This window comes from Bradyrhizobium sp. USDA 3256, from assembly GCF_054058275.1.
Genome location: NZ_JBSSAE010000002.1, coordinates 3,781,903 through 3,837,532 on the forward strand (window position 1 = coordinate 3,781,903; position 55,630 = coordinate 3,837,532).

General features: G+C 65.1%; 55 protein-coding genes (2 of these 55 running past the window's edge). 15 read left to right on the plus strand and 40 right to left on the minus strand.

Annotation, left to right across the window (positions count from 1 at the left end; translation table 11 throughout):
• A protein-coding gene (locus ACVWY5_RS19550) for a GNAT family N-acetyltransferase (RefSeq protein WP_028336396.1) crosses the window boundary here: on the plus strand, positions 1-446 show its end. The gene continues 805 nt to the left of window position 1, outside the view; the window shows 446 of its 1,251 coding nt (coding positions 806-1,251); its start codon lies off the left edge, out of view; its stop codon occupies positions 444-446.
• A 52-nt stretch (positions 447-498) separates the two neighbouring features.
• A complete protein-coding gene (locus ACVWY5_RS19555) occupies positions 499-924 on the plus strand; it encodes an HIT family protein (RefSeq protein ID WP_028336397.1) in 426 nt (141 codons plus the stop codon).
• Positions 925-1,043: 119 nt separating this feature from the next.
• Here ACVWY5_RS19555 and tsaA read toward each other — a convergent pair whose 3' ends face one another.
• The 5 genes from tsaA to ACVWY5_RS19580 all read right to left on the minus strand — a co-directional run bounded on the left by tsaA (position 1,044) and on the right by ACVWY5_RS19580 (position 4,955).
• Positions 1,044-1,535: a tRNA (N6-threonylcarbamoyladenosine(37)-N6)-methyltransferase TrmO gene (gene tsaA, locus ACVWY5_RS19560; protein ID WP_028336398.1), complete on the minus strand. Its 492-nt coding sequence runs from the start codon at positions 1,533-1,535 to the stop codon at positions 1,044-1,046.
• Positions 1,536-1,538: 3 nt separating this feature from the next.
• Positions 1,539-2,519: a tripartite tricarboxylate transporter substrate binding protein gene (locus ACVWY5_RS19565; protein WP_028336399.1), complete on the minus strand. Its 981-nt coding sequence runs from the start codon at positions 2,517-2,519 to the stop codon at positions 1,539-1,541.
• A gap of 61 nt (positions 2,520-2,580) precedes the next feature.
• On the minus strand, positions 2,581-2,925 hold the full coding sequence (locus ACVWY5_RS19570; protein ID WP_028336400.1) for an AzlD domain-containing protein: 345 nt from the start codon (positions 2,923-2,925) through the stop codon (positions 2,581-2,583).
• On the minus strand, positions 2,922-3,674 hold the full coding sequence (locus ACVWY5_RS19575) for an AzlC family ABC transporter permease (RefSeq protein WP_028336401.1): 753 nt from the start codon (positions 3,672-3,674) through the stop codon (positions 2,922-2,924). The genes ACVWY5_RS19570 and ACVWY5_RS19575 overlap by 4 nt, the downstream gene beginning before the upstream one ends.
• 192 nt (positions 3,675-3,866) lie before the next feature.
• Positions 3,867-4,955 carry a lytic transglycosylase domain-containing protein gene (locus ACVWY5_RS19580; protein WP_321177002.1) on the minus strand — a complete coding sequence of 363 codons (1,089 nt, stop codon included), beginning with the start codon at positions 4,953-4,955 and terminating at the stop codon, positions 3,867-3,869.
• 92 nt (positions 4,956-5,047) lie between these two features.
• Between ACVWY5_RS19580 and ACVWY5_RS19585 the strand changes: the two genes are divergently transcribed.
• Positions 5,048-5,983 carry a glycine/sarcosine/betaine reductase selenoprotein B family protein gene (locus ACVWY5_RS19585; RefSeq protein ID WP_028336403.1) on the plus strand — a complete coding sequence of 312 codons (936 nt, stop codon included), beginning with the start codon at positions 5,048-5,050 and terminating at the stop codon, positions 5,981-5,983.
• Between the two features lie 32 nt (positions 5,984-6,015).
• Here the strand turns inward: ACVWY5_RS19585 and ACVWY5_RS19590 are convergent, their stop codons facing one another.
• On the minus strand, positions 6,016-7,068 hold the full coding sequence (locus ACVWY5_RS19590) for a phenylacetaldoxime dehydratase family protein (RefSeq protein WP_028336404.1): 1,053 nt from the start codon (positions 7,066-7,068) through the stop codon (positions 6,016-6,018).
• A 30-nt stretch (positions 7,069-7,098) separates the two neighbouring features.
• A complete protein-coding gene (locus tag ACVWY5_RS19595) occupies positions 7,099-8,109 on the minus strand; it encodes a carbon-nitrogen hydrolase family protein (RefSeq protein WP_028336405.1) in 1,011 nt (336 codons plus the stop codon).
• A gap of 207 nt (positions 8,110-8,316) precedes the next feature.
• On the opposite strand from ACVWY5_RS19595, the gene ACVWY5_RS19600 reads away from it, so the two are divergent.
• From ACVWY5_RS19600 to ACVWY5_RS19610, 3 genes are all read left to right on the plus strand, one after another.
• Complete coding sequence (locus ACVWY5_RS19600) at positions 8,317-9,273, plus strand: AraC-like ligand-binding domain-containing protein (protein ID WP_028336406.1); 957 nt, start codon at positions 8,317-8,319, stop codon at positions 9,271-9,273.
• 163 nt (positions 9,274-9,436) lie between these two features.
• Entirely contained in the window at positions 9,437-9,790 is a 354-nt protein-coding gene (locus ACVWY5_RS19605) for a PilZ domain-containing protein (protein WP_028336407.1), read from the plus strand.
• A 124-nt stretch (positions 9,791-9,914) separates the two neighbouring features.
• Positions 9,915-11,336 carry an MFS transporter gene (locus ACVWY5_RS19610; protein WP_051376261.1) on the plus strand — a complete coding sequence of 474 codons (1,422 nt, stop codon included), beginning with the start codon at positions 9,915-9,917 and terminating at the stop codon, positions 11,334-11,336.
• 84 nt (positions 11,337-11,420) lie between these two features.
• Here the strand turns inward: ACVWY5_RS19610 and clpA are convergent, their stop codons facing one another.
• Both clpA and clpS read right to left on the minus strand, forming a co-directional pair.
• The gene (clpA, locus tag ACVWY5_RS19615) at positions 11,421-13,826 is read right to left on the minus strand and encodes an ATP-dependent Clp protease ATP-binding subunit ClpA (protein ID WP_028336408.1); all 2,406 of its coding nucleotides are present in this window, start codon (positions 13,824-13,826) and stop codon (positions 11,421-11,423) included.
• A gap of 258 nt (positions 13,827-14,084) precedes the next feature.
• Positions 14,085-14,417, minus strand: coding sequence for an ATP-dependent Clp protease adapter ClpS (gene clpS / locus ACVWY5_RS19620; protein ID WP_028336409.1), 333 nt, complete (start codon positions 14,415-14,417; stop codon positions 14,085-14,087).
• Here clpS and ACVWY5_RS19625 point away from each other — a divergent pair.
• A complete protein-coding gene (locus tag ACVWY5_RS19625; protein WP_157340917.1) occupies positions 14,410-14,586 on the plus strand; it encodes a hypothetical protein in 177 nt (58 codons plus the stop codon). The genes clpS and ACVWY5_RS19625 overlap by 8 nt on opposite strands.
• Positions 14,587-14,931: 345 nt before the next feature.
• The gene (locus ACVWY5_RS19630; RefSeq protein ID WP_028336410.1) at positions 14,932-16,626 is read left to right on the plus strand and encodes a TadE/TadG family type IV pilus assembly protein; all 1,695 of its coding nucleotides are present in this window, start codon (positions 14,932-14,934) and stop codon (positions 16,624-16,626) included.
• Positions 16,627-16,698: 72 nt separating this feature from the next.
• On the opposite strand, the gene ACVWY5_RS19635 is transcribed toward ACVWY5_RS19630, so the two are convergent.
• Complete coding sequence (locus tag ACVWY5_RS19635; RefSeq protein WP_028336411.1) at positions 16,699-17,037, minus strand: phasin family protein; 339 nt, start codon at positions 17,035-17,037, stop codon at positions 16,699-16,701.
• A gap of 423 nt (positions 17,038-17,460) precedes the next feature.
• On the opposite strand from ACVWY5_RS19635, the gene ACVWY5_RS19640 reads away from it, so the two are divergent.
• Positions 17,461-19,254 (plus strand): D-alanyl-D-alanine carboxypeptidase, encoded by a 1,794-nt coding sequence (locus ACVWY5_RS19640; protein WP_028336412.1) that lies wholly within the window; start codon positions 17,461-17,463, stop codon positions 19,252-19,254.
• Between the two features lie 239 nt (positions 19,255-19,493).
• Here the strand turns inward: ACVWY5_RS19640 and ACVWY5_RS19645 are convergent, their stop codons facing one another.
• The 4 genes from ACVWY5_RS19645 to ACVWY5_RS19660 form a co-directional block, all read right to left on the minus strand.
• Positions 19,494-20,213: a DnaJ domain-containing protein gene (locus ACVWY5_RS19645; protein WP_028336413.1), complete on the minus strand. Its 720-nt coding sequence runs from the start codon at positions 20,211-20,213 to the stop codon at positions 19,494-19,496.
• A gap of 84 nt (positions 20,214-20,297) precedes the next feature.
• The gene (locus ACVWY5_RS19650; RefSeq protein WP_028336414.1) at positions 20,298-21,038 is read right to left on the minus strand and encodes a vWA domain-containing protein; all 741 of its coding nucleotides are present in this window, start codon (positions 21,036-21,038) and stop codon (positions 20,298-20,300) included.
• 89 nt (positions 21,039-21,127) lie between these two features.
• Complete coding sequence (locus ACVWY5_RS19655) at positions 21,128-22,069, minus strand: alpha/beta fold hydrolase (protein WP_051376262.1); 942 nt, start codon at positions 22,067-22,069, stop codon at positions 21,128-21,130.
• 390 nt (positions 22,070-22,459) lie between these two features.
• Positions 22,460-23,383 (minus strand): division plane positioning ATPase MipZ, encoded by a 924-nt coding sequence (locus tag ACVWY5_RS19660; RefSeq protein ID WP_028336415.1) that lies wholly within the window; start codon positions 23,381-23,383, stop codon positions 22,460-22,462.
• 280 nt (positions 23,384-23,663) lie between these two features.
• Between ACVWY5_RS19660 and panC the strand changes: the two genes are divergently transcribed.
• Positions 23,664-24,515 carry a pantoate--beta-alanine ligase gene (gene panC / locus ACVWY5_RS19665; protein ID WP_028336416.1) on the plus strand — a complete coding sequence of 284 codons (852 nt, stop codon included), beginning with the start codon at positions 23,664-23,666 and terminating at the stop codon, positions 24,513-24,515.
• A 120-nt stretch (positions 24,516-24,635) separates the two neighbouring features.
• Positions 24,636-25,382, plus strand: a complete 747-nt coding sequence (locus ACVWY5_RS19670) for a hypothetical protein (RefSeq protein WP_028336417.1) — start codon at positions 24,636-24,638, stop codon at positions 25,380-25,382.
• 19 nt (positions 25,383-25,401) lie between these two features.
• Here ACVWY5_RS19670 and ACVWY5_RS19675 read toward each other — a convergent pair whose 3' ends face one another.
• From ACVWY5_RS19675 to ACVWY5_RS19695, 5 genes are all read right to left on the minus strand, one after another.
• On the minus strand, positions 25,402-25,842 hold the full coding sequence (locus ACVWY5_RS19675; protein ID WP_028336418.1) for a DUF1489 family protein: 441 nt from the start codon (positions 25,840-25,842) through the stop codon (positions 25,402-25,404).
• Between the two features lie 138 nt (positions 25,843-25,980).
• On the minus strand, positions 25,981-26,928 hold the full coding sequence (locus ACVWY5_RS19680; protein WP_028336419.1) for a hypothetical protein: 948 nt from the start codon (positions 26,926-26,928) through the stop codon (positions 25,981-25,983).
• 153 nt (positions 26,929-27,081) lie between these two features.
• Entirely contained in the window at positions 27,082-27,285 is a 204-nt protein-coding gene (locus ACVWY5_RS19685; protein WP_018272021.1) for a hypothetical protein, read from the minus strand.
• A gap of 218 nt (positions 27,286-27,503) precedes the next feature.
• Entirely contained in the window at positions 27,504-27,872 is a 369-nt protein-coding gene (locus tag ACVWY5_RS19690) for a YidB family protein (protein ID WP_028336420.1), read from the minus strand.
• Positions 27,873-27,989: 117 nt separating this feature from the next.
• Positions 27,990-28,643, minus strand: coding sequence for a glutathione S-transferase family protein (locus ACVWY5_RS19695; RefSeq protein ID WP_028336421.1), 654 nt, complete (start codon positions 28,641-28,643; stop codon positions 27,990-27,992).
• A gap of 119 nt (positions 28,644-28,762) precedes the next feature.
• Here ACVWY5_RS19695 and ACVWY5_RS19700 point away from each other — a divergent pair, with 119 nt between their 5' ends.
• Complete coding sequence (locus ACVWY5_RS19700; RefSeq protein WP_028336422.1) at positions 28,763-29,440, plus strand: DUF599 domain-containing protein; 678 nt, start codon at positions 28,763-28,765, stop codon at positions 29,438-29,440.
• 12 nt (positions 29,441-29,452) lie between these two features.
• On the opposite strand, the gene ACVWY5_RS19705 is transcribed toward ACVWY5_RS19700, so the two are convergent.
• The 15 genes from ACVWY5_RS19705 to psrA all read right to left on the minus strand — a co-directional run bounded on the left by ACVWY5_RS19705 (position 29,453) and on the right by psrA (position 48,644).
• Complete coding sequence (locus ACVWY5_RS19705) at positions 29,453-30,343, minus strand: hypothetical protein (RefSeq protein ID WP_028336423.1); 891 nt, start codon at positions 30,341-30,343, stop codon at positions 29,453-29,455.
• Positions 30,344-30,550: 207 nt separating this feature from the next.
• The gene (locus ACVWY5_RS19710; RefSeq protein ID WP_028336424.1) at positions 30,551-31,336 is read right to left on the minus strand and encodes an aldo/keto reductase; all 786 of its coding nucleotides are present in this window, start codon (positions 31,334-31,336) and stop codon (positions 30,551-30,553) included.
• 72 nt (positions 31,337-31,408) lie between these two features.
• Positions 31,409-32,740 (minus strand): cytochrome c peroxidase, encoded by a 1,332-nt coding sequence (locus tag ACVWY5_RS19715; protein WP_028336425.1) that lies wholly within the window; start codon positions 32,738-32,740, stop codon positions 31,409-31,411.
• A gap of 116 nt (positions 32,741-32,856) precedes the next feature.
• A complete protein-coding gene (locus ACVWY5_RS19720) occupies positions 32,857-34,503 on the minus strand; it encodes a phospholipase C (protein WP_456671776.1) in 1,647 nt (548 codons plus the stop codon).
• Between the two features lie 513 nt (positions 34,504-35,016).
• Positions 35,017-36,477 carry a DUF1254 domain-containing protein gene (locus ACVWY5_RS19725; protein WP_028336427.1) on the minus strand — a complete coding sequence of 487 codons (1,461 nt, stop codon included), beginning with the start codon at positions 36,475-36,477 and terminating at the stop codon, positions 35,017-35,019.
• 436 nt (positions 36,478-36,913) lie between these two features.
• Complete coding sequence (locus ACVWY5_RS19730; RefSeq protein WP_456671688.1) at positions 36,914-37,642, minus strand: alpha/beta fold hydrolase; 729 nt, start codon at positions 37,640-37,642, stop codon at positions 36,914-36,916.
• A 202-nt stretch (positions 37,643-37,844) separates the two neighbouring features.
• A complete protein-coding gene (hydA, locus tag ACVWY5_RS19735; RefSeq protein WP_321177001.1) occupies positions 37,845-39,257 on the minus strand; it encodes a dihydropyrimidinase in 1,413 nt (470 codons plus the stop codon).
• A complete protein-coding gene (locus ACVWY5_RS19740; protein WP_028336430.1) occupies positions 39,257-40,021 on the minus strand; it encodes an aspartate/glutamate racemase family protein in 765 nt (254 codons plus the stop codon). Before ACVWY5_RS19740 ends, hydA begins: the two co-directional genes overlap by 1 nt.
• Positions 40,018-40,839, minus strand: coding sequence for an FCD domain-containing protein (locus tag ACVWY5_RS19745; RefSeq protein ID WP_028336431.1), 822 nt, complete (start codon positions 40,837-40,839; stop codon positions 40,018-40,020). Before ACVWY5_RS19745 ends, ACVWY5_RS19740 begins: the two co-directional genes overlap by 4 nt.
• Before the next feature lie 15 nt (positions 40,840-40,854).
• Positions 40,855-41,631 carry an aspartate racemase/maleate isomerase family protein gene (locus tag ACVWY5_RS19750; protein WP_028336432.1) on the minus strand — a complete coding sequence of 259 codons (777 nt, stop codon included), beginning with the start codon at positions 41,629-41,631 and terminating at the stop codon, positions 40,855-40,857.
• A gap of 52 nt (positions 41,632-41,683) precedes the next feature.
• Positions 41,684-42,988, minus strand: coding sequence for an MFS transporter (locus ACVWY5_RS19755; RefSeq protein ID WP_028336433.1), 1,305 nt, complete (start codon positions 42,986-42,988; stop codon positions 41,684-41,686).
• A gap of 375 nt (positions 42,989-43,363) precedes the next feature.
• On the minus strand, positions 43,364-44,680 hold the full coding sequence (locus tag ACVWY5_RS19760; protein ID WP_028336434.1) for an MFS transporter: 1,317 nt from the start codon (positions 44,678-44,680) through the stop codon (positions 43,364-43,366).
• Positions 44,681-44,765: 85 nt separating this feature from the next.
• Positions 44,766-46,214: a phosphonoacetaldehyde dehydrogenase gene (gene phnY / locus ACVWY5_RS19765; RefSeq protein ID WP_028336435.1), complete on the minus strand. Its 1,449-nt coding sequence runs from the start codon at positions 46,212-46,214 to the stop codon at positions 44,766-44,768.
• A 26-nt stretch (positions 46,215-46,240) separates the two neighbouring features.
• A complete protein-coding gene (gene phnA, locus ACVWY5_RS19770; protein ID WP_431017528.1) occupies positions 46,241-47,488 on the minus strand; it encodes a phosphonoacetate hydrolase in 1,248 nt (415 codons plus the stop codon).
• A gap of 25 nt (positions 47,489-47,513) precedes the next feature.
• Positions 47,514-48,644: an iron-containing alcohol dehydrogenase PsrA gene (psrA, locus tag ACVWY5_RS19775; protein ID WP_028336436.1), complete on the minus strand. Its 1,131-nt coding sequence runs from the start codon at positions 48,642-48,644 to the stop codon at positions 47,514-47,516.
• An 80-nt stretch (positions 48,645-48,724) separates the two neighbouring features.
• Here psrA and ACVWY5_RS19780 point away from each other — a divergent pair, with 80 nt between their 5' ends.
• Together ACVWY5_RS19780 and ACVWY5_RS19785 are read left to right on the plus strand one after the other, a co-directional pair.
• Positions 48,725-49,609, plus strand: a complete 885-nt coding sequence (locus ACVWY5_RS19780; protein ID WP_028352301.1) for a LysR substrate-binding domain-containing protein — start codon at positions 48,725-48,727, stop codon at positions 49,607-49,609.
• 98 nt (positions 49,610-49,707) lie between these two features.
• Positions 49,708-50,598 carry an SDR family oxidoreductase gene (locus tag ACVWY5_RS19785; protein ID WP_028336437.1) on the plus strand — a complete coding sequence of 297 codons (891 nt, stop codon included), beginning with the start codon at positions 49,708-49,710 and terminating at the stop codon, positions 50,596-50,598.
• An 85-nt stretch (positions 50,599-50,683) separates the two neighbouring features.
• Here ACVWY5_RS19785 and ACVWY5_RS19790 read toward each other — a convergent pair whose 3' ends face one another.
• The 4 genes from ACVWY5_RS19790 to ACVWY5_RS19805 are packed head-to-tail and all read right to left on the minus strand — an operon-like array spanning position 50,684 to position 53,299.
• On the minus strand, positions 50,684-51,841 hold the full coding sequence (locus tag ACVWY5_RS19790; RefSeq protein WP_028336438.1) for an MFS transporter: 1,158 nt from the start codon (positions 51,839-51,841) through the stop codon (positions 50,684-50,686).
• Positions 51,838-52,260 carry an arsenate reductase (glutaredoxin) gene (gene arsC, locus ACVWY5_RS19795; protein WP_028336439.1) on the minus strand — a complete coding sequence of 141 codons (423 nt, stop codon included), beginning with the start codon at positions 52,258-52,260 and terminating at the stop codon, positions 51,838-51,840. Before arsC ends, ACVWY5_RS19790 begins: the two co-directional genes overlap by 4 nt.
• Positions 52,257-52,943 carry an aquaporin gene (locus ACVWY5_RS19800; protein WP_028336440.1) on the minus strand — a complete coding sequence of 229 codons (687 nt, stop codon included), beginning with the start codon at positions 52,941-52,943 and terminating at the stop codon, positions 52,257-52,259. Before ACVWY5_RS19800 ends, arsC begins: the two co-directional genes overlap by 4 nt.
• Positions 52,943-53,299 (minus strand): ArsR/SmtB family transcription factor, encoded by a 357-nt coding sequence (locus ACVWY5_RS19805; protein ID WP_028336441.1) that lies wholly within the window; start codon positions 53,297-53,299, stop codon positions 52,943-52,945. Before ACVWY5_RS19805 ends, ACVWY5_RS19800 begins: the two co-directional genes overlap by 1 nt.
• A 111-nt stretch (positions 53,300-53,410) precedes the next feature.
• Here ACVWY5_RS19805 and ACVWY5_RS19810 point away from each other — a divergent pair, with 111 nt between their 5' ends.
• A complete protein-coding gene (locus ACVWY5_RS19810; RefSeq protein WP_051376263.1) occupies positions 53,411-53,890 on the plus strand; it encodes a DUF6428 family protein in 480 nt (159 codons plus the stop codon).
• Positions 53,891-54,559: 669 nt separating this feature from the next.
• Here ACVWY5_RS19810 and ACVWY5_RS19815 read toward each other — a convergent pair.
• Complete coding sequence (locus ACVWY5_RS19815; protein WP_028336443.1) at positions 54,560-54,877, minus strand: helix-turn-helix domain-containing protein; 318 nt, start codon at positions 54,875-54,877, stop codon at positions 54,560-54,562.
• Between the two features lie 126 nt (positions 54,878-55,003).
• Positions 55,004-55,630, minus strand: partial view of a magnesium transporter gene (gene mgtE / locus ACVWY5_RS19820; RefSeq protein ID WP_028336444.1) — the 3' portion only. Its footprint extends 795 nt past the window's final position; 627 of the gene's 1,422 nt are visible here — the last part of the coding sequence; its start codon lies off the right edge, out of view — the gene reads right to left on this strand; the stop codon is at positions 55,004-55,006.

Consider the following 55,630-nt stretch of genomic DNA (forward strand, 5'->3'; position numbering starts at 1 on the left):
AATGGGGCCGGCCGTATCTGACCCGAGAATTCTTCTCGCTGATCGGCGAGACGATGAGCCGGGACGTGCTGCTGGTGATGGCCAAGCGCAACGGCCGCTGGATCGCGGGCGCGATCAACTTCATCGGCTCGGACACGCTGTTCGGCCGCAACTGGGGCGCGATCGAGCACCACCCGTTCCTGCATTTCGAGGTCTGCTACTACCAGGCGATCGATTTCGCGGTTCAACGCGGGCTCAAGGTGGTCGAGGCCGGCGCGCAGGGCGAGCACAAGCTGGCGCGCGGCTACCTGCCGCAGACAACCTATTCGGCGCATTTCATCGCCGACCCCGGACTGCGCCGGGCGATCGCCGATTACCTCAAGCGCGAGCGCGACTATGTCGCCGAGGTCGGCCGCGAGCTCACCGAGGCCGGCCCGTTCCGCAAGACGGTCGACGACGACGCTTGACGTCTCCGCCGCCACCTAGGCAATAAAGCAGCATCATCGAGGAGCCGCCGCCATGCCCGCCGCCTACGACAACAACAACATTTTCGCGAAGATCCTGCGCGGCGAGCTGCCCTGCTACAAGGTCTATGAGGACGAGCACGTGTTCGCGTTCCTCGACATCATGCCGCGCTCGCCGGGGCATACGCTCGTCATTCCGAAGGCCTCTGCCCGCAACATCCTCGACATCAAGCCCGACGACTACGCCCATGTCGCGCGCGCCTCGCACAAGATCGCGGCCGCTGCGATGAAGGCGTTCGAAGCCGACGGCATCACGGTGCAGCAATTCAACGAGCCAGCCGGTGGCCAGGTCGTCTTCCATCTGCACATGCACGTCATGCCGCGCAAGGACGGCGTCACGCTGCTGCCGCCTGCCAGCCACAAGGAAGATGGCAAGGTGCTGGAGGCCAGCGCGGCGAAGCTGATCGCAGCGTTGAAGTGACGCCGAAGGCGTCGCTGCGTAGCCCGGATGGAGCCTAGCGCAATCCGGGAATGTTGCAGCCGATGTAAGACCGCCCCGGATTTCGCTTCGCTGCATCCGGGCTACGGCATCGACGAATCTCACTCCGTCTCGAAGTCTCCAGCCTGCGGCGGGGTCAGCGGCGTGAACTCGCAGCGGTCGGGCTTGACGTCGATCAGCGGCGTCTCGTCCAGGCAGTCGAGGCCGCGCACCAGGATGACGTTGCCCTCGACGCCGACCAGCTTGACGATCGAGGTGCCGATCGGGTTGGGGCGCACCGGCGAGCGCAGCGAGAAGGTGCCGCGGGTGTTGCCGTTGTTCTTCGGGCTCTGCAGCACGATGTCGCGGCGCGACTGGTGCAGCCAGTACAGCACCTCGAGATTTGAATAGAAATCGACGCCCTTGATCGCGGCGACCCAGGGCTCGAAAATTTCGAGCCGGCACACCGGGCCGTCATGCCGCCCCTGCCGCGGCGTCGCCAGTCGCGAGGTCCAGGGCGTGCGGATGCGGCCGATGAAGACGAGCCCGGCATCGCGCGCCGTCGGCATGTCGATGGCGACCTCGCCCTGGCGCAGTTCCATTTCACGTACCATGTGTCAATCCAGCGATATGTTCAGCGCCTTGATCACGCCCGCCCATCGCGCGCGATCGGTATTCACGAACTTGTCGATCTCGGCCTGGCTCTTCGCGCGCAGCGGCGGGAAACCGATCTTGAGCAGCGAAGCGCGGAACGCCTCATCGTTCAAGGCCCGGTCGAGGCTTGCCTTGATCTTGTCGGCGATGTCGTCAGGCACTTTCGACGGCGCTGCGATACCATACCAGACGCTGACCGCATAATCGGGATAACCGCTCTCGGCGATCGTCGGCAGATCGGGCAAATCGGGGATGCGCTCGGTCGAGCTGACGCCGAGCGCGCGCAGCATGCCTGACTTGACCGGCGGCAGCGCGGTGCCGAGCGTGTCGAACATCAACTGGATGTTGCCGGACAAGAGGTCGGTCAGTGCCGGCCCGGCGCCCTTGTAGGGCACGTGGGTCATCTCGACGCCGGCCATCTGCTTGAACATCTCGCCGGCGAGATGAACCGTGCCGCCGGTGCCGGCCGATCCGAAATTGAGTTTTCCGGGATTCTTCTTGGCGTAGGCGATGAACTCCGCGATCGTCCTCGCCGGCACGGACGGATGCACCTCCATGATCATCGGCGCGTCCGTGATCACGGACAGCAGGCGAAAATCCCTCGCCGGATCGTATGGCAGCTTCTTGTAGAGCAGCGGATTGAGTACGAAGATGGATGCGGCCGTCACGAACAGCGTGTAGCCGTCGGGATCGGAGCGCGCCACGGCCTCGGCACCGATCGCGCCCTGCGCGCCGGCCTTGTTCTCGACCACGACCACCTGCTTGAGATCGCGCCCGAGATATTCGCCGACGATGCGGCCGAGCACGTCGGTCGGCCCGCCCGCGGCATAGGGCACCACGAGCTTGATCGGCCGCGTTGGATAATCCGCGGTACGCGCCGGCAGCGTCGCCGCCAGCAACGCCGTCAGAGCAACAATGAATAGCGATGATGCGCGCCGCTGCATGCCGTTTCCCCGTTGTCTTGTTCTTGGGGAGCAAGAGTAGCGAATAATGCAGACGCCGCAATCAGCCGAGCCAGTATTTGCCTGCGATCATGACGATCTCGCCCGCGATCACGCCGGCGAAGATCGATTTCCTCGCCAGCATGAACACGACAAAGCCCGCGGCGACGGCGCCGTAACGCAGCCAGTCCGGCACGCTGGCGAGCGCGCCCGGCGGCTGCACCACGATCTGCGCGATGATTCCGGCGAGGATCGCGGTGGCGACCGCCCTCACCCAGACCAAGAGTTCGGAGTTCTCGTCGATGCCGCCGCCGAACCACAGGCCGAGCATGCGCCAGATCTGGTTGGGGATGACGCCCGCGACGAACAGGATCGCCAGCGCGTGCCAGTCGCCGATGAAACCGCTCATGCGCGCGCCCCGACGATGCCCGCCCTCGCCCGGTGCACGGCATAGGCGATGGTGCCCGCGACGACCCCGCTGACCAGGATGTCGACGCCGCTGTTCAGCATCGCCGCCAGCGGAAACAGCAATAGGCCGAGCACCAGCGCGATGACGTCGGCGAGCTCGCGGCAGTTGCGCGCCGTGGAGAACAGGAAGGCGAGCGGCGTCAGCATCAGCATGCCGGCGGCGAACAGCGGCGTGAGGTTGGCGGCGAGCATGTAGCCGATCGTGTTGGCGATCAGGCAGACGGTGACCAGCCCGCAGCCGAGTCCGTGGATGAAGGCGATCCGCCGGTTGCGCGGCACCTGCGGCAGGAAGCGGAAGCACTCGACCCACAGCGTGACGGCGGTGAGATGCGCCACGAGGATCAGATGCCGCCGCTTGGTCTGTTCGGTGCGCATCATCGGCAACACCGACACCACCATCGGAAAGAGGCGGATCGCGCTGACGGTGACCGCGATCGCCGATTGCAGCACGGTGGCGCCGGAGCCGAGTGTCGTGATCACGATGATCTGCGCAGGGCCAGCCCATACGAACGCCGTGCTCGCCAGCGTCCAACCCAGCGAGAAGCCGCTATCATGCGCCAGCGCACCGATGCCGAGATAGGTCGCAAACAGCACCAGGGTCAGCACGGTCGCGCCGATCGACCGCGCGCCCCACAGGAAGGCGCGGAACGAGGTGTGCCATTGCGGAGAATCGAGCGGAGGAAGCGCCACGGGGAACCGGATGGTTTGCAATCGCGGCGGATTAGGGCGCGGACAACGCAGGGTCAAGCAAGAGACGGCACAGGTCCGGTATGCGCCTTGGTAGCCCGGATGAAGCGCCAGCGAAATCCGGGGCCGCTCTTGCGACCGGCGAGAGCTGTCCCGGATTGCGCTTCGCTTCATCCGGGCTACGGATCCACGCAATCACGCCCTGTTCTTTAGAACAAAACACGCCCCGCCCGCCTTGCGGATGCGGTTGCACAGGCCGTCTGCCTCGGGGCGTGTGTCGGCGCCGATGCGCACCTGGTAGAAGGTCGCGCTGCCGCGGGTGCGTAGCCGCGAAGAAAGCAGGCTCGGATCCTGATCGCCGATCACGTTGGCAAGGCGCTTGATGGCGCGGGCATACATCGCCAGCGCCTTGTCGCGGCTGAAGCCGGCGGCGAGCTGGACGCCCCAGACCTTGGCCGCCGACAGCGTGACGTGCTGCTCGAGCCCTGCGACGAACGGGTTGGGCGCGCGCTTGAGCAACGCCATCAGTTCGCGGCAGCTCTTCGTCGGCGCGCGCTGTGGCATCTTGCCGTTGCGCCCGGCGGCTGCCCAGTCGTCGACGCTGGAGCCGGTGATCGCGGAGACGTAATTGCGCGTCTCCTGCGGCATGTATCCGGAGCCGGCGAGCCAGTCCTGGATCCGGCGCGGGCCGGCATTGTAGGCGGCCGCCGCGAGGCCGAGATTGCCGAACTGGTTGCGCAGCTCGCTGAGGAATTCGGCCGACTTCGGCAGCGCCTGCACCGGATTGAACGGATCGAGCAGCCCGCGCTCGTTCGCGGTGCCCGGCATGAACTGCGCGATGCCCTGCGCGCGCTGCCCGTTGCGGGTCATCGGACCAACTGCATCGGCCTGGAAGCGGCTCTCCTGCCAGATCACGCGCGCGAAGAATTCGAGCGGCAGATCGTTGGCCCGCGCCGCCGACTCGATCATCAGGCACATCGCCTCGCGGGTGTCGCTCTCGCGCGCATCATCCGCGGGCTTGTCGGTCGCCGCCGCGGGCGTATCCGCCGGGGGCGCGGCAGGTTTCTCGGCCGATGGTGCGGCCTGCTCTCCCGGCGGTGGCGCAGGCGGCTCCGCCGGGACGGCCGCGGGCTTCTCAGCGGGCTTGTCCGGGGGCGGCGCTGCCGGCTGCTCGGCGGCAGGCGGCGGCGCCGGGGCCGCGGCCGGTGCGTCCTCCGCGCCGACCCGGGCCGGCGGCACCAGCAGCACAAGCATGACCAATGCGGCGCAACGACCGGTTCGCATGGCAATTCTGTTCCCGTGCGGGCGCGGCTTGACACCGCAAGCTCGTGATCTAGCTATGGACTGAAATGATGGCGCGCAAAAGGGAGCGCAAAATGGCCGCAGCATCCGACGATCAACTCGGCTTTGCCCCCGATGACGACGCCCCGATCGGCTATATGAAGCGGACCCGCGATTATTACGCGGCGATCGGCTACACAACCCCCTACCGCTGGGCGCATTACACCTCCGCCCCGTTCCAGCCCCTGAAGAAGCCGCTGAACCAGTCCCGGGTCGCCATTATCACGACCGCGGCGCCGTTCGATCCCGCCAGGGGCGACCAGGGTCCCGGAGCGAAATACAATGGCGGCGCAAAATTCTATTCGGTCTATGACGGCGACACGTCAAAGCTGCACGATCTGCGGATTTCGCACATCGCCTATGACCGCACCCACACCACGGCGACCGACAACGGCACCTGGTTCCCGCTGGCGCAGCTCAAGCGCCTCGCCGCAGCCGGCATGATCGGCGACGTCGCGCCGCGCTTCTTCGGAGCCCCGACCAACCGCAGCCACCGCGTCACCATCGAGACCGACGCGCCCGAAATCCTCAAACGCTGCCGTGACGACAAGGTCGACGTTGCGGTGCTGGTGCCGAACTGCCCGGTCTGCCACCAGACCGTCAGCCTGGTGGCGCGGCATCTCGAGGCCAACGGCATCTCCACCGTGGTGATGGGCTGCGCCAAGGATATCGTCGAGCACGCCGCGGTGCCGCGCTTCCTGTTCTCCGACTTCCCGCTCGGCAATTCCGCGGGCAAGCCGCAGGACGTCGCCTCGCAGGCGTTCACGCTGGAGCTGGCGCTGCGCGTGCTTGAGCAGGCGCCCGGTCCGCAGACCACCGTGCAGTCACCGCTGCGCTGGGGCGCGGACCATGCCTGGAAGCGCGACTACAGCAACGCCGATGCGCTCAGCGCCGAGGAGCTGGCCCGCCTGCGCCGCGAGTTCGACGCGCAGAAGGAAGTCGCCAAAGGGCTGCGCGAGCGCGTCGCGTAAGGCTCGGCGTTAGACACGAGCACTTTGCCAACTCAAGGTGTCGTCGCTCGGGCGACCTGTACGGCGGTGAGCATGCCGGTCCGTTCATGGCAGCCGAGATATTCGAAGAACTGCTCGTCGGCGCCTGCCACCGTGACCTCGTGATACAGCCTGAGCTTGGCGTTCGGCCCCAAAGTCGAGAGATACTTCATCGCCGCGCCAAAAATCCTGACATGGGTCGGGTGCGATTCCGCCCAGCGCTCGAGTGCCGCAAGGCTCTTCCACCAGCTCTGGCCGTAGGATTTTTCGGTCGGCCTGCCCTCCGCATCGACGACGCGCATATAGCGGTTGGCATAGCAGCCGATCGGCACACCGTCGTCGCGCAGGAAATCCATGCCCTCGCGCAGCACCGGCTCGACATCGTCGAGATACATCTTGCGTTCCGATGCCTCGGTGTCGCTCCAGTCCTGTCCGGAGCGGATCAGGCAGAGATTGTCATGCGCGACCACACGGATGCGTGCGCCGTCGCGGATCGCGCGCGGCTCGCCGCCCGGCGTCATCGCGTCGGTCTGCGACAGCGGGATACGGTCGCGCATACCGCCCCAATAGGCGTGCTCCTGCACCTCTCCGCTCATGCCGTCGGCAAGCACCGCGACGCCCTCCGGACGGCCGAGCGACGAGAACAGCGTCTCGTAGCGCGCAACATGCGGCCGCAGCGCCTCGATGAAGCGGCCGACGCCCTCAGTGGCGCCGCCACCGGTCCAGGCCTCGCGCGCACCGTCGAACCAGGCGTCGAAACGCCCGGCATCGTCCCAATAGGCGACCGAGACGACGTTGGTGTAGCCGGCCTGGTCGACATATTGCGCACGGTCCCAATGCGTCGGACCGTTTTCTCTGGCGAAGCGCGTTGCGATCTGCGCCAGCGCGTCGGTCGCCGCCGCGCTCCGCTCACCGCGATATTGCACGCCGAAATAGGCCATGATCACGCACGTGACCGCGGGCTTGTGGCGCGCGACGAAGGACGGATAAGGCGGCGCGTAGTCGTCGGGCACACGCCGATGACGCGATCGGGCTGTCTGCAGATGAGATGGAATGGCGGATTCCATGGCAGTCGCCTCCAGTTGGATGTCGTGCTTTCAGCTCGCGGCCGCGTCGATCTCCTCAAGGCTGTCGAGCGGCAGCGCGAAATGCTCGACGCGCTTCGAGGGCTTCCTGTTCAGCAGCAGACGCGTGACATCGGGGCGCGAATAGTGCCCGGCCGGATCGGCGGCGTTCTTGGCGATCCCGATCGCGCCGAGATCGATATCGGCGAGCAGCAGGCCCTCCTGATCGGGCGGCAGCTTCTCGGCGATCGAGCTGCCGTCCGGCCCGTAGATCGCAGCGTGTCCGCCGCCGACATGCAGCAGCGCGTGCTTGTCGTCGCGGTCGCACATCTCGTCGACCATCGCCTGCGAGACCGTGGCGCAGGGCGCCAGCACGAAGCACGAGCCCTCGACCGCATAGACCCGCGAGGCCGCGTTGTTGACCTCCCAGCCGAGCGCCGGCGCGAACGGATCATACAGTGAGAAGCTCGGCCAGGCCGCGACATGGACCTGCTCGTTCTGGGCGTACATCGCGTATTTCGACAGCGGCTGCAGATGCTCCCAGCAGCACAGCGCGCCGAGCCGGCCGATGCCGGGACGATCATGCACCGCAAGGTCGCTGCCGTCGCCCTCGCCATAGACGGTGCGCTCGGCATGGGTCGGCCGCAGCTTGCGCCGCTTCGCGATGGTCTCGCCGTCGGGGCCGATCAACCATTGCGCGAGATAGAGGCTGCCGCCGTCGCGCTCGGACAGGCCGAGCACCGCGGTCATGCCGGCCTTCTTGACCGCGAGCCGCAGCTTCTCGGCCTGCGGGCTGTCGTAGCTCAGCGAGTTGTCGAAATAGCGCTGCACGAAGCCGCGTCCGATCGCCCAGGCCGGCGAGTCCAGCCAGATGTACCAGGGATAGCCGGGGATGAACGCCTCGGGGAATGCGATCAGCTTCGCCCCTTTGGCGGCGGCCTCCTCGATCAGCGCGACCGACTTGGCGATGGACGCGTCGAGGTCGAGCCAGGCAGGTGCGGCCTGCACCACCGCAACGCGGTATTTCGGATGTTCGATGCCCATGATGTCCTCCTCGCGGCCGACGCCTCCGGCCGGTTCGTGCTTGATCGGCCATGGCGGCCTCTGACATCATGCTGCCCCGGGACCGGGCACCCCGTTCGACCAGGACGGAAGGAAAATTCGACTGCGGAGGAGATTCCCCGGCCGTCCCCGGTATGAAGCTTGCTTTGTTTGCGTGGCCAGCGTTTGCACTCGTGAAGGGAGGAAATCATGCCGGCCCTGTTCACCACGGAAGACGCGCCCACCCATCGGCGCCTTGCGCTCTGGCAGGACATCGTCTGCGACGTGTTCGTGCAGCTCGACTGCAAGTCCGATCTCGGCACCGCCTTCCACGGCGCCATCACCAGCACGCAGCTGGGCGCGGTGAAATGCTCCGTTGTCTCGTCGAGCCAGCAACGGGTGCTGCGCACGCCGTCGCGGATCGCACGCGCCAGCGAGGATTTTGTTCTGTTCGCGCTCGGCCGGAGCGGCACTGGCAGCGTGCTGCAGGACGGCCGCGAGACCGTGATCCGGCCCGGCGAGTTCGCATTCTACGACACCACCCGGCCTTATGAGCTGCGCTTCAACGCCGACTTCACGCAGACCATCTTCCAGGTGCCGCGCGCCATGCTGCACCGGCGCTTCGCCGGCACCCAGGGCTTAACTGCGACCACGTTCACATCGGATCGTCCCGTGCAGCGGCTCGCCTGGCAGTTCATCGCGGGGCTCTCCGAGATCGCCGACAAGCTCGATCCTGACAACGCGATCCGCCTCGCCGACCAGGCCGCCGACCTGCTCGCGATGGCGATGAGCGAGCGGCTCGGCGGCGCCGCGCTGCCGGCCTCGACCCACCGCTCCGCGCTGCTCTACCGGCTGAAGGCGCATGTGCTCGCGCATCTGCCGAACCCCGAGCTCAACCTCACCGAGACGGCCGCCGCGCTCGGCATCTCGCCGCGCTACGTCAACAGCCTGCTGGCCGACGAGGACACCTCGTTCCAGCGCTTCGTGCTGGCGCAGCGGCTGGAGCGCTGCAAGCGCGACCTCGCCTCGCCGGCGCACGCGCATCGTCACATCGGCGAGATCGCATTCGCCTGGGGCTTTAACGATCTCTCGCATTTCGGCCGCGTGTTCCGCGACCATTATGGCCTGTCGCCGCGCGACTGGCGGCAAAGCCGGCTGCCAAACTAAAGCTTTTCGAGGGAAGCCAAGGGTCTCTTGCGGCGCAAAATAGCCGGGAATCCACGCCCTCACGGGGGCAAATATTTACACTAACTGCAACGGGTTCCCCGGCGCCCTTCTTTTCGCTGGGGCGGACCGGTACAGTCGTGCCGTTCATTTGGAGGATTTCCCCATGCAGGACCGGCGCCAGAGCGTACGCGAGAAGGTGTTCTATGGTGCGGTTGCGGAGATCAATGAACGCGGCTCGACGATGGATTGCGTCGTCCGCAACATCAGTGAAGGTGGTGCCTGCGTTGAATTTAGCGATGCCGCGCACTTGCCCGAAGAGATGAATCTCAGCGTCGCACGCAAGGGCCGCTCGTTCCTGGCCCGCCTGATCTGGCGCCAGGCCAACAAGGTCGGCCTCGCCTTCCGGATCATGACTTCCGACACGCCGGTCAGCGATCTCGACGAGCGGGTCCGCCGCAGCGAGATCAAGAAGCGGCAGCTGCAGCGGCGCATCAATGAATTGCTCGGCCAGGGCTGAGCCATCTCGGCTCGGAGCCCTCGTTCCCGTCGCGGCCGGCATCCGGCATTCGGGGTTGCAAAGGCCGGGCTAATCCAGCATGCGGTAATCCCCGCAACGCCGGAACCGAGAGCCACTCCACCACATGTCGTCCGCGATCATCGAGCATCCCGACGGGCTGCCGCAACCGCAGCGCAATTGGGCCATTCTCACGATCGCGCTCGGCCTCGTGATGGCCGTCGTCGACGGCTCGATCGCCAACGTTGCGCTGCCGACCATTGCCCGCGATCTGAACGCCAGCCCGGCGTTCTCGATCTGGATCGTCAACGGCTATCAATTGGCGATCACGATCTCGCTGCTGCCGCTGGCCTCGCTCGGCGAAATCATCGGCTACCGCCGCGTCTATCTGGCTGGGCTGTTGCTTTTCACGCTGGCATCACTGTTCTGCGCGCTGTCGCACACGCTGCCGCTGCTGACGGTCGCCCGCATCCTGCAGGGGTTTGGCGCTGCCGGAATCCTCAGCGTCAACACCGCGCTGGTCCGCTTCATCTACCCGCATTCGCTGCTCGGCCGCGGCATCGGCGTCAACGCGCTGGTGGTCGCGATCTCGGCTGCGGTCGGCCCGACCATCGCCTCGTTCATCCTGGCGGTCGGGACCTGGCCGTATCTGTTCGCCATCAATGTCCCGCTCGGCATTGTCACGCTGGCGCTGGGTTGGCGCTTCCTGCCGCACACGAGGCCTGCGGTTCACGCCTTCGACTGGCAGAGCGCCGCGCTGAGCGCCATCGCGTTCGGGTTCGGCATCAGCGCGATCGACAGCGCCGGCCATGGCGGGTCGCTGTATCTCTGCGCATTGGAGTTCGCTGTTGCCGCGGTCGCCTCGCATTTGCTGTACCGGCGGCAGCAGCATCTGCCCTCGCCGCTGCTGCCCGTCGACCTGCTGCGGATTCCGATCTTCGCGCTCTCGATCGGCACCTCGATTGCCTCGTTCTGCGGCCAGATGCTGGCCTTCGTCGCGATGCCGTTCTATCTGGAAAACCATTTCGGATATTCGGCGGTGCAGATCGGCCTGTTGATCACGCCGTGGCCGATCGCGGTCGCGTTCGCCGCCCCGCTCGCGGGCTGGCTGGTGGAACGCTATCCGGCCGGCCTGCTCGGCGGCATCGGCCTGCTGCTGTTCGCGACGGGATTGGGCACGCTGGCCCTGATGCCGGCCAACGCGACACCGATCGACGTGATCTGGCGCATGGCGCTCGCCGGCGCCGGCTTCGGCCTGTTCCAGACCCCAAACAACCGCACCATGATCGCCGCCGCCCCGCGCGAGCGCTCGGGTGGCGCCAGCGGCATGCTAGGGACCGCGCGCCTGCTCGGACAGACCATCGGCGCCGCTCTGGTGGCGCTGCTGCTGGCGCGCTATCCGGCTGACGGCACCCGGATCTCGCTGATGGTCGGCGTCGGCTTTGCCGTCGTGGGGGCTGTACTCAGCACGCTCCGGCTGTCCACCGCCGGCAGCCGCGGCGCCGACCGGGTGCGGGTCCAGGAGGGCCAGCGGCTGAAGGGCGAGTGACGGCGCGGAGACGCGCCTCCCACCGCCAGAAACAAAAAGGCCGGCTGTTCAGCCGGCCTTTCCGTGTGGTTGTTCGCTCGCGCCTCAGACCTTGACCATCGGCCCCTTTGAGGCCGGCCCCTTGGTGCCGCCTCCGCCACCGTTGGGACCACCCTTCGGCGGCTTGCGCTTGCGCGGCGGCAGGTTCTCGGGCTTCGGCGTAACCGGGCCCTCGACATATTCGAAGCCGATCTTGTCCTTGGCGGTCGCCTCGTCCTTGACCAGGATGACGCGGACATGTCCGCCGCCCTTGAGCTGGCCGAACAGCACCTCATCCGCGAGCGGCTTCTTGATGTGTTCCTGGATGATGCGCGCCATCGGACGTGCGCCCATCTGCTCGTCATAGCCATGCTCGATCAGCCAGGCCTTTGCAGGCTCGGACAGCTCGATCGTGACGTCGCGGTCGGCGAGTTGCGCCTCGAGCTGCAGCACGAACTTCTCGACCACCATGCCGATCACCTCGGCATTGAGGTGCGCGAAGGAGACGATCGCATCCAGCCGGTTGCGGAACTCCGGCGCGAACTGGCGATTGATCGCCTCGTGATCGTCGCCTTCCCGCTTCGAGCGAGTGAAGCCGAAGGCCTGCCGCGCAAGATCGGCCGCGCCGGCATTCGTGGTCATGATCAGGATCACGTTGCGGAAGTTGACCTGCTTGCCGTTGTGGTCGGTGAGCCGGCCATGATCCATGATCTGCAGCAGCACGTTGTAGAGATCCGGGTGCGCCTTCTCGATTTCGTCGAGCAGCACGACGCAATGCGGATGCTGGTCCACGCCATCGGTGAGCAAACCGCCCTGGTCGAAGCCGACATAGCCGGGAGGTGCGCCGATCAGGCGCGACACGGTGTGCCGCTCCATGTATTCGGACATGTCGAAGCGCAGCAGCTCGACACCGAGCGACGCCGCGAGTTGCTTGGCCACCTCGGTCTTGCCGACGCCGGTCGGACCCGAGAACAAATAGCTGCCGATCGGCTTCTCCGGCTCGCGCAGGCCGGCTCGCGCCAGCTTGATCGACGCCGCCAGCGACTCGATCGCCTTGTCCTGGCCGAACACCGTGCGCTTCAGGGTCTGCTCGAGATGCTTCAGCACCTCGGCATCGTCCTTCGACACGCTCTTCGGTGGAATCCGCGCCATGGTCGCGATCGTGGTCTCGATCTCCTTGATGCCGATCGTCTTCTTGCGCTTGCTCTCGGCGACCAGCATCTGCGCCGCGCCGGACTCGTCGATCACGTCGATTGCCTTGTCGGGCAGCTTGCGGTCGTGGATGTAGCGCGACGACAGCTGCACCGCCGCCTCGATCGCCTCATTGGTGTATTTCAGCCGATGGTAATCCTCGAAATAGGGCTTCAGGCCCTTGAGGATCGCGATCGCGTCTTCCACCGTCGGCTCGTTGACGTCGATCTTCTGGAAGCGCCGCACCAGCGCGCGGTCCTTCTCGAAGTGCTGACGGTATTCCTTGTAGGTGGTCGAGCCCATGCAGCGGATCGTGCCCGAAGCCAGCGCCGGCTTCAGCAGATTGGACGCATCCATCGCGCCGCCGGAGGTGGCGCCGGCGCCGATCACGGTGTGGATCTCATCGATGAACAGGATGGCGTTCGGATGCGCCTCCAGTTCCTTCAGGACCTGCTTGAGCCGCTCCTCGAAATCACCGCGATAGCGGGTGCCCGCAAGCAGCGTGCCCATGTCGAGCGAGAACACGGTCGCGGCCGCCAGCACTTCCGGCACATCGCTGTCGACGATGCGCTTGGCGAGGCCTTCGGCAATCGCGGTCTTGCCGACGCCGGCTTCGCCGACGAACAGCGGGTTGTTCTTCTGGCGGCGGCACAGCACCTGGATCGCACGGTTGATCTCGGCATTGCGGCCGATCACCGGATCGATCTTGCCGTCGCGCGCCTTCTTGTTGAGGTTGACGCAATAGGTCTCGAGCGCCTCGCCCTTCTTCTTGGCGTCCTCGTTGCCCTTGGTCTCGGTTTCCTCGTCGACCCCGCGCACCGGCCGCGCCTCGGACACGCCGGGCCGCTTTGCGATGCCGTGGCTGATGTAGTTGACGGCGTCGTAGCGCGTCATGTCCTGCTCCTGCAGGAAGTACGCGGCATGACTCTCGCGCTCGGCGAAGATCGCGATCAGGACGTTGGCGCCGGTCACTTCCTCGCGACCGGACGACTGGACGTGAATCACCGCGCGCTGGATCACGCGCTGGAACCCGGCGGTCGGCTTCGCGTCATCGGCGCCGTCAGTCACCAGGTTTTCGAATTCGGTCTCGAGATAATTAACGAGGCTGGTCCTCAGCTTGTCGAGATCGACGCTGCAGGCCCGCATCACAGCCGCCGCATCCGAGTCATCGATCAGCGACAGCAGCAGATGTTCGAGCGTCGCGTATTGATGGTGGCGCTCGTTTGCGATCGCCAATGCACGGTGCAGCGACTGTTCAAGGCTTTGGGAAAAAGTTGGCATTCGCGTCCTCTATGGCCCCCTGCCATCATGATCGCCATTACCGGGTCAGGCAATAACAACCTTCGTGATCGCCTTTGATATAGTTACGACGGATCGTGGCGAAAGACCGGTCCCGCGATGATGGTTTTCTTCTAAATTCGGGGCATCGGGGCGTCGCACGGCGACGCCCGTGATCGTACGGAACGCGGTTCACCACCATCAAAAATCGCGATGCAAGACCCGTTCCGCGTCCCGCGGCGGGTCAGTCGTTCCAGCGACCTATTTCTTTTCCATCACGCACTGCAGTGGATGCTGGTGCTTGCGCGCGAAGTCCATGACTTGCGTCACCTTGGTCTCGGCGATCTCGTAGGTAAAAACGCCGCACTCGCCGATCCCGTGGTGGTGAACGTGCAGCATGATCTTGGTTGCCGCCTCGGCGTCCTTGTTGAAGAATCGTTCCAGCACGTGAACGACGAACTCCATCGGCGTGTAGTCGTCGTTCAGGATCAGGACGCGGTACAGGTTCGGGCGCTTGGTCTTCGGCTTGACCTTGGTGATGACCGAGGTCGACGGGCCGCTGCCCGCCCCATTGCGGTTGTCGTCATTGTTCATTTTCGGCGCCGGCGCGGCGCCCACCGCCGGCATCGACGAAACCGGCTCGGAAATCGGGACTGTCAACGTGGATCGCAACATGGCTCAGGCGTTCGAATTCCCCAAGGGAAGCCGGATGGCGGGAAACCGGATGGCAGTTGGACGGTGGTCGCGATTGCCGCAAGACTGATCGCGGAACCCCCAGCAATGCTTTCCAGATTGCCGCTCCCGGTCCGATCCGGCGGCCGGATCGACCTCCCGAATATGGGCCTCGCGAGGCCCTGCCGCAAGCGCAGACCCGGCGCGGCCCACCGGTCCGATTCCCGGCGCGGCAACCCTCGGAAGGTTAATCATTTCTGCCTGATTTGACAAAGGAGCCGGGCCGCCAATTTAGACGTCATTGAGGATAGCGAGCGGTTGTGCCCTGCTTTTGAGCCTCCCCCGCGCCGCCCTGCCGGGTTTCCGGCGCCCGATTCACCATCTGTTTAGCGGCGCCGGTCGAGATGCCACCGCAATCCATTTCGACGAGAGTACCATGCTTGGTTCAGCCATTTCCGATCGCGTCTGCGCGGTTGCTCGCCGGTTTTCCAGGGCAAATAACGGCAATGTCGCGGTGATCTTCACCTTCGCAATGCTGCCGCTCCTCGCTTTCGTGGGAGCCGCGATCGACTATACCCGCGCCAACAACGCCCGCTCCGCGATGCAGGCGGCGCTCGATTCGACCGCGCTGATGCTGTCCAAGGATCTGACCATGGGCAACATCACGGCCGCGGAGATCCCGAGCAAGGCGCAGACCTATTTCACGGCGCTTTACACCAACAAGGACGGCCAGGGCATTTCCGTCACGGCCAACTATACGACCCCGACCTCTGGCGCGGCGGCCAACATTCTGCTGGGCGGATCCGGCCACATCAAATCCGACTTCATGCAGCTGGCCGGTTTTCCGACGCTGGGTTTCAAGAGCTCGACGACCACCACATGGGGCAACACCCGTATGCGCGTCGCGATGGTGCTCGATAACACCGGATCAATGGCCCAGAACGGCAAGATGGCGGCACTCCAATCCGCTGCCAAAAGCATGATCGATACGCTGTCGACGTACAACAAGCAGACCGGCGATGTTTATATTTCGATCATTCCGTTCTCGAAGGATGTGAATGTCGATCCGTCGAATCTGAACCAGTCTTGGTTGAATTGGACGGAGTGGGAGGGTGAGCCGCCGATTCTCAAGAACAACTATCCGAGCGGCTGGAACACGATCCAAGCAGGATCGGATTGCCCGTTCACGAACAAGACGCACGGCTTTACGTGCACGGACCGGCCAGCGACCGTGAGCGGTGCCAGAAGCACGAGTACAATCCCCTCGAGCGGCACGTATGCAGGTTACATCTGCCCCAGCATGGACAGCGGCAGAAAGCTACCCGGCAAGACCAGCATCTACTACAACGGGTGCTACACGACTGTTACCGTGCCGGGCACGACCGTGGCTTCCGGCTCCGGCGCAAGCTGCGGCTCGACCAGCAATTGCACCTGCTCCGGGAGCGGCAGCAGCAGAGTATGCAGCACGCCGACGACGTATTCTCACCTCTGGCGCGGCGACGGTACCACCGCGACCGCGGCAGCCGCACCCAGCCACAGCACGTGGACCGGCTGCGTGAACGATCGCGATCAGGACTACGATACGAAGAATACGGGCCCCTCCTCCGGCAGCGGGACGCCGTCCACGCAGTTCTATGCCGAGCAGTTCGCGGATTGTCTTCCCGGCACGGTGACGCCAATGAGCAACCAGTGGAGCACGCTCAAAACCCAGATCGACAATATGTATCCAAGCGGCAACACCAATCAGGCGGTGGGGCTGGCGTGGGGATGGCTGTCGCTGAACACCGCAAACCCGCCGATCACGGCACCGCCGAAAGAGAGCAACTACGCATACAAGGACTATATCGTCCTGCTGTCCGACGGACTGAACACCCAAAACCGGTGGAGCACGACCCAGTCGGACATTGACACTCGGCAAGAGCTGCTGTGTTCGAACGTCAAGGCCGATCCGACCAGCAGCATCACAATCTTCACGATTCAGGTGAACATCAACAACGCGGACCCGAAATCGCAGGTGCTGCAGGATTGCGCGACCGACGGCAACTTCCAGATGATCACGTCAGCCGGTCAGACGGCTGACGCCTTTCAGAATATTCTCACGCAGATCTCGAAGCTGCGGCTGGCGAAATAGTCGCCCGCTTCAGGCACAACAAAAAAGCCCGGCCAAACGGCCGGGCTTTTCGCTTGTCTTGGTCCGCTGCGCTTACTGAGCGGCGGGCGCAAACTTGGAGACCAGGCCCTCATAGGGCTTGAAGGTCTGCTTGGCGCAGTCGCTGTACAGGCCGGCGATCTTCTGCGATTCCGCAACGAAGGTCTCGTAGGACGAGCGCAGGTACTCGGTCTGCGCCTCGAGCGCCTTGTCCAGCGACTTCACGCCCGACAGCTTCTCGACGAACGACTTGGTGTCCTCAAAGGACTTCTTGGCATAGTCGCCATAGGCGGTGGCGATGGCCTGAACGCCGCTCTGCAGGTTGTTCGCCGATGCGGTGACCGACTCGAAATGCTCTTTGCCGTAGTGCTGAATGTCTTCGATCTTGACCATGGATGGAATTCCTTTTCCCAGACTTGAAGGCGCAAATTCCCATTGCCGGGAAGCTCCCGGCCCCCTGACGCCGATAGCCATATCGCATCGCACAATAGAGTCAATGAATATTGTGCATCGCACAATCACACAGCCCCGAATCTCCGGCATTCGCGATAAACCCCGGGGGACTACGCAACGGTTGCTTAATCTTTTGGAAACTCGGTCCGCCTAACCTGATTCCCAGACTTTGTTCGCCTTCCGACAGACAGCCTCGAAAGCTGTTTGTGAACAACACCTTAGCTAGAAGAGCGACCTGAGCCGCCATTTGGGCCGACGGTGCTGCCCGAAGTGGTTTGTTGCGCAGGCAAGGATCGATGGCCGCCGGGCACAATTTCGCCTCACGAGCCAGTGATCTAGATAGAAATTGGGACGGGGAAGTAGATGCTTCGAACAACCTTGGCCTCCTCGCGGGCGCTGCGAGTTGGCGTTCTTGGGCTCGTGACCGTCACGACGGCGATCCTGATCACGAGTGATAGCGCCGAGGCGCGCCGTCACCGGCGCCACTACGCCCGTCACCACTACAGCCAGGAAGCGCGCGAGAGCTACAGCCCGCAATTCGCGTCGATCATCGTCGACGGCAACACCGGTTCGGTGCTCACCGCCACGAGTCCCGACGGCCTGCGCCACCCCGCCTCGCTGACCAAGATCATGACGCTCTATCTGCTGTTCGAGCGCCTCGATTCCGGAAAGATGAAGCTCGACACCGAAATGCCGGTGTCCGAGCACGCCTCCGAACAGGACCCGACCAAGCTCGGCCTGCGGCCCGGCTCGACCATCAAGGTCGAAGACGCCATCAAGGGCCTGGTCACCCGCTCGGCCAATGACGCCGCGGTCGTGATCGCCGAGGCGATCGGCGGCAGCGAAGACGATTTCGCCCGGATGATGACCCGCAAGGCTCGCGCGCTCGGCATGAGCCGAACCGTCTATCGCAACGCCTCTGGCCTGCCCAACGATGAGCAGGTGACGACGGCGCGCGATCAATCGACCCTCGGCCGCGCGATCCAGGACCGCTTCCCGCGCTATTACCGCTACTTCTCGACCTCGGTGTTTAACTTCCGCGGCCAATCGATCCGCAACCACAACCATCTGCTCGGCAGCGTCGAGGGCGTTGACGGTATCAAGACCGGCTACACCCGCGCCTCCGGCTTCAACCTCGTGACCTCGATGCGTCGCGGCAATCGCTTCCTGGTCGGCGTGGTGCTCGGCGGCCGCAGCGGCGGCTCGCGTGACGCCATCATGCGCAACCTGCTCGCCGAGAACGTCGGGAAGGCCGCGACCACCCGCACCGCCGCCGCGATCACCGAACGCAATCCGGCCGACGCCAATGTCGAGATCGCCGACGCGGATAATGCGCGCGCGCCGGACACTTCGCCGGTCGCGGCATCGGAGCCCGCCGCCGCAGCTGCCGCGATCCAGGCGCCGCGCCCGGCCAGCAAGCCCTCGCTGATGGCCGCGGCCGCCGCTGCGCTGCCGCCGCTCCCGGCCAAGCCGGAGCCGCAGGCCAAGCCCGAGCCGGCGCCGCTGACCTCAGGCGTGATCCAGACCCAGCCGATCGCCGCGATCCCCGGCTCGGCCGAACCGATGAAGCCGGTCAAGGTGAAGACGGTGCAGGTCAAGGCCGGCCAGATCAAGCTCGCCGCGGCCGGCCCGGCGCAGTCCGCGCCTCCGATCACCAACACGATCCCCTCGCGCGGAGAGGTCCCCGAGACCTCCAATGCGATGATGGCGCGAGCCGCCGAAACCTCGAGGCCGGAAATGCCGCCGCAGCCGGCCAATTTCGGCACCGGCAACGGCATCCTCGGCGTGCTGCCGGCCTCGGCCGTCCATGCACCCGCTGCCCCGGCACCGCAGGCCGTGGCTTCGATCGAACCCGCAACCCGCAGCGTGCAGGCCACTCCGCCGACCAGCGCCGCCAGGCCGAGCGCCGCGCATACCGGCTGGATCATCCAGGTTGGCGCGCTGGAGTCCGAGGGCGAGGCCAACAAGCGCATCGACCTGGCACGCAGCTCGGCCCGCGGACTGCTCAGCAAGGCGGATCCGTTCACCGAGGTGGTCGCCAAGGATAATCGCAAGCTCTATCGCGCCCGCTTTGCCGGCCTCGAGCGCGATCAGGCCGAGGCGGCTTGCAAGACGCTGAAGCGCGCCGAGATCTCCTGCATCACCGTTCGCAACTGATCGCCAGCATCTGCTGATTTCAAACGGCCGGCGCCGCAAGCGCCGGCCGTTTTGTTTTTGCCGCCGCGAAAACGGCCGGCCGGCCGCGCGCGGCGCAACCATGAAACTTCTCGTCAAGATTTTACGGTTAAGTTTTCCCGAAAGAGCGATCGGCCACGCCGGACAGCGGCGGGCCAGACGGGGCATCAATCAGAAACGGAAGGCAGCTCTCGGCTGTGGCGTTGGTAGCGTAGCCGGAGTTAGAGATGCGTGCGAAGCAGAGTGTCCTTGGCCTCGTTCACACGGGCCGCGAGGTACGTCGAGCCCCCCTGGTCGGGATGGAGTTTCTTCATCAGGGTACGGTGAGCCCGGCTGATGTCGTCGCGCGACGCTCCCGGCTGCAGGCCAAGGATCTGATAGGCCTCCTCGTTCGTCATTTTGCCACCCGACGCCGCACGGCCCTGCCCCCGTGCCCGGTCGCCCTGTGCGTCCTGACGCCAGGCGGGAAAGCGGCGGTCCAGATAGCTTTCAAGTAGCGCGACGCTCTCGGCGTCGAAGCTCGGGACCATCGCCAATAGCTGCGACAGGTCGAATTCATCGAGCATGCGGCCGGCCTGCGGTCCGGCCACGATCTGGCCCCTGAGCACGCCGCTGCCGTGATCGAGGGCCATATCGAGATATTGCGAGCGCACCCGCGAGCTTTGTCCCTGGCTGCGCGAACCGCCGAACATGCCGCCGAGATTGGGAAATCCGGTGCTTCCGAACGGCGACCAGCCGAGCAGTCCGGCACCGAAGATGCCGAGCGGAATTGCCACCGCCAGTTCGCCCCGCACGCCGGTAAAGGCTGCGACCGCGAGGGCGAGCACCCCGCCGCCGATCTTGATCGCGCGCGCAAGCACGGCGGGATTGGCCGCACGAAACATCTGCAGCGCGGAATAAAGGACGACAACGGCGATGACGCCGGCGATCAGCGTTGGCATGTCGGGAATATAGGCGGCCCGGCGACAAAAAGCATGCGAAGCTTCGTCTCACCGGCGTCAGGCGGAGCCTGACGCGACGCGGCGCTATTTCATCTGACCGATCAGCTTCGCCGCGCCGCTCGCGGTCTTGGCCAGCTGCAGCAGCGCCTCGCGGCCGCCGGCGGCATAGGCTGCGGCGGCACGCAGCAATTCGCGGAGTTGCGCGGCCGCGCCGGGATCGAACCTGCACCATGCACCGCCGGTCAGTCGCGCGATCTCGCGAAACGTTTGCTCGGCGGTCGCATCCCTGCCCTCCTGGAACATGAAGACCGGCACCTTGAGCAGGCCGAGCTCGCCGGCCTTCGCGCACAGATCGTCGGCGCTCTCCTCCATCGCGTCGCCGACGAACACCAAGGCGCGCACCCCTGCCTCGACCGCTTCGCGACGCGTCTCGGACAGCACCTTGCCGATCTGGGTGTTGCCGCCCTGGCAATCGATCTTGCTCATCAGCCGCGCGAGCTGCGCGCTGTCGGAGATCCAGCCCGACGCACGGCACTCATTGAAGCCGCGATAATAGACGAGGCGGATATCGAGACTGCCGAGCGCGCCGGCTTCGCGGAACATGTCCGCCTGCAGCGTGCACGCCATGTCCCATGTCGGCTGCCGGCTCATCGTGGCGTCGAGCGCGAACACCAGCCTGCCGTGGGCGCCGGCGCGATGCGGCGACATCGCTCGCGCCCTGGCGACGAATGCCGCGATGTCGTTCGCGCTGGATGTCGGCACGCCAGGCTCATGGGCCGGGCGTACATCGCTTCCGGATGTCGGTTTGATCGTCTTGCCGGCCATCAGCGCTTGCCTCGTACAGCAAACACTATGTGGGCCGCGGCAGTGGATTGGTCAACGTGAGAGGCCAGCCTGGACCGCGGGCCGCCCCGTCAGTTCGTGACCGACGGATCCTTCTTCGTCTCGGTCTTGTTCAGCGAGAGCGACTTCTTGAGCTTATCGGTCAAGGTCTGAGGTTTCTCGACCGGCACGTAGAGCGAGACGGGACCGGGCTCCAGAATCTTCGGCGGCGCATTCCTGGTGTCGACCGGCGCGACAGCGCTGTCGGTGTCGGCGAGGAATTTATCGAGCATGGCCTGGATCGAGTCCTTGGCCTTCTCGGGCCCTGTGTCACGCATGTCGTTGTGCTGGAAGTTGGTGTTCACCACGGTGATGCCGGCCTTCTCGCATTCGTCGGCATCGGGAACGACGCCCGGATCCGGCTTGAACTGCGAGTCATGCGAACGGAACGACAGGATCTTGAACTTGCCGTCGGTCATGAACGGCACACGCAGATTGTCCAGCGTCACCACCTTCTTGATCTCGTCCGGATACTGCTTGGCGAAATACATCGCGATATCGCCGCCATTGGAATGGCCGACCATCGTCAGCTTGCTGTAGTCCGCGTTCGGCTGGCGCTTCTTCATCTCCTCGATCGCGAACTTGATGTTGGTGATGCCGCGCTGGTACTGCGGCAGGCGGCCGACATAGAGCTCGCCGACCTTGGTCACCATCGGTCCGTCCGACGGCAGGTCGTTCTGAATGCTGATGGTCAGATAGCCGCGCGCCGCGAACACGTTCGCGAGGAAGGAATATTCGGTGAATTTGACGGTATTGCCATGATTGAGGATCGCAACCGGCAGCGTGATCATGCCAGCGTCGGCCTGCATCTCCTTGTCGAAGCGCACGGCAACGTCGACCGCGACCGGCCGCTCATCGCGCGTCGGGTCCTTGAACATGAGAGTTTCGTGACGGATCGCCCACTTGCTCGCGGTGAAATAGGCCGCCGTGATCACCACGGAGAGAGAAAGCAGAACGAGAATTCCACGCTTCATGACGTCCTCGAGGTGCCCGCCTTTTCAGGGCTATTCTTGGCCGGAGACTCTTCGGCCTCCTTTTGAGAATATATGTCACAGCGCTGTGACAGGAAGTCTAAAAGTTGGGACTTCGCAGCACGTTCATTGTGCGGTGCACACAACCTTTGTGCATTCGCTTCTGGCGCCATGGCTCTGCGGCACGATAATACCTCAAGACCAACCGACAGGGATCGGGAACGCGGCTGGCTTGGGAAAACCGGATCTGGCCAGCTTTGTTCCGGCATATTGGCGACGGAGTGGCCGAAAACCCCGCAAGACTACCGTGCTTCTGGAGCGTCCGGGAAGTGACGATCGTCACTTGCTGCGCGCCCGCCGCCCTGGAACCTGCCCGAGGGAGAGCTTGGCGGCCTAGCTGCCGATGATGTCGTCGACTTCCAGCGGCTTGTCGACCTGGCTGAACCATTCGGCCCGGTTGGCGGCCCGGCGGCGGCCGCGCTCGTCGAGCGGCAGCTTGAGCTGGCGCAGCAGGCTCATCACCTCCTCGCGGGCGGTGACGTGCCCAAGGCTCGGGCGGGTGCCGAGCGTCGCCTCGTCGATGTCGTCGAGCGCCGTCAGCCCGCGCGGGAAGAATTCGCGATAGACCACTCGCTCGGCAAAGCCGTCGACCGCGCGGAACCCGAGCCGCAGCGACAGCTGTTTCAAGCCGTCGGCGACCAGCTGCTTGTTGCGCGAGCCGAGCATCGACAGCCGGTTCCGCACCACGATCCAGTCGGTCGAGGCGCCATCGAGCTGACGGCGCATGCGTCTGGTGTCGCGCACCATCTCCGCATAATGGCTCTCGCCGGTCACCGCATAGGTCGCGGGATCGACGGTGCCGAGCACGTCGAAATCGAGGAAGCTGTCGTTGATCGGGGTCACCAAAGTGTCGGCCATCGAATGCGCGAGCCGCATCAGGTAGCTGTCTGCGCCCGGGGTATCGATGACGATGAAATCATAGGCGCGTTCCACCGCGCTCACCGCGGCCATGAACTGCTGGAATTCCGCGTTCTCGTTCTCCTCGATCTGCATCGTCTCACCGTACTTGATGCAGTGGTGTGCCGGGAGCTCGAGGTCGAGCCCGGTGCGTCGCGCCCAGGCCTGGCGATTGCTGATGTAGCGGGTGAAGCTCTGCTGGCGGCAGTCGAGATCGATGCTGGCGACGCGCTGCCCGGCCTTCAGCAGCGCGACGGCGATATGCAGGGCGGTGGTCGACTTTCCCGATCCACCCTTCTCGTTGCCCAGCACGATGACATGTGCGGAGCCGGATTGACCCTGACGAGCCTGCACCAACATGATTCAAATCCCCGCAATGATCTTCAAAGCGAGCGCCGCTGCGGTCAAGTGAAATGCATCGCTGCGACAGGAAATCAATTGCGGCCATGCTGATGAATCGATCAAGCAAGACTGCTGAGTCGATCGGCGGCTTTGATCCGCGCGCGTTCGAGATCGTGTAAGGCTTATCGGCCGGTTTGCCGATCGTGGTTCGGACTTGGTAAGCTGCGTGACCTGCCGAACGCCAACCCGTCCCGCCCAGATTCGTTCCCACCCGGATTGCCCCACGAGCCGAGACCAGATGCCGAGAAATCCCACCGTCGTCCGTACCGTCCCCGCCCTTCGTCGCGCCGTCGACACCCTGCGCGCCAAGAAGGCAACCGTCGCGCTGGTCCCAACCATGGGAGCGCTCCATGACGGCCATGTGTCGCTGGTGCGGCTCGCCAAGCGCCGCGCCAAGCGGGTCGTCGTCTCGATCTTCGTCAACCCGACCCAGTTCGCGCCGACCGAAGATTTCGGCTCCTATCCGCGCACCTGGAAGGCCGACGTCGCCAAGCTCGCCGCCGAGGGCGTCGACCTGATCTGGCACCCGGAGGTGAAGGCGATGTACCCGGACGGCTTCGCCACCAGGATCGTGCCGGAGGGGCCGGCCACCGCCGGGCTCGAGGATCGCTTCCGGCCGCATTTCTTCGGCGGCGTCGCCACCGTGGTCGGCAAGCTGTTCACCCAGGTCCGGCCCGACGTCGCAATCTTCGGCGAGAAGGACTTTCAGCAGCTCCGGGTCGTCACCCAGATGGCCGCGGACCTCGACCTCGGGGTCAAGGTGATCGGGTCCAAAACGGTGCGCGAGCGCGACGGTCTCGCGATGTCGTCACGCAACGTCTACCTCTCGCCGGAGGAACGGCGCGCCGCCCCCGAGCTTCACCGGGTGATGAAGCAAACGGCCGGCCGCCTGCGCGCCGGCGAGGATACCGCGACCGCAATGGCCGACGGCGCCGCGGCGATCACCAGGGCCGGCTTCGTGCTCGATTATCTCGAAGTCCGCCACGCCGCCTCCCTGGCGCCGATCGGCTCGCTGAAGGACGGCCCGATGCGGATGCTGGTGGCGGCAAAGCTCGGCAGCACCCGCCTGATCGACAACATCGCGGTATAGAGCAGGATCCGGAAAGTGTGATGCGGTTCATGCGCAAACGGGGTTCGAGCCTGTAATGAGGGCTCGGCCTCATCTGCGCGGCCGACGCGTGGATGATCGCGCCTTTCAGAGGCGATCGGAATGAGCGGTTATTTCAGGAAAGGCATTGCTTTCGGCATCGCGCTCGTGGCCGCAGGCCTCGTGCAGGCGCAGACCCGGCCGCCGGTCGGCGGGGTCAATTCGGCGCCCGGCGCGATGATCTTCTATGTCGCGCATGGTGCGCCTGATGCCTGCGGCCCGGGCTGCTCGGACTGGATCGCCGCCGAGGGCGCCGTGCAGTGGGATACCTACAAGCGCCTGCTGGCGATCCTCGACCGGCAGAACGGCCGCAAGCTGCCGGTGGTGATCAACGTCAGAGGGAATTCCAACCTCAACGTTGCCTCCAGCCTCGGCCGCATCCTGCGCGATCGCGGCATCGATGCCGCGGTCGCGGCGACCGAGGTCGAGGCCTGCACCGGGAAATCCGAGGAGGAATGTTTCGCGCTCAAGCGGCCCGGCGGCCCGCTCGACGCCAAGGAGAAGCTGTCCGGCATTGCCTGCGATTTGGCCTGCGTGCTGATGCTGTCGGGCGGCGTGCATCGCAGCCTGCCGGAAGGCAGCCGCGTGGTGCTGAGCGGCATGGCGATCCACAACCGGCTCGCGCCCAACGTCTCGGCCGAGCATCGCGAGAGCCTGACCTCGGTCTTCACCGACCAGTTTCGACGCTATCTCGGCGAGATGGGGATCGATCACGAGCTGCTCGACGTCGCCGTCAGCAATGCGGGCGGCAGCCGCTATGTCGAGATCCCGGCGTCCGAATGGAGCCGGCTGCACCTCGTGACGCAGTAGTTCGCGGCAGTCATCGGCCTCAGAGCAAGCCGAGGTCGCGCAACTCGCGGCGCATCGGCTCGGGCATCGATGCCACGCTGGCGGCGCTCGACTTGGTGAGATCGGCCGGCGCGGAGTCCGCGGTCAGGTAGCGCCAGCCCTGGAACGGCCGCATCGGCCGCGGCGAGACCGCGATCACCTTGGGCTGCATTACCAGCCGGCAGCGTCCGATGCCGTCCTTGTCGCGGAACGGCTCGATGGCGATGATCTTCTCGCGCGCGGCGATCTCGCCGCGGATCACCCAATAGAGCGAGCCGCCGGCAAGGATCTCCTCCTCGCGCTTCGGCGTCATCCGCGTGATGTGGACGTGACGGAGCGGCAGGCCCTTTTTCTTCGCGGTCGCCATCCGCTCGGCAACCCAGCCCTTGAGTTCCTTGACGGAGTCGCAACCGACGGCGAGCTTGATGAGATGAAGCGGCATGCGCCGGATGTAGCCGCCGGCGCGCGCTTTGAAAAGGGAGCGCTCTCCGCGGCGGTGGATATCGGGACTAGAGCGTTTTTCGAGCCAAACGAAGCCGGAACAGTGCAATGACGGCGGCTCAAGCCGCCGCCATCACCCTCATTGCTCGTTCGCAGCCGCCGGTGCGCTGGCGGCGGCAGGAGGCGGCGCCGGCGCGGCCGGGGCCGGCGCGATCTGGACCGGGCGCTTCGCTGCCGGCGGCCGCTTCGGGGCTGCGGCGGGCGGCGCGGCGGCGCGCGCGGCCGGCGCTGGTGCGGCGGCGGCTGGCTTTGCCGGCTCGGGCGTCATGATGCTGACCGGCGGCGTGTTCGCCGAGCTCGGAAACTCCGCATTGGTCGGCTTGCCGGTGGGCAATGACTGCGGCAGCGCCGCGACCAGGCCGGAGGCGGCCGACGCCTGGGCGCCGGCCGGCGCGTTCCACGACCCCGCGTAGCGCGTGATCAGGTTCTCGTAGGTCCGCTCGTTCATGTTGGCGATGATCTGATGGTTGTCGCCGAGCGAGCGGAACGCGGGGCACGCGGTCGGCGTGCAGTGGTCGCGCGCCATCAGCGCATAGGCGACCAAGCCGTAGCGGTCATGCTCGATGGCACGGCGCAGCGCCTGCAACTCGGTGGTCGAATTGCGCTCGGCGGTCGCGAGGTCGCCGAGCGCAGTCAGGCGCGAGATCTGCGCCGCAGCGTAACTGACCGCCGCTGCCGCCGTATCCGATGAACCGAACAGCACCTTCTCGCAGGCGTTGAGAACGGCGTCTCCGGCGAGATCGTCGACGCAGGCCAGCGCCGGCACCGTCTGGCTGGCCAGTTGCGCCGTCCGTGTCTCGGCCGGCGCCGCCTGCCCACCTGGGCCGAAGCCACGGATCGTCGCAGCGACCGCAACCGCGATCGACAGCAGCGTGATCACGGTCAGCGCGCCGTTGGCGACGGATTTTTCCGCACGCAGCAGCGTGACCAGAACGACGATCCCAAAGAACCCCGCAGCGGCCAGCGTCAGCCACATCGGGAAGGTCGGTGAGCGCCAGATCTGATCCAGCGAGGAAGCCCAGTTCATGCGCGATGTCCCTCAACGCAGCGTAAGCACAATCGGCGACGGCGAACGCCGCCACCCCGACGTCCAACCTTCAGCACAATGGATCTGCGAACGGGGCCTTTTGACGGCGGCGGCGCGGAACCCGCTCCAGCCGCCGGCTTGCGCACAACTCCTTCAGGACAGCGCGAGCTGACTCTCCTTGGCCACCCGTTCGAAAGCTTCAGTCGAGCTCTTGATGCGATATTGGCAGTCGTCACCGTCGGTCGGCAGCAGGCGGATCACTTGATAGGTGCCGCTCGCGGCGGGGCGCGCCACGTTGCTGGCCGTGAAATAGACGGTCTCGCCAATCGAGTACTTATGCTTCAACGCCCTCTCCATTTTCTTAGAGATTGCTGGCTGAGCTGACAGTCCCGATAGCTCAGGCCGGCATTTTGAGAACCCTGCGGCAAGCTAGCACATCGCACCTCCCCAAATCCAGCGAGATTGGGGCATGGCGAAGGTGCGATTTTTGCAGGTTTTTCAGGGCGATAGGCAGCAATTTGCGTGCCAGCCGGAAATTGCCCGCCGAGCCCGGCTGGAACCCTGATTCCAGCCGCTCAGGCGGTGTGCGGCAGCTTGCCGTCCGGGCTCGCGCCATCGACCGCAGCCGGAAGTTGCTGGGCGAGCACCTTGGACAGCTGGTCCACCGGAATGTTGAACCTGGCGGCGAGCTGCTTGACGGTGTCGCTGCCGAGCACCTGCTGGAGCTGCTCAGCGGTGATCGGCAGGTTCTGACCGGTACCGATCCAGGATTTGACCTGCTCGCCGAGCCCGGCTTGCTCGAGCTTGGCGACGATCGAGGACAAGCCGCCCTGCCCGCCATTGCCCAGGACCTCGCCGAGCACGACCGGGATCACCGCCGCGCCAAGCTGGCCAAGCATGCCTTTCAGCTCCGGCGAATTCTCCAGGGAATCGAGAATGCCCATGGCCTAAGTCCTTTCACGACTTGCAAAACCAGCCTTTCCGGATTCGACGCCTTCGGCCCCGCGGCGTCAAGCCGCGATCTTTGCGACCGCTGTCACAATTCGGAAGCGCAGCAACCGTCAGACATCCTCGAAACGAGCGATCCGCAGCGTCTCGGCAACGCCGTCGCGGGTCCATTCCTGGAACGCCGGAAGCTGCATCATGGCATCGACATAGTGCTGCGCTTCGGCCTTCACCGGGATCGCGTAGGTGCGGAAACGATGCACCACGGGAGCGTACATCGCATCGGCGGCGGAGAATGCGCCGAACAGGAACGGACCCTGCTTGCCGTAGCGCGCATGGCACTCGGCCCAGATCTCCTGGATCCGCGCCACGTTGGCGCGCGCATCATCCGACAGCGCGACGGCGCGGATCGGGCGGTGCAGGTTCATGCCGCATTCGTTGCGCAGCGGCATGAAGCCGGAATGCATCTCCGCCGAGATCGCGCGGGCATGCGCGCGCGCGGCACGATCCGCAGGCCAGAGCTTCGCCTCGGGAAATCTCTCGGCGAGATATTCGATGATCGCCAGCGAATCCCACACCGTGACGTCGCCATCGATCAGGGTCGGCACCTTGCCGGCCTTGCTGAAAGAGAGGATGCGGTCCTTGTCGGCCTGGTCCGTGTAGAGCGGAATGAAGACCTCTTCGAACGGGATGTTGTTGGCGCGCAACGCCAGCCAGGGCCGCATCGACCATGACGAATAGTTCTTGTTGCCGATGACGAGCTTGAGCATGTCCGGGAATCCTGTTGCCACGGTAGTTTGCCATAGTGCATTGCACGCGTTCAACCTGTACATGACGCGGATGCGGTCCGGCGCGGACAGTCAGCCGCGCGCTCACAAAGGAAGGCAACATGACCGGCTATTGGACCGACATCCTGGCCGTCGGCTTCTTTGCGCTGGAATGGCTGGTCTATACCATCACGCTGGAGCACACTGCGTATGGGCGCGACAGCCTGTCGGCGCGGATGCACGTCTATCGCGAGATCTGGGTGCGGAATCTGCTCAACCGCGACGCACGTATGGTCGACATGCAGATCATGGCCAGCCTGCAGAACGGCACCGCGTTCTTTGCCTCCACCAGCCTTATTGCGATCGGCGGCGGGCTGGCGCTCTTGCGCGCCACCAATGACGCGCTCGCGGTGCTCGGCGCGCTGCCGGTCAACCTGACGCCCTCGCCCGCTTTGTGGGAGGTCAAGTGCATCGGGCTGATCCTGATCTTCATCTACACCTTCTTCAAATTCGCCTGGGCCTATCGCCTGTTCAACTATGTGGCGATCCTGTTCGGCGCGATGCCGCCGGCCGACCAGCGCGATACGCCGGAGGCGGAGGCCCACGTGATCCGCACCACGCGGCTGTTCGAGACGGCGGGCCGGCACTTCAACCGCGGCCAGCGCGCGTTCTTCTTCGCGCTCGGCTATCTCGGCTGGTTCGTCAGCCCCTGGGTGCTGTTCGTCACGACAGCCGCCGTCGTGATCGTGATCTGGCGCCGGCAGTTCGCCTCAAATGCCTGGCAGGCGATGGGAAGCTGAGGCGAACCTCGTCTACGACGCGAAATCGCGCGGGCTGAAATCGAGGTCGAGCACCTTCCATTCGCCATAGCGATCCCGCGGCAGCATCGCATAGGGCTGGCAGGCCTGCAGTGCGTCGGTCGCGCTTTTCAGCAACAGCGGCCCCTTTTCCGAGGCGGTGGCTTCGATCAGCAAGGGTGACGCGGCCAGCTTGCCGTCGGGCTTCATGAACACCCTGAGCTTGATCCTCACGTCGTCGCCCGTGCTCAGCGTCGGCGGGAGTTTCAGGCAGGTCTTCAGGTGACGGCGGAATTCGGCGACCACGCTTGAGCCGACGTCCGCCTGCTCGGTGGCGGCTGCGTCGAAATTGTCCTTGCCGGGTCCGGGGCCGGACGGCGCGGCGGCGGGCGGCTTCACGGAAATATCGGGCGGCAGGCCGAGCATGACATTGTATTTGACCGAAAGATCGGGCTCGGGCTGCGCATAGGCAGGCGACGACGCTGCCGCCTGTTGCTGCGCCATTGGCTGGGGCATCGGTGGCGGCTGAGGCGCCGGCTGCGCAGCCGCGGCTTGTTGCGGAGTTGGGTTGGGCTTGGGCGGCTGCGCCTGCTTCTGCGGCGGTTGCTGTGGCGCGTTCTGCTGTGGCGCGGGCGCCTGCGCCGATGGTTCGGGCTTGGCTGAATCCACCGGCTTATCGAGCGACGGCAACTGCAACTCAGGCGTCGGCGACGGGCTCGGGGCCGGTTCGGGCTTGGTCTCGACCTCGGACTTGGCGACCTCCTGCGGCGTCACGATCTCGACCGGCACCGTGTCAGCGGCGACGGGATCGAACTGATGGACCTCCGAATACAGGAAAATCAGCGCAAGCAGCATCAGGTGCACGAACACCGACGCCATCAGATCCGCGTTTGGCCGAAACTTCATCCCACTCGATCACATCAGTGACGTCTCTCCCCGCCGGGCTACAATACCGGCCGGAACCCGCCTGCCTCAATCCCCATTCGGTCCAAAGCCGCAACCGGCCAGCGGGGCATTAGCATGATCCGGATCAGGACCCAGCCATTTTTCCAAGACTTGATGCTTCCCAAGACCTTGATGCTCAGGCAAAGACCCCATGCGTCGCGGGGCCCGTCATCGCGCGTCAGCTCTCCCGATCGCCGAGATCTCGCGCATGTCGTCAACCGACAGCTCGAAATCGAAGATGTCGATGTTCTCCTGAAGGCGTTCGAGCTTCGAGGTGCGGGGGATCGCGGAGACATTCTGCTGCACCAGCCAGCGCAGGCAGACCTGGGCAGCGCTCTTGCGATAGCGGTCGCCGATCCGCGCCAGCGCGCGGTCGCCCTTGACCCGTCCCTTCGCGATCGGGCTATAGGCGACGAACGCCATGCCGTGGCGCCGACAGGCCTCGATCACGTCGGCCTGATCCAGGTAAGGATGGTACTCGACCTGGTCGCAGGAGAGCGGCTCGGGACATGCCGCCACCGCCTCCTCGATCAGCGCCACGTTGAAATTCGAGACGCCGATATGCCGCGCCAGGCCCGCCTGCCTGACCCGCGCCAGCGCGCCGAGCGTCTCGGCAAGCGGCACCTGCGCATTGGGCCAGTGCAGCAACAACAGATCGACCTCGGTCAGGCGCAGCCGCGCCAGGCTCTCCTTCGCCGACCGCTCGAGATCCTTCGCCATGAAATGCGTGGTCCAGACCTTGGTGGTGACGAACACGTCGTCGCGCTTGATGCCGGAGGCACGCAGCCCCTCGCCGACTTCGCGCTCGTTGTCATAGATCTGGGCGGTGTCGATGTGGCGATAGCCGAGCCGCAACGCCTGCTCGACGATGCGGGCGCAGGTCCGGCCGCGCAACTCCCATGTGCCGAGCCCGATTGCCGGGATTCTGGCACCGTTGCCTTCGACGACATTCATGCGCCCATTATGCGCGCATGACGAAGCCCTGCCAACTCGCGGTTCGGTTCCGCGATGGAACGCCGCGACGTCTTACCGCTCCGGCTGGTAGCCGTCGGTCAGCGTCTTCAGGAAGGCGATAATGTCGGCCTCGTCCTGCGCCGTCATCGCGGGCGTGTCGCCGAGATGGCGCTCGAACGGCGGATCGCTGACGTCGACATTGCCGTGATACTTTTCCGGCAGGTCATCGTATTTGCGCACCGCGCCGTCGGCGCCGCGCGGAAACACCTTCTCCGGATTGGTATCGCGGAAGTTATAGAAGTCGAGCACCTGCTCGAGGCTGGTGAAGACCCCGTTGTGGAAGAACACGCGACGCGTCGCCGTGTTGCGCAAGGTCGGCGTCAGAAACATCCCGCAATATTGCGTCTGCTCGGCAATGTCGGTGCGGTACGGACCGCAGACCCCGAGATCGAAATGATCGGGATCGCGGTTGCCGGCGAGCGCGGCGTTGCGCGGCGCGCCGAGCGCCTCATATTGGTGATCGGTGAACAGCGGCGGCAGACCGTCCCGGGTCGGCTGCGATGTATGGCAGCCGCCGCAATTGGCCTTGTCCGGATCGTTGAACAATTGCAGGCCGCGCACTTCGCTTTCGTTCAATCGCGCCTTGCCTTCCAGCCAGTAATCGAACTTGCTTGTGTAGGGATGGAAGCTCGGCTCCTCCACCTGATAGCGCGCGACGGCAAACATCGCCTCCGCGACCAGCAGCCGCGTATTGTCGAAGACACCGGCACCGAATAGCTCGGCGAAGCGCGGCGCATAGCTCGCCTGACGCAGCTTCTGCGCCACGATTTCGATGCTGCCGCCGTCCATCTCGTTGGGATCGAGCAACGGAAAGATCGCCTGGTCCTGCAGCGTATCGGCGCGGCCGTCCCAGAACAGTCCGCCCTGCGGCACGATGTTGACCGCCGAGGCGGCAGTCCCGGTCGCGACCTTCTTGGCGCGCGGAGCCTGCTGGCCGAGCGCGGCCAGTTGCGCGAAGTCGACGACATTGTCGTCTTCGTCCTTTTCCGGCCCGATGCTGAAATTCGGCTGCCGCTCGAGATAGGTCAGGCCCGGCACGGCGCGTGTCCCTTGCCGGGATTGCGCGGGCCCGCCGAGCATCACCGGCCCATCATTGGATGGCCCGTAGGCGTGGTTCGAACTGTGACAGGACGCGCATGACAATGCGCCCGAAGAGGACAGCGATGCGTCGAAGAAGATCTTCTGGCCGAGCTGCGCCATGGCGGACAGCGGAGCGACAGGCGGACGCCTGAGCTGCACCGGGTGCGGATTGGTCCCCGGAAGTCCCTGCGTCTCGACGGCCGCAACAGTGCCGGCCATGCACAGCAGGCCGGCGCCGAGAAGCCACAAGGTGCGGCCATTCATGTCAGATCCAGTGTCGTTAGAGCATTCTCGCGCGAACCAGAGACCAGTTCGCGCGAGTAACGCGTCAGGCCGGGAAGCAGAGCTTCGGTTCTGATTGGATCAGAACCGAAGGGCTTTTAGTGGTGATGGTGATCATCCGGCGGGCTGACGATGACGGTGCCGGCGGTCGGATCGAGGAACAGCGTGTCCTGCCGGTACTCGTGATCCTGGCCGTGCCCACGCTCGAAGTCGAACATATCAGCGATCGATTCGACGTTGTCGTCGAACGAGCCGCCGCCGAGACGCTGGCCATGCAGCCAGTTGTCCTCGATGAAGCGCACGACGGAGGCCTGCGTAATGCGGGTGTGGCTGACGTAATTCCGCTTGGCGAAGGGCGAGATCACCAGGAACGGGACGCGCGTACCGGGACCGCAGCGGCCGTTCACCGGCTGGCCGTTGAGGCCGTTCGGCTGCGTCTGCTTGCCGATACCGCGACCGCACTGGCCGGGACCGTTGACCTGGTCGGCGGTCGGATCGTACGAGGCGCTGATCGGTGCAAGGTACTGGTGGTCGTACCAACCGTCGGAGTCGTCATAGGTGATGATGACGGCGGTCTCGCCCCACTCCTTCTGCTTCTGCAGGAAGTTGATCAGCTCGACATTGCCGGCCTGCTCGTCGAGCGGATCGGAGTTGCCGGGATGACCGTCCTGATAGGCCGGCATCTTGATGTAGGAGACGGCCGGGAAGTTGCCGGTCTTCACCGAAGCATAGAAGTCCTCGAGATCGTAGGCATGATTGGCCGGATCGAGCGTCTTGCTGCCGGGCACATAGGTGTGTCCGACCGCATTCACCGAGCTCGGCCGCGCATGGGTCGGGTTGGCGGTCGACTTGTAGTACTGGAACCAGGCGTGGTGCGGGATGTAGTCCACGACGGTGCCGTTGACGTTGCTCGAGAATGTGCTGCGGCCGCAGTTGGTGGTGCCGTTGCTGTTCTTGAGCGTCAGGTCGAAGCCGCCCATGAAGCTGCCCCAGCTGATCTGCTCGGCATTGAGCAGGTCGCCGATGTTCTTGCTGGTCATCAGGACCTGGCTGGTCGTGCTCGAGCAGGCATCATAGGCAGGATCGGTATCACCGATCAGCGTCAGGCCGCCCTGGCCGTCGGCGATAGACGATGACGAACCGACGATGTTCTGTGCGCCGTTGGTCTGGCCGGAAACCACCTCGAGCGCGCCGGGCGTCGACGGACCAAAGGTGTCGGTCCAGCTGTTGTCGCTCATCGCGAAGTTCTGGGCGTAATTCCAGAACGCGGTGACGGTGTTGCCGTCGAAATAGCCCATCACCTGCCCGTTGGTGCCGAAGGCGCCGACGCCGCCGGCGGTGCCGCGACCGGTGAATTTCGGAAACAGGTCTTCCTTGCCGTTGTCGACCGCCTGCTGCTCGGGCGTATAGGCGTGGTTCTGCGACTTGGTGTTGGCCTGGGTGCGGTCGAGGCGGAACGGATTGGTCGCGCCGGTGCCGTTGGCCGGGTTGTTGTTCGGGTTATTGGTCAACAGATTGGCGCTGGCGAGATTGTTGACCTTCGGCGTATGCGGCTTCGCCGTGAACGGAATCGAGCCGGTCGGGTTGGTCGCAACCGGGTAGGTTGCGAAGTAGTGATCGAACGAGCGGTTCTCGTTGAAGATGACGACAAGATGCTTGATCGGCGTTTGGGTGTGGATGTCGTGCGGATGATGATCGTGGCCGTTATTGCCCTTGTTGTCGTCCTGGGCGGCGGCGCTGCACATCACCGCAGCGGCAGCAACCAGACAGACTCCGACCGTCGAAAGAAATTTGGCTTTCACCGTAGTGCCCCTTTTATTTTTGAAGGATTTATGACGTCGACCTGCGACAAGTTATCCATCGCCGATGACAGCGCTGTGTCGATCGAATGAATGCGACGAACGATGATGTGCGCCGATGTTTGCGTCGGTTGCAGCGAGCGTCGGGGAATCAATCTTTGCGCGCATGGCAGACGTCACGCCTCTGACACGAGCGGCTATCCGTGGACGCGGCTTCGGTCAGAAGGCTTCGGTCAGAAGGCTTGGATCAGAAGACTTGGAATTGAAGGGATCGCGCTGAAGATGACGGCAGCGGTCATCAATCGCGTGAACTAGTTGTGCGCCGCCGGCAATCGCGGCTGCTCACGCCCGAAATAAATCCGCGCCTTCCGGGATTGTTGTCCCGAAAAGCGCGGATGCCTGGTCTTGTGGCGGGCGGCGCTTCGGCGCGGGCGCATCCGGCCGATACGAGACCGGGTGCTAGGACACGCGCTTGAAACCGGGAGGCTTCCACGTCCCTTCACCAGCCGGCAGAATCGATGGCGGCGTGGTTTTCGGCCAATACAGCCGCATCACCACATAGATCGGACCATCCGGCGCCGGCAGCCAGTTTGCCTCCTTGTCCGCTCCCGGAGATTTGCTCTGGATGTAGATCGTCAGCGAACCGTCAGAGCCGCGCTTCAAGTGCGGCAACATCGGCGAGTTGATCAGGTAGCGGTTGATCGGATTCTTCACCAAGAGCTGCGACTTGCCGTCATACATCGTGACCGACCAGAAGGCGTTGACCGGCGGCAACTGTTCCGCCGGGAAGGTCAGCGTGTAGCTCGACTTCGAGCAGTCGAGTTCCTTGCCATCGGCGTCCACTTTGCCCAGGGGATACATGGCCTCCACGGCGTCGTTGCCATAGATGCCGGCCTTCGCGGCTGCCGCGCGCAAGAGCCAGTCGCCGTGAAAGAATGCCGCGTCACCGAACGCCGAGCTGACGCGCCAGCCGTTGATGTCCTTGCCGAGGCTCGCCACCGTCTCGCTGACCTTGCGCTCGCCCTCCTTCATGCCAAGCAGAATCTCGGCCTTGTCTTCCAGCGAGAGGCTGCGGAAATCGAAGGTCTTCCCTGGCCCTACGCCGATCCGTGCCAGTTGCTCCCGGATCCAGCGTTCCTCCGGCAGCGCCGGCGCGAATTGAAGCGCGAAGTCCAGATATTCGAAGAACTCGGTGCGGACGAGATCCTTCTCGAACTTGGGGAAGGAAGGCGCCGGCGCCGGCGGCGGCGCGGGCCGATTCAGGAAGCTGGAAAGCGGCTGCGCCTTGTAGCCGGCCTGAACCTTCTTGACGGCCTCAATATCGGCCGGGTCGAACAGCTGGGTCCGGAAAAGTGCCAGGCAGAAATCGCTCGTCGACCGGAACACCTTCTTGATGCCGGCCGGTGTCGCGCCGGTCCATCGCGGGCCGGCGACCAGATAACTTCCCGCATCGCTGCCCGTCGCGCGCGAACCGACATAGCCAAAATTATACGTATTAAGGTCGATCAACTGCAGCGAATAGTAGCGCTTGGGATCGACCGCCGGCACCGAAAAGACGATGGGCTCGGCCCGCAAGTCCAGCCATGCAAACGAATACGGCGTGTCACTGTTGGGCGTGACGACGGCGGTATCTTCGTAGGTGTAAACGCGGGCCTCGTTGACCAGCGTATTGAACGGCGCCTTGTACTGCCCTGACGACTTGTCGACGGCGTACTCGTACATCACACCATAGGACATCACGATCGGCAGGCCATAGATGAAGCCGGCCTCGGCAATGTCCTTGGCCTTGAAGAATCCCGGACGCTCGGACTGCGCCCAGGTTGAACTGCTGGCAGTCGCCGTAATCGCCGCCAACGCGGCAGACCGCAGAAAATCGCGCTTCGTCACGGTCTGCGGGCTCTGAGTCGATCGCCTTTGCATCAAATACTCCCTTTCCAATATGACGGACGGCAGCGCGCGCCACCGGCCGGGGCCTGAGCACGGCACCGGCCCACGCGACACAACCTGCCGCAGACATTTCGCCATCTGAATTGATTTAGATCAATGGTGGCTTTCAACTGCATCTTGCAATTGTTACCCTTCAGAAGTGACTGCGGTGATTGTCGGTGGGTTGACGTCCGCTTCCGCTCATCAACGCCGAACCAGGGGCCATGCCAGCAGCGTTGCGTTCGGCCGGCGAGCTTGCGACGCAGAAAGGAGCGCGGGCGTCCGCCGAACAGCAATCGCAGCGATCCGATCTACTTCAACAGGATCAAATAACGTCGTCGGGCTGCTACGCACCACGACTGGCTTGCCGCCGACTACCTTGGCTTCGTTCAACTAGGGGCAATCAGGCTGCGCCTTAATGAGTCCGGGCCTAATCCTTCATTCCCGTGATCGAGGCACTCACCGCGCGCGGATCGCGCTGTGGCCAGCGGCCGCTTTCGACCTGCGACAGAAAATCGCCGACGATCCGGTTGTATTCGTCGGGCTCCTCGATGTTGATGGCGTGGCCGCAGTTCGGCATCACCGCGAGCGCAGCCGACGGGATGCTCTGCTTCATCAGGATGCCCGGCAGCAGGCACGGCCAATCCTCGTCGCCGGTGATGACCAGCGTCGGCACATTGATGCGCCTCATCTCGTCGACCAGCGTGTAGAGCGAGGGACGCTCCTTCTGCACGCCCTGCTGGGTGTTGGCCGATCCCACCGCCGAATGCTCAGCCAGCATGGTCTTGAACTCGGCGTGGCCGCGCGGGTCCTTGTTCTCGTACTGCACGCGGGTCGGCCCGTAGGCGTAACGCTCGGCGAAGGCCGGCATGCCGTCCTTGCGGATCATGTTCGCGATCACGTCGGCCTCGGCGCGAAACGCATCGCGCTTGTCGAGCTCGGCGCCATAGCCGCAGCCGCCGATGCACAGCGACAGCGCCCGATCAGGGTGACGCAATCCGAAATGCAGCGTCGCAAAGCCGCCCATCGACAGGCCGACGATATGCGCCTTGGGCGCGCCGATGTGATCGAGCACGGCCAGGATATCGTCGGCGGCGCGCGCCTGCGAATAGGGACGAGACCTGCTCGGGCACATCCGACGGCGGAAAGCCGCGCGCATTGTAGGCGATGGTCCGGAAGCGCTTGCCGAAGTGCCGCATCTGCGGCTCGTAGCTGCGCAAGTCGCCTGCGAACTCGTGGACCAGGATCACCGGATGCCCCGATCCGGTCTCCTCGAAATAAAGCCGCACTCCGTCGTCTGTCACAGCATAGGGCATGTTGATCTCCTGCCTTCTCTCTTTGCTTGTTACGGGATGGTCGCGTTACGGAATGGTCGCGGCCTTCGGCGGCTTGGCGCGCGGCAGATAGGTGCCGTGGTCCTTGCCGCCAATGAGCGCACCGTTATCGACGACCACCTTGCCGCGCACCATGGTCAGCACCGGCCAGCCCGTGACCTCGAGCCCCTCATAGGGCGTGTAGTCCGCGCCGTCGTGGATCAGCTCGTGACGGATCGTCAGCTTGCGCTTCGGGTCCCACAGCGCGATGTCGGCGTCCGAGCCGACCGCGATCGTGCCCTTGCGCGGATAGAGGCCGTAGATCTTGGCGTGGTTGGTGGCGCTGAAGGCGACGAAGCTGTTGAGGTCGATCCGCCCCTTCACCACGCCCTCGGAGAACAGGATCGGCAGCCGCGTCGCCACACCCGGGATTCCGTTCGGCACCCAGCGGAAGCTGGTACGCCCTTTCGGCGCAAGCTTGCCCTGCGGGTCGTCGTAACGGAACGGACAATGGTCCGACGAGAACACCGAGAACACCTTCTGCTGCAACCCCTCCCAGCAGGCCTGCTGGCTGGCGACGTCGCGCGGCGGCGGCGAACAGACGTATTTTGCGCCTTCCATATTGAGCTGATCGAGATCCTTTTCGGTCAGCATCAGATACTGCGGACAGGTCTCGCCCATTACCCGCAAGCCCCGCTGCTGTGCGCGCCGGATTTCGTCCATCGCCTCGCGATTCGAGACATGCACGATCATGATCGGCACGTCGACGAGCTCGGACAGCGAGATCGCGCGATGGGTGGCCTCGCGCTCGACCGGGATCGGCCGCGAGGTCGCATGAAAGCGTGGTGCGGTGTTGCCGGCGCGCTCGAGCCGGTCGGTCAGGAAGCGGATGGCGTCGAAATTCTCCGCGTGCACCATCAGCATGGCGCCGGTCTCGCGCGCGACCGACATGGTTTCGAGCAGCTCGCGGTCCGATAGCGCGAGGCCCTCATAGGTCATGAAGACCTTTAGCGAGGTGTAGCCGTCCTCGACCAGCGCCGGCAGCTCCTGGCCCAGCACATGCTCGGTCGGATCGGTGAGGATGAGATGGAAGGCGACGTCGACATGGCACTCGCCTTCGGCCAGCGAATGGTAATGCTTCAGCGCCTCGCGCAACGTCTGGCCCTTCTCCTGCAGACAGAACGGCAGCACGGTGGTGTTGCCGCCGAACGCCGCCGATCGCGTGCCGCTGGCAAAGCCGTCGGCCATCACGATGCCGTCGCCGGACGGCTGGGCGAAGTGGACATGGCTGTCGATGCCGCCGGGCAGCACCAGGCGGTCGGTGGCGTCGATGATCGTGGCCGCATCGCCGAGATCATGACCGAGCGCCGTGATCTTGCCGCCGCTAATTCCGACGTCGCAGGCGAAGGTGTCGGCAGCGGTCACCACGGTGCCACCGCGGATGATGGTGTCGAAGGACATCAGTTTGTTCCCTCCTTCGGTGAGCGGTGTTCGATGATTGCGGCGAGTGGCTCGGCCAGCCCGCGCGTCGGCTTCGGATCGGGACGGCGGAAGGTGCCGGCCACCGCCTTGCGCGGCTTGAGCACGGCGAGCGTCTCCGCCTGCCGCACCGCCGCCGCGACCGGATCGACCACCGGCACCGGAATGCGGTCGCGGACTTTTACCGCGAGTCCGGCGAGCGGCGCGCCCGACAGAATGACGACGTCGGCGCTGTCCTGCTCGACAGCGCGGTTGGCCAGCGCGACCAGCAGCTCCTCCTTCTCGGCCTGCACCTCCGAGATCGACTGGAAGCCGCCGTCAAGCGTGCGGATGCCGGCGCAGCGCGAGCTCAGCCCGTGCATGGCGACGCATTCCTCGTACCAGGGCGCCAGCGCGCCGGCGAAGGTGACGATCGCAAACCGGCGGCCGAGCATGCAGGCCGTGAGCATCGCAGCTTCAGCCAATCCCACCACCGGAAAGGCGAACAGCTCACGCGCGCCGAACAGGCCGGGATCGCCGAACGCCGCGATGACAGCGGCATCGACGCCGGGGCCGGCTTCGGCCAGCATCTCCAGCGCGATCGCGCCGCCGATCTGGGCCTCGGCGCGGGTCGCGATATAAGGCACACCGCGCGCGGCGGTAAGCGACACGAGTTCGGTGCCGACCGACGCCGCCTTGCTGCCGGCGGCATGGAGCAGATCCGTCACATCAGCCGTCGTATTGGGATTGAGCAGCAGGATCTTCATGGCGCAACGTTCCTCGTCTTGCGGCCGCGCGGCCTTGCCGGTGCCTCCGGTGCCGCGGCGCCGTCCGCCTCGGCATCCGGCGTCTTGGCATCCAGTGTCTTGGCATCCAGCGTCTCGGCGACGATCTCGCCGGTGCGGCGCACGTGGTGGGCCAGTATCTGCCCGGCCCGCGCCGCATCGCGGCGCTTCAGCGCGGACAGAATCTCCTGGTGCTCCCGCACCGATTCATCCCAGCGGCCCAGCACCGACAGCGCGAAGAAGCGCGCGCGCTCGGCCCGCGCCAGCAGCGCCTCGTGCGTCGCCTTCAGCACCGCATTGCGGGCGAAGCCGACGATCGCCGAATGGATCTGCTGATTGGTCTGGAAATACTCGCGCAGCTCGCCGCGGCCGTGATGCCACTCGATCTTGTCCTGCAGCACCGCGAGCCGCTCGAAGTCTTCCGGCTCCATGCGCAGCGCGGCGAGCTCGGCGGCGCAGCGTTCGATGCCGCTGACAGCCTCGAACAGTTCGGCGAGCTCGGCGCGGCGGAACGGCGCCACCACCGCGCTGTGGTTGAGCCGCAATTCGACCAGGCCCTCGCTCGCCAATTGCTTCAGCGCCTCGCGCAGCGGCGTGCGCGAGACGCCGAGCGCGTCGGACAGGTCCGCCTCCCCCAACGATTGCCCCGGCGCCAGCTCGCCGCGCACGATCATGGTGCGCAGCCGCGCCGCTGCCTGCTCGTGCAGCCCGACCCGCGGCACACGCAGGCGGCGCCGTTGCAGCGCGGTCATCGCGCGCTTGGGTTCCTTGTTCCGTCTGGTCGCCTTGGGTTCAGTCACCGCTTGCCTTCACTGTCATGATTGGAGATCGCGCCCTCCCACGTGGATCGCAGTGGCCGCGCGCAGATGGCTGTTCGAGAACAGGCTGCCCCAGCCCTGCACGCGCGACGGATCGCAGCCGGCCGCGGCAAGGCACGCCCACAGCGTCACCGCTATCGAGTCCAGCACCGGGACGCCAAATCCGCGCTCCAGCCGCTCGGCCGCGCCGGCGCCGCGCATGTTGGTGCAGAGCACGACGGCGGCATCGCAGCCCTCGCGCACCACCTCCTCGATCAGCTTTGCGACCTCGGCCTCGCCGACCTCGGCAAAGGAGAAATTGTCCTGCAGCGACAGATGCCGCTCGGCAAAACAATGCAGCCCTTGCGAATTCCAATTGGCAATGATCCGCTCCTGCACATCCGTGCGATATGGCGTCACCAGCCCGATGCGGCTGGCGCCGATCCGCCGCAACAGGTCGCGATAGGCCAGCACCGTGGTACAGGCCTTGATCCCGGTCGCCGCCGTGATCTGCTCGCACAGGCTCTCGTCGCGATCGAAACCGAGCCAGCTCGCCGAGGTGCCGTTCCAGGCGATGACGTCGACCCTGGCATGGGCGAGCAACTCTGCCGCGCGAAGAATCTCGCTGGCGTCGAACTGGCGCAGCGCCTGTTCCGACAGCGCGATCTCGGTCACCTTGAAGCGCGAGAAATGCGCCGAGACGTCGTCGATCCCCGATAGCATCGCGCAGGTGATCGGCTCGAGCGCGGTATTCGACGACGGCGTCAGCATGCCGAGCCTGATAGGACGTGTCATTGGTGAGCCTCATCACGCGGCCGAACCCTTGGCGGATTCGACCGCATCCGTTCTAGACCGGGAGCTTGCGGCTGTAATCGATCAGGGTCGAGCAGATCAACAGCGCAATGCCCGCGGCGGCGAAATACATCAGGGCCAGGAAGTAGGAGCCGGTGGCCTGCACGATGAAGCCGACGATCAGGGGCGTCGTGATGCCGGCGATGTTGCCGCCGAGATTCATGCAGCCGCCGAGGAAGCCGGACTTGCCGCGGCCCGCCAGCGCCGACGGGATCGCCCAGTACATGCCGCACCAGCGCAGGAAGAACAGCGTCGTCGACAGCAGCACCACGACCGCGACCGCGTTGGTGACGTAGGCGACGAGGAAGATCGACACCGTCGCCATGATCGCCGCGATGCCGAACAGCGTGCGGAACACGGTGTTGGGCGACCCACCCCGCTCCCGCCAGTTATCGCCGATCCAGCCGCCGACCAGCTCGCCGACAAAGCCTGCGAAGAAGATGATGAAGGACGCGCCGCCCAGCGCTTTGATGTCGAAGCCGTGCACCTTGAACAGGTAGGTCGGCATCCAGGTCAGCAGCCCGTAGAACGTGGTGTTGAAGAACATCCAGCCGAGGCACATGCACCACACCGAGCGAAACCGGAAATACGCCATCCAGCTTGCGCCCGAGGACGGCGGCGTCGCCGCATCCTCGATCGCGTGCGCCTCCTCGAGATAGCGCGCCTCGGCTTCGTTGACCGAGGGATGCTCGCGCGGCACGTTGCGGATATAGTACCAGGCCCATAGCCCGCACAGCATGGTGCCGACGCCGGCGATGACGAAGGCGACGCGCCAGGAGCTGAACGCCGCCATCAACCAGGCGATCACGATCGAGCCGAGCGCCGCACCAAGCGGTGCGCCGCCGTCCAGCAAGGTGGCGCCGCGGCCGCGCTCGGTCTGCGTCATCCAGATCGCGTTGAGCTTGCCGCCCGCCGGATAGATCGGCGCTTCCGACGCGCCGAGCCCGAGCCGGGTCAGCAGCAACAGCATCCAGCTGGTGGACAGCGCCGCCAGCGCCTGGAAGAAGCCCCAGAACAGCGTCGCGAGCGCGATCACGATACGCGGCTTGAAGCGATCGGCGAGCATGCCGCCCGGCACCTGCATCAGCGCGTAGGTCCAGAAGAACGAGCTCAGGATCAGGCCCTGCATCGCCGGATCGATATCGAACTCCTTGGCGATGACCGGCATCGCGACCGAGAGCGAGGCACGATCGATATAGTTGATCGAGATCAGGAACAGCATGAGCAGGAAGATCTTCCAGCGCACGCCGGAAGGCTTTGCCGTATCTGCCATTGCGATGGTGGACACCTGATCGCTCATTGCTCGCTCCTCCCGACAGATTGTTTTGCCCTGCCGCACCCCTCGTCCTTGACGGTCGCCGGCCTCTCCTGCCCTGCGCGAAGTCTGCTTCAAGGCGGCAAACGGGACAAGCACATTTTGTATTCTGCATGCAATTTTTTATATCATATTGATATTACGTGATATTTATCATTTCATGCATCGATTTTGGTCAGCCGGTGATGAGGGATTGAGCGTCAGATCACCGCTCGAGCCAGGCAATTTCGGGGAATTGGTCCCCGCGGTGCGGCTGCAGCGATCGCACGCACAACGGCGTTCTGCTCATTCCAAAAACAGTGGTCCGCGCTTCCCGTCGGAAGCGCGGACCTGTGGTGAGCCGCTGATGCGGATCGTTCGTCAGCGGCGGATGAAGGCCGCCACCACCGCGCTGGAGGTCGCGCAGACAGCAACCACCAGGAACACCAGCGAGGTCTGGTTATGCTTGTCCATGAAGTGGCCGATCATCGGCTCGCCGAGACCTGCGAACAGGTAGGCGAAGAAGTTCATCACCCCGGTCGCGGTCCCTGCCCGCTTGTGGCCGACCAGATCGGGGCATAGCGCCCAGAACGAGGATTGCGGCCCGTAAGTGAAGAAGCCGCACAGGAACAGCACGGTCATCCCGAGAACGACGTCCGAGGTCGGGATCGCGTACATGCACAGCGAGGTGACCGCGGCGAGCGCCATGTAGAGCACGATGGCGAGGTAGCGGCGCGAGCCGAACACCTTGTCCGAGACCCAGCCATTGCTGAACGCGCCGACCGCCATGCCGACCGGCAGCGCGATGCTGATCCAGCGCGGATCGATCACCGAGGCGGCGCCGGCCTTGGCCCAGTTGCTGCCGAGGAAGTGCACCGGCACCCACACCAAGAGGCCGTAGCGCGCCGCGTTCTGGAAGCCGATCGCAACGCCGGCGACCAAGAGGCGCCAGTTCGACAGCACCGCCTTGTAGCGCGCCAGCGAGCCCTCGTTGGCGCTGACCGCGGCTTCCGCAGCGGCGACGTCGTCGGCCTCGTCATGCGGCGAGGCAAAGCCCATGTCCTCGGGCTTCTCGCGCGCGATCAGATAGAACGCGATGCCGCCGAGCAGCAGCAGCACGACCGGGATGCGGAAGATCCAGCGCCAGTCGAGCTGGAAGTAGCCGACCACGACCAGCGAGGTGACGAACGACAGCACCGAGGCGAGACCGGCCGCGAATGTATAGAGCCCGTAGACCGTGCCGCGCTCGTGGCGGCCCCACCAGTTCGACAGCAACCGGCTGCCCGGAGCCCATCCCATCGACTGGAAATAGCCGTTGATGCCCCAGAACGCGGTGAGGCTGACGATGCCGGTCGAGAGGCTGGTGGCCCAGTTCATGATGAAGGAGAGGATCGCGCCGGCGCTCATCACGCGGCGGCCGCCGAACTTGTCGCCGAGATTGCCGTTGATCGCCTGCCCGACCGCGTAGCACCAGAGCAGCGCCGCGCTGGCCCAGCCCAGCGCTTCCTTGGTGACGCCGAACTCGGCCTGGATGCCGGGAATGGCGAAGCCGAAGGTTTGCCGCCCGGTGTAGAAGAACAGATAGCAGAACATCGCCGCGAACAGCATCCGCCACTGCGCGCGGCGGAACGATGTCGCAAGCTCCGGATTCTGGACTCCGACCGAGCCGACGCCCGACGGACTGAACGTGATCGACATTGAGGCCTCCCCTTGTTTGGTTGATCGCAGTCAGCCGCCGCGTTGCTCTTGTTGTCCGCGTGCGGCCCTCGTCGAACGCGCTGCTCTAGACCGGCCAGGGCAACGAATAGGTCTTGACGTTGGTGAAGCTCTTGATCGCCTCCTGCACGCCTTCCTTGTAGCCAAGGCCGGAATCCTTGATCCCGCCGAACGGCGACATCTCGATCCGGTAGCCCGGCACTTCCCAGACATTGACGGTGCCGACGTCGAGCTCATTGACGAACCGCGTGATGTAATCGAGCCGGTTGGTGCAGACGCCCGACGACAGGCCGAACGCGGTCGCGTTCGAGATCCGGATCACGCTGTCGATGTCGTTGGGCACGCGGATGATCGGGATCACAGGCCCGAAGGTCTCCTGCATCACCAGCTCGCTGGTGTAGGGAATCCGGTCCACCACGGTCGGCGGATAGAGCGCGCCGTCGCGAGCGTTGCCGTGCAACAGCTCGGCGCCGTCGGCGACGGCGGCATTGACGCGGCGCTCGAATTCCTTCGCCGCGCCCTCGTGGATCACGGTGCCGACGTCGACCGTCGGATCCAGCGGGTCGCCGCATTTCAGCTTGCGTGCCTTCTTCAGCACCAGCGCGGCAAAATCGTCGGCGACCGCCTCGACGCAGAGAATGCGCTTCACGGCCGTGCAACGCTGGCCGGAATTCTTGGTGGCGCCGGTGACCGCGAGCTCGGCCGCCTTGTCGAGGTCGGCGTCCTCCATCACGATCAGCGGATCGTTGCCGCCGAGCTCGAGCACCAGGCGCTTGTAGCCGGCCTTGCTAGCGATGTGCTTGCCAACCCTGACCGAGCCGGTGAAGGTCACGAGATCGGCGTCCGGATCGGTGATCATCGCATCCCCCATCGAATGCGGATTGCCCGTCACCACCGACAGCATCTCGGGCGGCAGCCCGGCCTCGTAGAGCACGTCGGCGAGCGCGAGCGCGGTCAAAGGCGTCAGCTCGGTCGGCTTCAGCACCACGCGGTTGTTGGTCGCGATCGCCGGCGCGATCTTGTGGCTCACCATGTTGAGCGGATGGTTGAAGGGCGTGATCGCCGAGATCGCACCGAGCAACGGCGTGCGCGTCGTGAAGATCTTGCGCGCCTTGCCCTGCAAGCTGATATCGCAGGAGAACGTCTCGCCGTCGTCCTTGATCGCGAGCTGGCCGGCAAAGGAATAGACGTCATACGCGCGGCCGGCCTCGTAGAGCGAATCCTTCCAGCACAGCCCGGACTCGGCCGTGATCAGCCGCGCGAATTCCTCCTTGCGTCCGGCCAGGATCTCGGCGGTGCGCAGCAGGATGCGCTGGCGCTCGTAGCGCGTCAGCTTCGGCTTGAACGCGGCCGCCCTGGCGAAGGCGCTGCGCACATGCTCCGGCCGCGCCGCCGGGACCGTGCCCACCACCTTGTTGGTGTAGGGATTGAAAACCTCGACATGCTCGTCGGTGTCGACGAGGCTGCCTGCGATCCGCATCTGCTCGTGGCGAACGGCCGGGCTCTGGATGTTCATGGCACTGTCCTTGGGGTCCGAATGCGTCACTGGATGCGGTTGAGCGCGACGTCGAAGGCGTCGAAATTGCGCAGGGCGTGACCGGCGGGCAGCGCGATCCTGCGGTTGGCGATCAGCGGCACCCGCTCCTCGGTCAGCCCGCCATGCGAGCGCAGCGGCTCGGTCAGGCCCGAGAGATCGTGACGCGACTCGCTGGTGCCCAGCACCTTGTGCCTGGTCGAGATCACGACGATGTCGCCGATCCGGTCCGGCGGCAGCTCGAACCTGGCGCAGGCCTCGTTGCGCGTCAGCGCGATCTCGATGCCCCCGGTCGCACGCAGCCGCGACAGCAGCGTGTCGACGTTGGCGCCCTCCGGCGTGTAGATGGTCGCGAACGAGCCGAGCGAGCCGTGATGGGCGACATAGGGATCGGTGATCGGCAGGATCACCCGCGCCGCGCCCTTTCCGGTCCAGTCGTCCATGACATCCTGGAGGTAGATCACGTCGGGCTTGCCGTCGGGCAGGAACTTGTCGTTCATGCCGTGGTCGGCGGTCGCCACGATGTTGCAGCCGAGCGCATCGAGCTTCGCAAGATAGCCGTCGATCATCGCGTAGAAGTCGTTGGCGATCTTGGTGCCGAGCCCGACCTTGTGCTGGATGTAGTCGGTGGTCGACAGGTACATCAGATCGGGACGGTAGCGCTCGACCAGCTTGACGCCGGCCGCGAACACGAAGCGCGACAGATCGGCCGAGTAGACTTCGGGCAGCGGCAGGCCGACGAAGTCGAGCACGTCGCCGATGCCGTTGGCGGCCCTGGTGGCCTGGTCGGCCTTCTCCGACGAGAAGGCGATGGCGCGGCCGCTGGAATAGTCCAGACCGTACGCAAGCAAGGTGCGCAGCTTGTCCTTGGCGGTGACGGCGGCGACCTTGTAGCCGGCGTCATGGACACCGGCCAGGATGGTCGGTGCGCGCAGGAACTTCGGATCGTTCATCATGACCTCGGCGTTGTTCGCCGTGTCGTAGAAGTAGTTGCCGGCGATGCCGTGCACCGCGGGCGGCCGCCCGGTGATGATCGAGAGGTTGTTCGGATTGGTGAAGCTCGGGATCACGCTGGCGGCATGGACATGCGCGCCCTCCTTCATGAAGCGCGCGAAGGTCGGCGCGACGCCGGCCTCGATCGCCTGCTCGATATAGCCGGGCTCCGAACCGTCGAGGCAGATCACGACGGTTGGCCGCGTCGGCGCTTCGTAACGGCGCCCGTTGACGGTGATTGTCTTGCGCTTGTCTTGCATGATGCCTCTCCTTGTCACTGCGGTGTCGTCACGCGTTCACCGCGCTGGGCGTCCGCTGCGTCTGCGCTGCCTCGATCAGCCGTTCCTTCGATCCCAGGAAGTTGCGGCCGCGCTCGCCCTCGAGCGAGTCCGCGATCAGTGCGTGCCATTCGGCGCGCTCGATCCTGTAGGCGGCCGGATTGCAGGAGATGCCGAGCCGAGCCATGAAATCCTCGAGATCGTCGGCGGCCCGCGCCAGATCGGCGCCGAAGATCTGCCTCAAGCTGTCCTCGCAGAGCCCGCCCGCCCCTTTGACGCTCCGCAGCACCATCGGCAGCGAGAACGAGCAGGCGATGCCGTGCTGCACGCCGTGCCGCAGCGTGATCGGATAGGACAGCGAATGCGCGATCGCGGTCTTGGTGTTGGAGAACGCGAGGCCCGCGAACAGCGCCGCCTGCGCCATGCGGCTGCGCAGCTCGAGATCGCCGAGGTCATTGGCGAGCTTCGGCAGCACGTCGAGGATGCTGCGCGCCGCGGCCACCGCGTGGTTGGCCGACACCGGGTTGTTGTTGAGGTTCCAGATGCTCTCCAGTGCATGCGACAGCGCGTCGAGCCCGGTGCTGATGGTGAGAAGCTGCGGCTTGCCGAGCATCAGGCGCGGATCGATCACCGCATGGGTCGGATAAAGCGACGCACGCGCCAGCGAGTATTTCTTGCCGTTGGCCTCGTCCCACACCGTGCCCCAGCAGGTCACTTCGCTGCCGGTGCCCGCAGTGGTCGGCACCGCGATGATCGGGATCGCCGCGAGACGCTCGGCGCCCTGCTGCGTCTCCAGATAGGTTTTGACGGTCGCGAAGTCGCCGCCGGCGGCCGCGAACACCTTTGCGGAGTCGATCACCGAACCGCCGCCGAGCGCGACGATCACCTCGGGCTGCCTCGCGAGGCCGGCAAAACGCGCGGTCTGTTCGGTGAGCAGGCGGTAGTCCGGATTGGGCGCGACGTCGCGGATGGTCAGGACCGATGGTCCCGCCGCGGCGCGCAGTCGCCGCTCGAGCTCGTCAAAGACCGGCTCGCCATAGGTCACGAGCGCATAGGCGCGCTTGTCGATCAGTCCCGGCAGCTTGTCGAAGCTGTCGACTCCGAATTCGATCCTCACCGGGTTGGAATAAATCCAGTCCATCAGCGCGTCCTCCGTTTGGCGCGAAGGTACGGCGCCGGCTGCTATTGACAAATTCATTCTGCGGATGCGTTCTATTGATTATGTCAATAGTGTTCAGCCAGCTTCGCGCCTTCCACGCGGTCGCCGCTCATGGCGGCTTCACCGCGGCCTCGCGCGTGCTCAATGTCGGGCAGCCGACGCTGACCATCCAGGTCAAGGAGCTGGAAGAGAGCTACGGCGTCGAGCTTTTGATCCGGAAGCCGCGGCACACCGAACTCACCGAGGCCGGCGCCGCGCTGTTCGAGATCACCCGCGGCATCATGACGTTCTGCGACGAGGCCCACGACCTCCTGGCCGCACACGGCAAGGCCACCAAGGGACACCTGCGGGTCGCGACCGTCGGACCGTTTCATGCCACCGAGATCATCGCGGCATTCAAGCGCGATCATCCGGAAGTGCAGATCTCGACCCTGCTCGGCAATTCCGAACGCACCTTCCGCCACATCGTCGACTTCGAGGCCGACGTCGCGATCCTGGCGGAGGTGCCGGAGGATTCGCGCGTCACCATGATCCCCTACCGCACCCACCGCGTGATCGTGTTCGTCAACCGCGATCATCCCTGGTTCAAGCGCAAGTCGGTCAGGCTGCGCGAGCTGGCCGACCAGCCCATCGTGCTGCGCGAGCGCGGCTCGACCACGCGGCGCGCGTTCGAGGCCACGATGCAAGCCGAGGGCATCCGGATCGAGCCGGTGTTCGAGATCGAGAGCCGCGAGGGCGTGTGGAAGGCGGTCGAGCGCGGCCTCGGCATCAGCGTCGTCGCCGACTTCGAATTCGTGCCGCACCCCAATCTGCGCGCGCTGGAGATCAGCGACCGCACCATCAAGACCCAGTACAGCATCGCCCATCACAGCGGGCGAGCCCACTCCCCGATCATCAAGGCGTTCATCGACACGGTCCGGCGCATGAAGGGTACGGATCGCAACTAGCGGGCGACCTTCGCCCCAGCGCTCCATCCCCAGGCGTTAGCAACGATTCCCCGTCCCGCCGGTTAGGCCATCAGCCCTTTCGGAAAGGACAGCAGCCAATGGCCAGCAAGCCGCTCGAGAACCCGACCAGCAAATATCCGAAACCGCCGTTCAGGCGGCAAAGCCAGCCCTGGCCCGGTCTTGCAAGCAAGATGGAGCCGCGGCCGGATCATGGCGAACGAAGCTATCGCGGCTCGGGCCGGCTCGCCGGGCGCAAGGCGCTGATCACGGGTGGCGACTCCGGCATGGGGCGCGCCGCCGCGATCGCCTTCGCGCGCGAGGGCGCCGACGTCGCCATCAACTATTTTCCTTCGGAAGAGCCCGATGCGGTGGAGGTCATCGGCCTGATCAGGGCGGAGAAGCGCAACGGTCTTGCAATCCCCGGCGATCTTCGCGACGAAGGTTTTTGCAAGGAGCTAGTCAAGCGCACGATCGACGGGCTTGGCGGCCTCGACATCATCGTCAACAACGCAGCCCGGCAGCAAGCGCGCGAGTCCATCCTGGACGTCTCTTCGGAAGATTTCGACGCGACGATGAAGACCAATGTCTATGCGCCGTTCTGGATCATCAAGGCCGCGCTGCCGCATCTCAAGCCGGGCGCGGTGATCATCGGTACGGCTTCGGAGCAAGCCTACGATCCCTCGCCCGACCTATACGACTATGCCCAGACCAAGGCTGCGACGATGAACTACGTGAAGTCGCTGGCAAAGCAGCTCGGACCAAAGGGCATTCGTGTCAACGCCGTCGCGCCGGGACCGATCTGGACCCCGCTGCAAGTGTCCGGCGGGGCATCGATGGAGAAGCTGGAAAACTTCGGCGGACATACCCCTCTCGGCCGACCCGGCCAGCCCGTCGAGCTGGCATCGATCTACGTGCAACTTGCCGCTGCCGACGCAAGCTTCGCCAACGGCCAGGTCTATGGCTCGTCAGGCGGCGCTGGACCTCCCTAGGGGTGTCGGCACGATTGAGATCGAGCCGAAGGAGTGCGCGGATCGGCCGCCCTGCCGACACCGATGCCGCCGCCATCCGCTACCGCTAAGCCTTCGGCGCGGCCTTGAGCGCGATCAATGCCAGCAGCGCGGCCAGGCTGAGGGCCGACGTGACCGCAAGCGTATAGCCGCCGAGCGGCGAAATCAGGAATCCGAATAGAAGGGGCGCGAGGGCTTGAGACAGTCGCGACGGCGCGCCGAGCAGTCCCAGGCGGTAGCCGTAGTCCTTCGGACCGAATATCGCCAGCGGCAGCGTGCCGCGCGCGATCGTCAGGATTCCATTCCCCGCGCCGTGCAACAGCGCGAAGATTCCAGCGAAGCCGCCGCCGAACAGGCCGATGACGCAGGCGCCCAAGGGATGTGTGATGCAGGCCAGGCGCGCTGACCAGAGCGGGTGGAACCGCTTCAGCAGGCTCGCTTCGACAATGCGCGCCGCCACCTGCGCCGGACCGATCAGTGCGCCCGCCGCAATCGCCTGCGCCTGCGTCGCACCGAGCGACTCCAGAATTCGCGGCAGATGAACCGCCATCGCCGACGTCACGCTCCAGGCGGCGGCGAAGGCAAAGGCGAGCAACACCATCGCGCGGTCGACGGGAATGTGCGGCTTCGGCGTGTCGGCCGCGATCCGATGCTCCCGCTTCAGCCTGGGAATCAGGAAGCCATTGAGCGGCAAGCAGATCAGAATGTGCGCCGCGGCCCAGCCGAAACAGGTCCAGCGCCAGCCGATGGTTGCGAGCCCCCACGCACTCAGCGGCCAGCCGATGGTGCTGGCAAAACCCGCGATCAGGGTAATGCCTGTGATGGAGCGGCGGGCGGCGCTGCCGTAAATGCGCCCGAGCGCCGCGAAGGCTGCATCATACAGGCCAAGGCCCATGCCGACGCCGAGCAACAACCAGCTCACCGCCATCAGCACGCCGCTCTGCGACAGCCCGAGCAGGATCAGCCCCGACGCCAGAATGAGGTTGGACGCGCAGAGCACCTCGCGTCCCCCCATCCGGTCGATCTGGCGGCCGACCCGCGGACCGAGCAGCCCGGAGATCACGAGCGCCATCGAGAACGCGGCGAACAGCCAGTTCGTCGAGATGCCGAGGTCCCGCGCAATCGGGTCCGCGAGGATGGCGGGCAGATAATAGCTCGACGCCCAGGCAAGGGTTTGCGTGGTCCCGAGCGCAACGATCAGGACGTTGTCTGCACGGCGGCTCATCCGGCGCGCGCACCCGGCGTCCTGGGCGGAACCACTTCTCCGTCTTCCTTGACGAACTGGCCAATGTCAGTGGCGAGAAGTTCAAGCACGGCCTCGGACGGCCGGCACAGTTTCACGCCGTTCGGCGAGACCACGATCGGCCGATTGATCAGGATCGGATGCGCGATCATGAAATCGATCAACTCGTCGTCGCTCCATTTCGGATTGGCAAGGTCGAGCGCCGCATAAGGCGTGCCCTTCTCGCGGAGCAGGGCGCGGGGCGTCATGCCCATGGCCGCGATCAGCGAGATCAGCGTGTCGCGCGCGGGCGGCGTCTTGAGATACTCGACGATCTCCGGCTCCTCCCCGCTTTGGCGGATCATGGCGAGGGCGTTGCGCGACGTCCCGCAATCGGGATTGTGGTAGATCGTGATCGTCATCGGATTGCTTCCATCTTCGTTTCGCTCTGCCGCAGGAGCCACGTCATCAGCGCCAGCGCGACCATCGCCCCCAGAATCTCGGCGACGATAAATCCCGGCAGATCCTGCGCGCGGATACCGGAAAACGTATCGGTGAATGATCGCGCGATGGCAACAGCCGGGTTGGCGAAAGACGTGGACGCGGTGAACCAGTAGGCGGCCGTGATGTAGAGCCCGACCAGCCATGGGATAGCGGCCTCACGAAACCGCAGGCCACCGATGATCGTTGCGACCAATCCGAACGCGGCAACGAATTCCGCAAACCACTGCGGGAACCCGGTCCTCGCCTTGGCGGAGAACTCCAGGAGCGGCAGGCCGAACATGGCATGCGCGACCATCGCACCCAGGATTCCCCCGAGCACCTGCACCGCGACGTACTGCGCGGCGTGCGGCGGGCGGAGTTCGCCCTTGAGCGTGAACACCAGCGTGACCGCCGGATTGAAATGCGCGCCGGATATCGGTCCAAGGATTGTGATCAGCACCACCAGAATGGCGCCGGTCGGCAGCGTGTTGCCGAGCAGCGCCAGCGCCACGTCCTTGGTCAAGGCCTCTGCCATGATGCCGGAGCCAACGACGGTCGCGACCAGAAGCAACGTGCCGAGACATTCAGCCGCAAGGCGCCGTGGCAGATCGAAATCGCGCATCAGGCACGCGCCTTCTTCCCCGTGGAAGGCTTGCACTGGGCAGCGGCGAGCGCCGGCGCGCAGATCTCCGGGTGGCCCGCGCAGCAATCCTTCATCAGGAAGGCGATGAGGTCGCGCAAACCGGTGAAATCCGCCGAGTAGATGATCGAGCGCGCCTCGCGGCGTGGCACGATCATGCCGGCGTGCTCGAGGTCCTTCAGATGGAACGACACGTTGGATGGCGACACCTCGACCGCCTCCGCAATCGCACCCGCGGCCATCCCCTCGGGACCCGCCTGGACCAGCAGCCGCACGATCCGCAGCCGCGTTTCCTGCGACAGCGCGGCAAACGCGGTTCGGGCTTGACGCTCCTCCATCTTTCGATAATCCTACAATTCAATAATCATTGAAATGAAGATAGCAGCCATGGACACGCTTGCCAATACCCGTTCGATCGTCGGCGCCCTGCTTCCGGTGGAAGAGCTGTCATCCGCAGCCTCCTTTCCAGCCTCGAGGCGCACAAGGAGAAGCCGCTGATATTCAGCTACGACGGCCGGGACGTCCGCCCCAGCTACCACGTGACCGAAGTCAAGACCGGTTCGTCCAGGGCGCTCGATTGCGGCGCGAACCCGGAGAGCTGGAGCGAGACCTTCATTCAGCTCTGGGACATCGAGGAGGACAACCGCGGCCACATGCCGGCCGGAAAGTTTCTTGCGATCATCCGCAAGGTCGACGAGGCGGTCGGCTTCGACCCGCAAGCCAGGCTGACCTTTGAGGTGAGCGACGGTGTTCGGCCGATGCAGATCTATCGGGCGGAACGCATGGATGCCGGCGACGCGGCGATCCGGGTCTATCTCTCGGCGCGCCCGTCGAGTTGCAAGCCGCGCGACCGATGGCTGCAGGAACAGCAGTCCTGCTGCGCACCAAGAGCCAAACAGTCCTGCTGCCCGGAAATTGCCGATCACTGAGTTGCCCGACGGGTCAAGCCCTCGGAGCAAAAATATTTCGCTTTATCCGAAAGGCAACTCAATGTATGAATAACCCGTCTCACCCGATCGAGGGGCGCTGCGCATCGTCAGGAGTGTTGCGGTGAGATGCGATGGACGCCGAGGTCACGACCGACGACGCGTGACTGAGGTGGACGGTGAAGTCGTGTGGTCCTGACGCCCTAGCGGCAGGTGTCTCTTCGCATTGCGCGATGCGCGTTGTGAAGACGGTGACAAACAAGCCCAGTCTCACCGGGGAGAGCACGTATAAGCCGTAACCCATCGCGCAGGGAAAGCCGGGTCGTTTCCGGTTACACCTGTGGTCCTACCTCCCGCGTTTATTATTACGCGGGACCCACGGGTGCGATCGGCACCCGGCTTTCCCTGCGCCCTCTGTTTCCAGAGCGGCGAAACGAAGAGCAAAGCTCGGGCAAATCGTGTCGCGAGAATGTGGAAGTTTGACTCCCGGTCGTGCAACACACTCGCTGTCGTCCCTGCGAAAGCAGGGACCCATAACCACAGATCGGCTTTGTTGCGGGACGGTCGAACGACGAGTCCCGTTCACAACACGGGCCGCGGAGTATGGGTCCCTGCTTTCGCAGGGACGACACCGAGATTGCAGCAATGATGGGGGGAGCGCGCCCTAGCCGCTCAAGCCGCCGTCGGCTCGCTCGACAGCGCGGCGAACACCGTCTCCGGCGAATGGGCGATCACGGCGAGCAGCGCGCGGGCAGGTCCGCGCGGCGCGCGCTTGCCCTGCTCCCAGTTGCGGATGGTCTCCACGGGTACGCCGAGCTTGGCGGCGAATTCCAGCTGGGTGAGCTGGGCCCGGCGGCGCAGATCGCGTACGGCCGGTTGCGCGGCTGCAGGCTGCATCGCCTGGTCGGGATGTGCGGGCACGAGCGGGATTTCCTGCCCGTCGCGCAATTCGACGATCCGTCCGTCCGCCTTGAGCCGCAACCGCTGCATGATGGCCCCCGTGATGGCCCCTTGGAGATAGCGGCATCATCGATGAAGCGCGTTAAGTTCGGATTAACGATAAGCGGCCCGGCGCGGCTCGCGCCCGAACCATGCGCCGCCCTGCCCGCGAGCGCGTTACTTGAGGCCGAACCACAGCGTGGCGATGCCGAGGAACGAGAAGAAGCCGACCACGTCGGTGACGGTGGTGACGAAGGTGCCGGAGGCGACCGCGGGGTCGGCCCGCACCCGTTCCAGCACCATCGGGATCAGGATGCCGCCGAGCGCGCCGGCGACCAGGTTGCAGATGATCGCAAGCCCGATCACGATGCCGAGGCCGGGGATCTTGAACCAGGCCACCGCGGCGACGCCGGTGATGACGGCAAAGGCGATGCCGTTGACGAGCCCGACCATGGTCTCGCGCAGCACCACCCGCATCGCGTTGTAGGAGCCGAGCTCGCGGGTGGCGAGCGCGCGTACCGCGACCGTCATGGTCTGGGTCGCGGCATTGCCGCCCTGGCTCGCCACGATCGGCGCCAGCACCGCGAGCGCCACCATCTTCTCGAGCTGGCCCTCGAACAGGCCGAGCACCGACGAGGCCAGGAACGCGGTGGCGAGATTGACCAAGAGCCAGTTGAAGCGGCCGCGGGCGATGGTCCACACCGTGTCGGACAGCTCTTCGTCGCTGGTGACGCCGCCGAGCGCCTTCAAGTCTTCGTCGGCCTCCTCCTCGATCACGTCGACGACGTCGTCGATGGTGATCAC

Excerpts from the sequence above, each read along its gene's own strand:
- ACVWY5_RS19555 (WP_028336397.1), top strand. The coding sequence starts at position 499 with ATGCCCGCCGCCTACGACAACAACAACATTTTCGCGAAGATCCTGCGC.
- tsaA (WP_028336398.1), bottom strand. The coding sequence starts at position 1,535 with ATGGTACGTGAAATGGAACTGCGCCAGGGCGAGGTCGCCATCGACATG.
- ACVWY5_RS19565 (WP_028336399.1), bottom strand. The coding sequence starts at position 2,519 with ATGCAGCGGCGCGCATCATCGCTATTCATTGTTGCTCTGACGGCGTTG.
- ACVWY5_RS19570 (WP_028336400.1), bottom strand. The coding sequence starts at position 2,925 with ATGAGCGGTTTCATCGGCGACTGGCACGCGCTGGCGATCCTGTTCGTC.
- ACVWY5_RS19580 (WP_321177002.1), bottom strand. The coding sequence starts at position 4,955 with ATGCGAACCGGTCGTTGCGCCGCATTGGTCATGCTTGTGCTGCTGGTG.
- ACVWY5_RS19585 (WP_028336403.1), top strand. The coding sequence starts at position 5,048 with ATGGCCGCAGCATCCGACGATCAACTCGGCTTTGCCCCCGATGACGAC.
- ACVWY5_RS19590 (WP_028336404.1), bottom strand. The coding sequence starts at position 7,068 with ATGGAATCCGCCATTCCATCTCATCTGCAGACAGCCCGATCGCGTCAT.
- ACVWY5_RS19595 (WP_028336405.1), bottom strand. The coding sequence starts at position 8,109 with ATGGGCATCGAACATCCGAAATACCGCGTTGCGGTGGTGCAGGCCGCA.
- ACVWY5_RS19600 (WP_028336406.1), top strand. The coding sequence starts at position 8,317 with ATGCCGGCCCTGTTCACCACGGAAGACGCGCCCACCCATCGGCGCCTT.
- ACVWY5_RS19605 (WP_028336407.1), top strand. The coding sequence starts at position 9,437 with ATGCAGGACCGGCGCCAGAGCGTACGCGAGAAGGTGTTCTATGGTGCG.
- ACVWY5_RS19610 (WP_051376261.1), top strand. The coding sequence starts at position 9,915 with ATGTCGTCCGCGATCATCGAGCATCCCGACGGGCTGCCGCAACCGCAG.
- clpA (WP_028336408.1), bottom strand. The coding sequence starts at position 13,826 with ATGCCAACTTTTTCCCAAAGCCTTGAACAGTCGCTGCACCGTGCATTG.
- clpS (WP_028336409.1), bottom strand. The coding sequence starts at position 14,417 with ATGAACAATGACGACAACCGCAATGGGGCGGGCAGCGGCCCGTCGACC.
- ACVWY5_RS19630 (WP_028336410.1), top strand. The coding sequence starts at position 14,932 with ATGCTTGGTTCAGCCATTTCCGATCGCGTCTGCGCGGTTGCTCGCCGG.
- ACVWY5_RS19635 (WP_028336411.1), bottom strand. The coding sequence starts at position 17,037 with ATGGTCAAGATCGAAGACATTCAGCACTACGGCAAAGAGCATTTCGAG.
- ACVWY5_RS19640 (WP_028336412.1), top strand. The coding sequence starts at position 17,461 with ATGCTTCGAACAACCTTGGCCTCCTCGCGGGCGCTGCGAGTTGGCGTT.
- ACVWY5_RS19645 (WP_028336413.1), bottom strand. The coding sequence starts at position 20,213 with ATGCCAACGCTGATCGCCGGCGTCATCGCCGTTGTCGTCCTTTATTCC.
- ACVWY5_RS19650 (WP_028336414.1), bottom strand. The coding sequence starts at position 21,038 with ATGGCCGGCAAGACGATCAAACCGACATCCGGAAGCGATGTACGCCCG.
- ACVWY5_RS19655 (WP_051376262.1), bottom strand. The coding sequence starts at position 22,069 with ATGAAGCGTGGAATTCTCGTTCTGCTTTCTCTCTCCGTGGTGATCACG.
- ACVWY5_RS19660 (WP_028336415.1), bottom strand. The coding sequence starts at position 23,383 with ATGTTGGTGCAGGCTCGTCAGGGTCAATCCGGCTCCGCACATGTCATC.
- panC (WP_028336416.1), top strand. The coding sequence starts at position 23,664 with ATGCCGAGAAATCCCACCGTCGTCCGTACCGTCCCCGCCCTTCGTCGC.
- ACVWY5_RS19670 (WP_028336417.1), top strand. The coding sequence starts at position 24,636 with ATGAGCGGTTATTTCAGGAAAGGCATTGCTTTCGGCATCGCGCTCGTG.
- ACVWY5_RS19675 (WP_028336418.1), bottom strand. The coding sequence starts at position 25,842 with ATGCCGCTTCATCTCATCAAGCTCGCCGTCGGTTGCGACTCCGTCAAG.
- ACVWY5_RS19680 (WP_028336419.1), bottom strand. The coding sequence starts at position 26,928 with ATGAACTGGGCTTCCTCGCTGGATCAGATCTGGCGCTCACCGACCTTC.
- ACVWY5_RS19685 (WP_018272021.1), bottom strand. The coding sequence starts at position 27,285 with ATGGAGAGGGCGTTGAAGCATAAGTACTCGATTGGCGAGACCGTCTAT.
- ACVWY5_RS19690 (WP_028336420.1), bottom strand. The coding sequence starts at position 27,872 with ATGGGCATTCTCGATTCCCTGGAGAATTCGCCGGAGCTGAAAGGCATG.
- ACVWY5_RS19695 (WP_028336421.1), bottom strand. The coding sequence starts at position 28,643 with ATGCTCAAGCTCGTCATCGGCAACAAGAACTATTCGTCATGGTCGATG.
- ACVWY5_RS19700 (WP_028336422.1), top strand. The coding sequence starts at position 28,763 with ATGACCGGCTATTGGACCGACATCCTGGCCGTCGGCTTCTTTGCGCTG.
- ACVWY5_RS19705 (WP_028336423.1), bottom strand. The coding sequence starts at position 30,343 with ATGAAGTTTCGGCCAAACGCGGATCTGATGGCGTCGGTGTTCGTGCAC.
- ACVWY5_RS19710 (WP_028336424.1), bottom strand. The coding sequence starts at position 31,336 with ATGAATGTCGTCGAAGGCAACGGTGCCAGAATCCCGGCAATCGGGCTC.
- ACVWY5_RS19715 (WP_028336425.1), bottom strand. The coding sequence starts at position 32,740 with ATGAATGGCCGCACCTTGTGGCTTCTCGGCGCCGGCCTGCTGTGCATG.
- ACVWY5_RS19720 (WP_456671776.1), bottom strand. The coding sequence starts at position 34,503 with ATGTGCAGCGCCGCCGCCCAGGACGACAACAAGGGCAATAACGGCCAC.
- ACVWY5_RS19725 (WP_028336427.1), bottom strand. The coding sequence starts at position 36,477 with ATGCAAAGGCGATCGACTCAGAGCCCGCAGACCGTGACGAAGCGCGAT.
- ACVWY5_RS19730 (WP_456671688.1), bottom strand. The coding sequence starts at position 37,642 with ATGCGCGCGGCTTTCCGCCGTCGGATGTGCCCGAGCAGGTCTCGTCCC.
- hydA (WP_321177001.1), bottom strand. The coding sequence starts at position 39,257 with ATGTCCTTCGACACCATCATCCGCGGTGGCACCGTGGTGACCGCTGCC.
- ACVWY5_RS19740 (WP_028336430.1), bottom strand. The coding sequence starts at position 40,021 with ATGAAGATCCTGCTGCTCAATCCCAATACGACGGCTGATGTGACGGAT.
- ACVWY5_RS19750 (WP_028336432.1), bottom strand. The coding sequence starts at position 41,631 with ATGACACGTCCTATCAGGCTCGGCATGCTGACGCCGTCGTCGAATACC.
- ACVWY5_RS19755 (WP_028336433.1), bottom strand. The coding sequence starts at position 42,988 with ATGAGCGATCAGGTGTCCACCATCGCAATGGCAGATACGGCAAAGCCT.
- ACVWY5_RS19760 (WP_028336434.1), bottom strand. The coding sequence starts at position 44,680 with ATGTCGATCACGTTCAGTCCGTCGGGCGTCGGCTCGGTCGGAGTCCAG.
- phnY (WP_028336435.1), bottom strand. The coding sequence starts at position 46,214 with ATGAACATCCAGAGCCCGGCCGTTCGCCACGAGCAGATGCGGATCGCA.
- psrA (WP_028336436.1), bottom strand. The coding sequence starts at position 48,644 with ATGGACTGGATTTATTCCAACCCGGTGAGGATCGAATTCGGAGTCGAC.
- ACVWY5_RS19780 (WP_028352301.1), top strand. The coding sequence starts at position 48,725 with ATGTCAATAGTGTTCAGCCAGCTTCGCGCCTTCCACGCGGTCGCCGCT.
- ACVWY5_RS19785 (WP_028336437.1), top strand. The coding sequence starts at position 49,708 with ATGGCCAGCAAGCCGCTCGAGAACCCGACCAGCAAATATCCGAAACCG.
- ACVWY5_RS19790 (WP_028336438.1), bottom strand. The coding sequence starts at position 51,841 with ATGAGCCGCCGTGCAGACAACGTCCTGATCGTTGCGCTCGGGACCACG.
- arsC (WP_028336439.1), bottom strand. The coding sequence starts at position 52,260 with ATGACGATCACGATCTACCACAATCCCGATTGCGGGACGTCGCGCAAC.
- ACVWY5_RS19800 (WP_028336440.1), bottom strand. The coding sequence starts at position 52,943 with ATGCGCGATTTCGATCTGCCACGGCGCCTTGCGGCTGAATGTCTCGGC.
- ACVWY5_RS19805 (WP_028336441.1), bottom strand. The coding sequence starts at position 53,299 with ATGGAGGAGCGTCAAGCCCGAACCGCGTTTGCCGCGCTGTCGCAGGAA.
- ACVWY5_RS19815 (WP_028336443.1), bottom strand. The coding sequence starts at position 54,877 with ATGCAGCGGTTGCGGCTCAAGGCGGACGGACGGATCGTCGAATTGCGC.